Annotated in this window: 51 protein-coding genes and 1 tRNA gene (1 of these 52 only partly in view); 32 read left to right on the forward strand and 20 right to left on the reverse strand. The window is 61.4% G+C overall.

What is annotated here, in order from left to right; translation table 11 throughout:
- The 12 genes from NTD89_RS20395 to pqqE form a co-directional block, all read left to right on the forward strand.
- Window positions 1-785, forward strand: the final stretch of a protein-coding gene (locus tag NTD89_RS20395) for a bifunctional diguanylate cyclase/phosphodiesterase (RefSeq protein WP_145157467.1). Its footprint begins 2,959 nt before the window's first position; the window shows 785 of its 3,744 coding nt (coding positions 2,960-3,744); its start codon lies off the left edge, out of view; its stop codon occupies window positions 783-785.
- Between the two features lie 17 nt (window positions 786-802).
- Window positions 803-879: transfer RNA gene (locus NTD89_RS20400), tRNA-Ile, on the forward strand.
- Between the two features lie 163 nt (window positions 880-1,042).
- Window positions 1,043-1,552: a hypothetical protein gene (locus NTD89_RS20405; protein ID WP_262209339.1), complete on the forward strand. Its 510-nt coding sequence runs from the start codon at window positions 1,043-1,045 to the stop codon at window positions 1,550-1,552.
- Between the two features lie 79 nt (window positions 1,553-1,631).
- On the forward strand, window positions 1,632-2,078 hold the full coding sequence (locus NTD89_RS20410; RefSeq protein ID WP_106575534.1) for an Lrp/AsnC family transcriptional regulator: 447 nt from the start codon (window positions 1,632-1,634) through the stop codon (window positions 2,076-2,078).
- A 167-nt stretch (window positions 2,079-2,245) separates the two neighbouring features.
- Entirely contained in the window at window positions 2,246-3,928 is a 1,683-nt protein-coding gene (locus NTD89_RS20415; protein ID WP_106576069.1) for a flavin monoamine oxidase family protein, read from the forward strand.
- 10 nt (window positions 3,929-3,938) lie between these two features.
- Window positions 3,939-4,733: a carbon-nitrogen hydrolase family protein gene (locus tag NTD89_RS20420; RefSeq protein ID WP_262209340.1), complete on the forward strand. Its 795-nt coding sequence runs from the start codon at window positions 3,939-3,941 to the stop codon at window positions 4,731-4,733.
- Window positions 4,734-4,792: 59 nt separating this feature from the next.
- Entirely contained in the window at window positions 4,793-7,168 is a 2,376-nt protein-coding gene (gene pqqF, locus NTD89_RS20425) for a pyrroloquinoline quinone biosynthesis protein PqqF (protein ID WP_262209437.1), read from the forward strand.
- Window positions 7,169-7,323: 155 nt separating this feature from the next.
- Complete coding sequence (gene pqqA / locus NTD89_RS20430; RefSeq protein ID WP_003194766.1) at window positions 7,324-7,398, forward strand: pyrroloquinoline quinone precursor peptide PqqA; 75 nt, start codon at window positions 7,324-7,326, stop codon at window positions 7,396-7,398.
- Between the two features lie 71 nt (window positions 7,399-7,469).
- Window positions 7,470-8,381 (forward strand): pyrroloquinoline quinone biosynthesis protein PqqB, encoded by a 912-nt coding sequence (gene pqqB / locus NTD89_RS20435; protein ID WP_106575537.1) that lies wholly within the window; start codon window positions 7,470-7,472, stop codon window positions 8,379-8,381.
- Between the two features lie 11 nt (window positions 8,382-8,392).
- Window positions 8,393-9,145 carry a pyrroloquinoline-quinone synthase PqqC gene (gene pqqC, locus NTD89_RS20440; RefSeq protein WP_262209342.1) on the forward strand — a complete coding sequence of 251 codons (753 nt, stop codon included), beginning with the start codon at window positions 8,393-8,395 and terminating at the stop codon, window positions 9,143-9,145.
- Window positions 9,142-9,417, forward strand: a complete 276-nt coding sequence (gene pqqD / locus NTD89_RS20445; RefSeq protein WP_017138041.1) for a pyrroloquinoline quinone biosynthesis peptide chaperone PqqD — start codon at window positions 9,142-9,144, stop codon at window positions 9,415-9,417. Before pqqC ends, pqqD begins: the two co-directional genes overlap by 4 nt.
- Window positions 9,389-10,540, forward strand: a complete 1,152-nt coding sequence (pqqE, locus tag NTD89_RS20450) for a pyrroloquinoline quinone biosynthesis protein PqqE (RefSeq protein ID WP_106575539.1) — start codon at window positions 9,389-9,391, stop codon at window positions 10,538-10,540. Before pqqD ends, pqqE begins: the two co-directional genes overlap by 29 nt.
- Before the next feature lie 5 nt (window positions 10,541-10,545).
- On the opposite strand, the gene NTD89_RS20455 is transcribed toward pqqE, so the two are convergent.
- Together NTD89_RS20455 and NTD89_RS20460 are read right to left on the reverse strand one after the other, a co-directional pair.
- Window positions 10,546-10,704 (reverse strand): YqaE/Pmp3 family membrane protein, encoded by a 159-nt coding sequence (locus NTD89_RS20455; RefSeq protein ID WP_010207008.1) that lies wholly within the window; start codon window positions 10,702-10,704, stop codon window positions 10,546-10,548.
- Window positions 10,705-10,885: 181 nt separating this feature from the next.
- Entirely contained in the window at window positions 10,886-12,148 is a 1,263-nt protein-coding gene (locus tag NTD89_RS20460) for an aspartate aminotransferase family protein (protein ID WP_262209346.1), read from the reverse strand.
- Between the two features lie 209 nt (window positions 12,149-12,357).
- On the opposite strand from NTD89_RS20460, the gene NTD89_RS20465 reads away from it, so the two are divergent.
- Complete coding sequence (locus NTD89_RS20465; protein ID WP_145157477.1) at window positions 12,358-13,257, forward strand: LysR family transcriptional regulator; 900 nt, start codon at window positions 12,358-12,360, stop codon at window positions 13,255-13,257.
- A 226-nt stretch (window positions 13,258-13,483) separates the two neighbouring features.
- Here NTD89_RS20465 and NTD89_RS20470 read toward each other — a convergent pair whose 3' ends face one another.
- The 3 genes from NTD89_RS20470 to NTD89_RS20480 form a co-directional block, all read right to left on the reverse strand.
- Window positions 13,484-15,262 carry an acyl-CoA dehydrogenase C-terminal domain-containing protein gene (locus tag NTD89_RS20470; protein WP_262209348.1) on the reverse strand — a complete coding sequence of 593 codons (1,779 nt, stop codon included), beginning with the start codon at window positions 15,260-15,262 and terminating at the stop codon, window positions 13,484-13,486.
- 259 nt (window positions 15,263-15,521) lie between these two features.
- Window positions 15,522-17,291, reverse strand: a complete 1,770-nt coding sequence (locus tag NTD89_RS20475) for an acyl-CoA dehydrogenase C-terminal domain-containing protein (protein ID WP_262209350.1) — start codon at window positions 17,289-17,291, stop codon at window positions 15,522-15,524.
- A 90-nt stretch (window positions 17,292-17,381) separates the two neighbouring features.
- Complete coding sequence (locus NTD89_RS20480; RefSeq protein WP_262209351.1) at window positions 17,382-18,671, reverse strand: sensor domain-containing diguanylate cyclase; 1,290 nt, start codon at window positions 18,669-18,671, stop codon at window positions 17,382-17,384.
- Between the two features lie 314 nt (window positions 18,672-18,985).
- On the opposite strand from NTD89_RS20480, the gene NTD89_RS20485 reads away from it, so the two are divergent.
- Window positions 18,986-20,581, forward strand: a complete 1,596-nt coding sequence (locus tag NTD89_RS20485; RefSeq protein WP_262209353.1) for a hypothetical protein — start codon at window positions 18,986-18,988, stop codon at window positions 20,579-20,581.
- Between the two features lie 76 nt (window positions 20,582-20,657).
- Here NTD89_RS20485 and NTD89_RS20490 read toward each other — a convergent pair whose 3' ends face one another.
- From NTD89_RS20490 to bioB, 7 genes are all read right to left on the reverse strand, one after another.
- Window positions 20,658-22,463 carry a phenylacyl-CoA dehydrogenase gene (locus NTD89_RS20490; RefSeq protein WP_145157486.1) on the reverse strand — a complete coding sequence of 602 codons (1,806 nt, stop codon included), beginning with the start codon at window positions 22,461-22,463 and terminating at the stop codon, window positions 20,658-20,660.
- A 336-nt stretch (window positions 22,464-22,799) separates the two neighbouring features.
- Complete coding sequence (locus NTD89_RS20495; protein ID WP_065871814.1) at window positions 22,800-23,081, reverse strand: pyrroloquinoline quinone biosynthesis protein PqqE; 282 nt, start codon at window positions 23,079-23,081, stop codon at window positions 22,800-22,802.
- A 106-nt stretch (window positions 23,082-23,187) separates the two neighbouring features.
- The gene (gene bioD / locus NTD89_RS20500) at window positions 23,188-23,868 is read right to left on the reverse strand and encodes a dethiobiotin synthase (RefSeq protein ID WP_106575548.1); all 681 of its coding nucleotides are present in this window, start codon (window positions 23,866-23,868) and stop codon (window positions 23,188-23,190) included.
- Complete coding sequence (gene bioC, locus NTD89_RS20505) at window positions 23,865-24,677, reverse strand: malonyl-ACP O-methyltransferase BioC (protein WP_242200721.1); 813 nt, start codon at window positions 24,675-24,677, stop codon at window positions 23,865-23,867. Before bioC ends, bioD begins: the two co-directional genes overlap by 4 nt.
- Window positions 24,670-25,401, reverse strand: a complete 732-nt coding sequence (locus tag NTD89_RS20510; protein WP_262209356.1) for an alpha/beta fold hydrolase — start codon at window positions 25,399-25,401, stop codon at window positions 24,670-24,672. The genes bioC and NTD89_RS20510 overlap by 8 nt, the downstream gene beginning before the upstream one ends.
- On the reverse strand, window positions 25,394-26,575 hold the full coding sequence (bioF, locus tag NTD89_RS20515) for an 8-amino-7-oxononanoate synthase (protein WP_262209358.1): 1,182 nt from the start codon (window positions 26,573-26,575) through the stop codon (window positions 25,394-25,396). The genes NTD89_RS20510 and bioF overlap by 8 nt, the downstream gene beginning before the upstream one ends.
- A gap of 95 nt (window positions 26,576-26,670) precedes the next feature.
- Window positions 26,671-27,726, reverse strand: coding sequence for a biotin synthase BioB (gene bioB / locus NTD89_RS20520; protein ID WP_242200713.1), 1,056 nt, complete (start codon window positions 27,724-27,726; stop codon window positions 26,671-26,673).
- 92 nt (window positions 27,727-27,818) lie between these two features.
- Here bioB and NTD89_RS20525 point away from each other — a divergent pair, with 92 nt between their 5' ends.
- The 5 genes from NTD89_RS20525 to rarD all read left to right on the forward strand — a co-directional run bounded on the left by NTD89_RS20525 (window position 27,819) and on the right by rarD (window position 33,589).
- Window positions 27,819-28,556, forward strand: a complete 738-nt coding sequence (locus NTD89_RS20525) for a ComF family protein (protein WP_262209361.1) — start codon at window positions 27,819-27,821, stop codon at window positions 28,554-28,556.
- 57 nt (window positions 28,557-28,613) lie between these two features.
- A complete protein-coding gene (locus tag NTD89_RS20530) occupies window positions 28,614-29,378 on the forward strand; it encodes a TOBE domain-containing protein (protein ID WP_262209364.1) in 765 nt (254 codons plus the stop codon).
- An 80-nt stretch (window positions 29,379-29,458) separates the two neighbouring features.
- Window positions 29,459-31,357, forward strand: coding sequence for a PhoX family protein (locus tag NTD89_RS20535; protein WP_262209365.1), 1,899 nt, complete (start codon window positions 29,459-29,461; stop codon window positions 31,355-31,357).
- A 178-nt stretch (window positions 31,358-31,535) separates the two neighbouring features.
- A complete protein-coding gene (locus tag NTD89_RS20540) occupies window positions 31,536-32,510 on the forward strand; it encodes a serine/threonine protein kinase (RefSeq protein WP_106575556.1) in 975 nt (324 codons plus the stop codon).
- Between the two features lie 194 nt (window positions 32,511-32,704).
- A complete protein-coding gene (rarD, locus tag NTD89_RS20545; protein WP_145157495.1) occupies window positions 32,705-33,589 on the forward strand; it encodes an EamA family transporter RarD in 885 nt (294 codons plus the stop codon).
- Window positions 33,590-33,811: 222 nt separating this feature from the next.
- On the opposite strand, the gene NTD89_RS20550 is transcribed toward rarD, so the two are convergent.
- Window positions 33,812-34,324: a glycine cleavage system protein R gene (locus NTD89_RS20550; RefSeq protein ID WP_145157496.1), complete on the reverse strand. Its 513-nt coding sequence runs from the start codon at window positions 34,322-34,324 to the stop codon at window positions 33,812-33,814.
- Window positions 34,325-34,712: 388 nt separating this feature from the next.
- Between NTD89_RS20550 and NTD89_RS20555 the strand changes: the two genes are divergently transcribed.
- On the forward strand, window positions 34,713-36,890 hold the full coding sequence (locus tag NTD89_RS20555; protein ID WP_106575559.1) for a malate synthase G: 2,178 nt from the start codon (window positions 34,713-34,715) through the stop codon (window positions 36,888-36,890).
- A gap of 61 nt (window positions 36,891-36,951) precedes the next feature.
- Here the strand turns inward: NTD89_RS20555 and NTD89_RS20560 are convergent, their stop codons facing one another.
- A complete protein-coding gene (locus tag NTD89_RS20560; protein ID WP_242200702.1) occupies window positions 36,952-37,320 on the reverse strand; it encodes a hypothetical protein in 369 nt (122 codons plus the stop codon).
- Between the two features lie 131 nt (window positions 37,321-37,451).
- Window positions 37,452-37,898 carry a response regulator gene (locus NTD89_RS20565; RefSeq protein WP_145157501.1) on the reverse strand — a complete coding sequence of 149 codons (447 nt, stop codon included), beginning with the start codon at window positions 37,896-37,898 and terminating at the stop codon, window positions 37,452-37,454.
- Between the two features lie 246 nt (window positions 37,899-38,144).
- On the opposite strand from NTD89_RS20565, the gene NTD89_RS20570 reads away from it, so the two are divergent.
- The 9 genes from NTD89_RS20570 to NTD89_RS20610 all read left to right on the forward strand — a co-directional run bounded on the left by NTD89_RS20570 (window position 38,145) and on the right by NTD89_RS20610 (window position 50,067).
- A complete protein-coding gene (locus NTD89_RS20570) occupies window positions 38,145-40,079 on the forward strand; it encodes a putative nucleotidyltransferase substrate binding domain-containing protein (protein ID WP_242200700.1) in 1,935 nt (644 codons plus the stop codon).
- Window positions 40,076-40,783 carry a PolC-type DNA polymerase III gene (locus tag NTD89_RS20575; protein ID WP_262209368.1) on the forward strand — a complete coding sequence of 236 codons (708 nt, stop codon included), beginning with the start codon at window positions 40,076-40,078 and terminating at the stop codon, window positions 40,781-40,783. Before NTD89_RS20570 ends, NTD89_RS20575 begins: the two co-directional genes overlap by 4 nt.
- Before the next feature lie 100 nt (window positions 40,784-40,883).
- Window positions 40,884-41,402 (forward strand): RNA polymerase sigma factor, encoded by a 519-nt coding sequence (locus NTD89_RS20580; RefSeq protein WP_124418608.1) that lies wholly within the window; start codon window positions 40,884-40,886, stop codon window positions 41,400-41,402.
- A complete protein-coding gene (locus tag NTD89_RS20585) occupies window positions 41,399-42,394 on the forward strand; it encodes a FecR domain-containing protein (protein WP_262209370.1) in 996 nt (331 codons plus the stop codon). The genes NTD89_RS20580 and NTD89_RS20585 overlap by 4 nt, the downstream gene beginning before the upstream one ends.
- A 140-nt stretch (window positions 42,395-42,534) precedes the next feature.
- A complete protein-coding gene (locus NTD89_RS20590) occupies window positions 42,535-45,360 on the forward strand; it encodes an acyltransferase domain-containing protein (protein WP_262209372.1) in 2,826 nt (941 codons plus the stop codon).
- A gap of 146 nt (window positions 45,361-45,506) precedes the next feature.
- Complete coding sequence (locus NTD89_RS20595) at window positions 45,507-47,936, forward strand: TonB-dependent siderophore receptor (protein ID WP_262209373.1); 2,430 nt, start codon at window positions 45,507-45,509, stop codon at window positions 47,934-47,936.
- 62 nt (window positions 47,937-47,998) lie between these two features.
- Window positions 47,999-49,102 (forward strand): PepSY-associated TM helix domain-containing protein, encoded by a 1,104-nt coding sequence (locus NTD89_RS20600; RefSeq protein ID WP_262209374.1) that lies wholly within the window; start codon window positions 47,999-48,001, stop codon window positions 49,100-49,102.
- Window positions 49,099-49,281, forward strand: a complete 183-nt coding sequence (locus NTD89_RS20605; protein WP_119737602.1) for a hypothetical protein — start codon at window positions 49,099-49,101, stop codon at window positions 49,279-49,281. Before NTD89_RS20600 ends, NTD89_RS20605 begins: the two co-directional genes overlap by 4 nt.
- Window positions 49,282-49,437: 156 nt before the next feature.
- On the forward strand, window positions 49,438-50,067 hold the full coding sequence (locus NTD89_RS20610; RefSeq protein WP_145157517.1) for a glutathione S-transferase: 630 nt from the start codon (window positions 49,438-49,440) through the stop codon (window positions 50,065-50,067).
- A gap of 249 nt (window positions 50,068-50,316) precedes the next feature.
- On the opposite strand, the gene creD is transcribed toward NTD89_RS20610, so the two are convergent.
- Genes creD through NTD89_RS20630 form a run of 4 tightly spaced genes read right to left on the reverse strand, consistent with a single transcriptional unit; the run spans window position 50,317 to window position 54,374 of the window.
- Window positions 50,317-51,690 carry a cell envelope integrity protein CreD gene (gene creD / locus NTD89_RS20615; protein WP_262209386.1) on the reverse strand — a complete coding sequence of 458 codons (1,374 nt, stop codon included), beginning with the start codon at window positions 51,688-51,690 and terminating at the stop codon, window positions 50,317-50,319.
- A 51-nt stretch (window positions 51,691-51,741) separates the two neighbouring features.
- Window positions 51,742-53,181, reverse strand: a complete 1,440-nt coding sequence (creC, locus tag NTD89_RS20620; protein ID WP_145157521.1) for a two-component system sensor histidine kinase CreC — start codon at window positions 53,179-53,181, stop codon at window positions 51,742-51,744.
- Complete coding sequence (creB, locus tag NTD89_RS20625; RefSeq protein WP_242200680.1) at window positions 53,181-53,849, reverse strand: two-component system response regulator CreB; 669 nt, start codon at window positions 53,847-53,849, stop codon at window positions 53,181-53,183. The genes creC and creB overlap by 1 nt, the downstream gene beginning before the upstream one ends.
- A 9-nt stretch (window positions 53,850-53,858) precedes the next feature.
- Window positions 53,859-54,374 (reverse strand): ATP-dependent zinc protease, encoded by a 516-nt coding sequence (locus tag NTD89_RS20630; RefSeq protein ID WP_145157525.1) that lies wholly within the window; start codon window positions 54,372-54,374, stop codon window positions 53,859-53,861.
- A 170-nt stretch (window positions 54,375-54,544) separates the two neighbouring features.
- Here NTD89_RS20630 and NTD89_RS20635 point away from each other — a divergent pair, with 170 nt between their 5' ends.
- Entirely contained in the window at window positions 54,545-55,432 is an 888-nt protein-coding gene (locus NTD89_RS20635) for an acyltransferase (protein WP_262209389.1), read from the forward strand.
- On the opposite strand, the gene NTD89_RS20640 is transcribed toward NTD89_RS20635, so the two are convergent.
- Entirely contained in the window at window positions 55,429-56,001 is a 573-nt protein-coding gene (locus NTD89_RS20640; protein WP_145157529.1) for a DUF2780 domain-containing protein, read from the reverse strand. The two genes, NTD89_RS20635 and NTD89_RS20640, sit on opposite strands and share 4 nt — an antisense overlap.
- A gap of 151 nt (window positions 56,002-56,152) precedes the next feature.
- On the opposite strand from NTD89_RS20640, the gene NTD89_RS20645 reads away from it, so the two are divergent.
- Both NTD89_RS20645 and NTD89_RS20650 read left to right on the forward strand, forming a co-directional pair.
- Window positions 56,153-56,779 carry a sigma-70 family RNA polymerase sigma factor gene (locus NTD89_RS20645; RefSeq protein WP_262209391.1) on the forward strand — a complete coding sequence of 209 codons (627 nt, stop codon included), beginning with the start codon at window positions 56,153-56,155 and terminating at the stop codon, window positions 56,777-56,779.
- Window positions 56,776-57,453 carry an anti-sigma factor domain-containing protein gene (locus NTD89_RS20650; RefSeq protein WP_262209392.1) on the forward strand — a complete coding sequence of 226 codons (678 nt, stop codon included), beginning with the start codon at window positions 56,776-56,778 and terminating at the stop codon, window positions 57,451-57,453. Before NTD89_RS20645 ends, NTD89_RS20650 begins: the two co-directional genes overlap by 4 nt.
- The last annotated feature ends 218 nt before the right edge of the window (window positions 57,454-57,671 follow it).

The raw sequence follows: 57,671 nt of genomic DNA on the forward strand, positions 1-57,671 counted from the left end.
GCCGCGCCATCGAACGTGACGAACTGAGCCTGTATTACCAACCCAAGCTGAGCCTGGCGACCCACGAACTGATCGGCGCCGAAGCCCTGATCCGCTGGCGCCATCCAACCTTTGGCGACGTGCCGCCTGAGCATTTCATCCCCCTCGCCGAAGAGAACGGCATGATCCTGCAGATCGGCGATTGGGTACTGGAACAGGCCTGCCAACAACTGCACGCCTGGCAAACGGTTTATGAGGATTTCGGCCCACTGTCGGTCAACCTCGCCGGCGCACAACTGCGCCACCCCAACCTGCTCGCGCGCATTGAACAGCTGCTGCGCGACTACCGTCTGGAGCCCGGCTGCCTGCAATTGGAGATCACCGAAAACTTCATCATGAGCCAGGCCGAGGAAGCCCTGGAAGTGCTGCACCAACTCAAACGCCTGGGCGTGCAGCTGGCGATTGACGATTTCGGCACCGGCTATTCATCCCTCAGCTACCTCAAGCGCTTGCCGCTGGATTTCCTCAAAATCGACCAGTCCTTCGTGCGCGGCTTGCCCGACGATCCGCACGACGCCGCCATCGTGCGCGCCATCATCGCCCTGGGCCACAGCATGCAATTCACCATCATCGCCGAAGGCGTGGAAAACCCCGCGCAACAAGCCTTTCTTGCCGCCGAAGGCTGTGAACAGATGCAAGGCTACATCGTCAGCCTGCCCCTGCCGCCCGAGCTTTTTGCCGAGGCTTTTCTTCATCTGAGGGTTTCAGACTTTTCGGATGGCACAGCGGGGAAACCATCGTTATAATCCGCGACCTGTTACAAGGGCCTATAGCTCAGTTGGTCAGAGCAGAGGACTCATAATCCTTTGGTCCACGGTTCAAGTCCGTGTGGGCCCACCAAACAAAAAAGCCGCGCAATGCGCGGCTTTCGCGTGTCTAGCGTATGGAAAAGGAGACGCTGGCTCCCACGCCTTTGTCAGCAATGAAAGATTTGTTAATTGTCCTCAACTGCTGCGGCACAGACCATGGCCGGTCACTCAACCAGCACGAGGAACCCGGCTCCATGCCTCAGGCCAACCGTTCACCCCGCGCCTTTTTTACCCTCAGCCTGCGCACCGCAGGCGCTCTCGCCATCACCTTCGCCACCCTGAACTGCGCACACGCAGCATCGCCCGCCCCGGCCACCATCAAGGCGTACAAGCTCTGCACCGGCGCAGACAACGCCTCGCACGTTTTGGAGGGCACCATCGACCCGAGCATGCGCAACGACGTCACTGCCATTCATTTCAAGACAACCCCGGCGCACGCTTCTTACGATTGGCATAACGATCCCGAGCCGCAGTACGTCATGACCCTCTCCGGCACCTTGGCCTTCGCTACCCGAGGCGACGAGACGTTCACCCTGCACCCCGGTGAAGTGCTGGTCGCCGAAGACAACACCGGCACCGGCCATCGTTGGAAGCTGATCGACGACCAGCCATGGCGCCGTGGCTACGTGGTGCTCAAGCCCGGCGCGCCGGACTCGTTTATCCCGAACGATCCCGCCGCCGCGAAAGTCTGCAAGGCGCCTTAATCTCGCAGATCGCAGCGCTCCAGACGGGCGCAAGCCTGTAACATGGCGACCCATTGCCGCCCGCACTGGAGCCCTGCCCTTGCCCGTCCTCGATGAAATCGATCGCCAACTGATCGCCGCCTTGCAGATCAACGCTCGCGAAAGCGTGGCCATGCTTGCCCGGCAGTTGGGCATTGCGCGCACCACGGTGACGTCGCGTCTGGCGCGCCTGGAGAAAACCCAGGTGATTACCGGCTATGGCGTGCGCCTCGGGCAGCGTGTGGTCGATGGTGGTTTGCAGGCGTATGTCGGGATCACCGTGCAAGCGCGCTCGGGCAAGGAAGTGTTGCGTCGGTTGAGTGCAATGGCGCAGGTACAGCAGCTGTGTGCGGTGAGTGGCGAATTTGATTACGTGGCCTGGCTGCGCACCGATTCACCGGAGCAGCTCGATCAATTGCTGGACCAGATTGGCAGTGTCGATGGCGTGGAAAAAACCACCACGTCGATCATCCTCAGTAACAAATTGGACCGTGGCCAGCCAGTCTGACCACCCTCTTCGTCACTCTGACTGAAAACAATCCAATACGACGACACTTTGCGTCTTATTAACGAACGCTACGCTCCCTAAACTGGCTGCCATCTTTTCCTATACTCAACGGGCCACATCCCGCCGAGTCGCCAGTAAGGTCAGCCATGAGCATTCCGTCCAGCACCATCAGCAAGACCCATCGCCACCCCGCCGACGGTAAAAAACCCATCACCATCTTTGGCCCGGACTTTCCGTTTGCCTTTGATGACTGGATTGAGCATCCGGCCGGCCTGGGCAGCATTCCGGCCGCCAACCATGGCGCCGAAGTGGCGATTGTCGGTGCAGGGATCGCGGGCCTGGTGGCCGCTTACGAGCTGATGAAGCTGGGCCTCAAGCCAGTGGTGTACGAAGCCTCGAAGATGGGCGGCCGCTTGCGCTCCCAGGCGTTTGAAGGGGCCGAGGGCATCATCGCCGAGCTGGGCGGCATGCGTTTTCCGGTGTCGTCGACCGCGTTCTACCACTATGTGGACAAGCTGGGCCTGGAGACCAAACCCTTCCCCAACCCGCTGACGCCCGCCTCCGGCAGCACGGTGATCGACCTCGAAGGCCAGACTCACTACGCACAAAAGCTCTCGGACTTGCCGGTGCTGTTCCAGGAAGTTGCCGACGCCTGGGCCGATGCACTGGAAGCCGGTTCGCAGTTCGGTGATATCCAGCAAGCCATCCGCGACCGCGACGTACCACGCCTCAAAGCGTTGTGGAATAAGCTGGTGCCGCTGTGGGACGACCGCACCTTCTATGACTTCGTCGCCACGTCCAAGGCCTTTGCCAAACTCTCGTTTGCGCACCGCGAAGTGTTTGGTCAGGTAGGTTTCGGCACCGGCGGCTGGGACTCGGATTTCCCCAACTCGATGCTCGAAATTTTCCGCGTGGTGATGACCAACTGCGACGACCACCAGCACTTGGTCGTCGGCGGCGTGGCGCAAGTGCCCATGGGCATCTGGCGCCATGTGCCACAGCGTTGTGCGCACTGGCCGGCCGGCACCAGCCTCAGCTCGTTGCATCGCGGTGCGCCACGGGCCGGTGTGAGCCGTATAGCCCACGCCGCCGATGGCCGCTTTGCTGTGACCGACAACTACGGCGACACGCGTGAATACGCCGCCGTGCTGACCACTTGCCAAAGCTGGCTGCTGACCACCCAGATCGAATGCGACGAAACCCTGTTCTCGCAAAAAATGTGGATGGCCCTGGACCGCACCCGTTACATGCAGTCGTCGAAAACCTTCGTGATGGTCGACCGCCCGTTCTGGAAAGACAAAGACCCGGAAACCGGCCGCGACCTGATGAGCATGACGCTCACCGATCGCCTGACCCGTGGCACTTACCTGTTCGACAACGGCGACGACAAGCCGGGCGTGATTTGCCTGTCGTACTCGTGGATGAGCGACGCGTTGAAAATGCTCCCGCAGCCCATCGACAAGCGAGTGAAACTGGCCCTCGACGCCCTGAAAAAGATCTACCCGAAAGTCGACATCAAGGCGCGCATCATCGGCGACCCGATCACCGTGTCCTGGGAAGCCGACCCGCATTTCCTCGGGGCTTTCAAAGGCGCGCTGCCCGGCCACTATCGCTACAACCAGCGGATGTATGCGCACTTCATGCAGAAGGACATGCCCGCTGAACAACGTGGGATTTTTATTGCCGGTGATGACGTGTCCTGGACGCCGGCCTGGGTCGAAGGCGCGGTGCAAACCTCGCTGAACGCGGTGTGGGGCATCATGACCCACTTCGGCGGCAGCACGCATCCGGAGAACCCAGGGCCAGGTGATGTCTTTGACGAAATCGGCCCGATCGCCCTGGCCGATTAAGGAGTTGAGCATGCGCGTTGCCCTGTACCAATGCCCGCCGCTGCCACTGGATGTGGCCGGTAACCTCAAGCGCCTGCACCCACTGGCGCATGAGGCCTCGGATGCCGATGTGCTGGTGCTGCCGGAGATGTTCCTCAGCGGCTACAACATCGGCGCCGAAGCGGTCGGCGCCCTTGCCGAAACTCAGGATGGGCCGTCCGCGCAGGCGATTGCCACACTCGCCAAAAGCGCCGGGCTGGCGATTCTATACGGCTACCCGGAGCGCGCCGAGGACGGGCAGATCTACAACGCCGTGCAGTTGATCGACGCCCACGGCCAGCGCCTGTGCAACTACCGCAAGACCCACTTGTTTGGCGACCTGGACCACTCGATGTTCAGTGCCGGGGAAGATGATTTCCCGTTGGTGGAATTGAACGGCTGGAAGCTTGGCTTCTTGATCTGCTACGACCTGGAATTTCCGGAAAATACCCGTCGCCTTGCGCTGGCCGGTGCCGAGTTGATCCTGGTGCCGACTGCCAATATGGTGCCGTTCGACTTTGTCGCCGACGTCACCGTGCGGGCGCGGGCCTTTGAAAACCAGTGTTATGTGGCCTACGCCAACTACTGCGGGCAGGAAGGCGAGATTCAGTATTGCGGGCAAAGCAGCATCGCCGCGCCGAATGGGCAGCGCATCGCCCAGGCCGGGCTGGATGAGACGTTGATCGTCGGGGCGCTGGACCGCCAGTCCATCCTCGACGCCCGCGCCGCCAACCACTACCTGCAAGACCGTCGCCCCGAGCTGTACGGCGCACTGCACAAGCCCTGACCCAGCCGGTTCGCCAGCGGTTTGATAACATGGCCACCTCCTACGTTTCGGAAGTGCCCATGCCTGCGCCGGCCCACCCTCATCACCTTCACCTGACCCTGGCCAATGGCCTGCGGGTTTCCCTGCGCCATGCGCCACGTTTGAAGCGTTGCGCTGCGGTGCTGCGCGTGGCTGCCGGCAGCCATGACGTGCCCTTGGCCTGGCCGGGGCTGGCGCACTTTCTTGAGCATTTGTTGTTTCTCGGCACGCAGCGTTTTCCCGCAAATGAAGGGCTGATGGCCTACGTGCAGCGCCATGGCGGGCAGGTCAACGCGAGTACCCGGGAGCGTACGACGGACTTCTTCTTTGAATTGCCGCTGACGACCTTTACCGACGGGCTTGAGCGCCTGGCGGACATGCTGGCCCACCCGCGCCTGGCGATTGAGGACCAGTTGCGTGAGCGCGAAGTGTTGCACGCAGAGTTTGTTGCATGGTCCCAGGATGCCCAGGCTCAGCAGCAGGTCGCGCTGCTGGAGGGCTTGGCCGCCGATCATCCACTGCGCGGTTTTCACGCCGGCAACCGGGACAGCCTGCCGGTGGAGCGTGAGGCATTTCAGCAAGCATTGCGCGAATTTCACACGCACTTCTATCAGAGCGGGCAGATGACGTTGAGCCTGGCCGGCCCGCAGCCGCTGGACGAGCTGGAAGCCTTGGCGCAGCGATTCAGCGAGGCACTGGCTTGCGGGCCTTTGCACCCACAGGCCGAGCCGCCTGCGCTGTTGCCCGATCAAGCAGTGAGTTATCAATACACCGCCGATAATCATCGGCACCACGTCATTGCCTGTGACGTGCCCCGCGAAGCGCTGGATTTTCTCTGCACCTGGCTGAACGCCCCGGCGCCCGGCGGGTTACTGGCCGAGCTGCAGACGCGAAACGTGGCCCACGCACTGCACGCGTCCGTGCTGTATCACTTCGCCGGGCAAGCGCTGCTGGATATCGACTTTTCCCTCTTCGCTCAAGACGGGTCGGCTACTCAGGTCGAAGCGTTATTGCACGACTGGTTGAGCTTTTTCGCACAGAGCGACTGGACGCCGTTGCGAGAAGAGTTCGCCTTGCTGAACGCTCGCCAGCAGCAAATCCAGGGCGCCCTGGCGCTGGCCCGCAACGACAGCGAGGATCTATCGGAACAGGGCGTGGCGGCCCTGAAGAACCTGCTCGATTCACTGCACCTACCGCCCTCCGAGCACGCTTGGCAACTGCCGCCCAACAACCCCTTCCTGCGCCCAGCGGTCAAGCAAGCGCGCGCCGGCCTGATTCGCGGCCAGACCAGCGCCCACCGTGGCTTGCGCACGTTCGCCCAGGATCGCTCGCGGGGACGACGGGAAGTGTCGGCGCTGACGTTCAGCCAGGCCTTGGCGGATGACACCGACGAAGGCGCGCTGTACCTGCAATGGCGCTTTGATTCGTTGGTACCCGCAGGCCTGGAACATGCGTTGCAGCCGTTGCGTGAGCAGGCCCGTCAGGCGGGCGTCGAATTGGCCTTCGAAACCCTCGGCAATGAATGGCGCGTGAAAATAGTCGGCCTTCACGAACCAATCGCGGCTGTGGTCGAGGCGCTGGCGCTTAACTTGAGCCAGTCCGATGAGCCGCTGCCGTCACCCGCACAAACGCCGATGATTGCCATTCGGGAGCTGCTCAAGGCGTTGCCTGTGTGCTGTGCCGGCATCGCTTGCGGGGCCGGCGAGACGCCATCGTCATGGACCACCGCACGCTGGCAGGGCCTGGGCACAGGTTTGCCCGCTGCCAGTGAAGCGGCGATCAAAACCGCAGCCGCGCGATTGCCAGGCCAGCCGGGAAGCTTCGAACACACGCCGAAAACCCTCGACGGCCAGCGGCTCTGGCACGAAGTGAATACCGACGCCCGCGAAGCCGCGTTGCTGCTGTTTTGCCCAACGCCAAGCCAATCCCTGGCCGATGAAGCGGCATGGCGACTGCTCGGGCATCTGCTCCAGGGGCCGTTTTACCAAAAACTGCGCGTCGAACTGCAAATCGGCTACGCCGTGTTCAGCGGCATCCGACAGATCAACGGGCAAACCGGCCTGCTGTTTGGCGTGCAATCACCCAGCGTACCCCTGACCGGGATCTTCGAGCACGTGCAGACCTTCCTGGCGCAGCTTGCGGCGTTGATCGACAACAGCGCCGAATTGGGCAACCAAACCCTGGCAGAGCAATTCACGGCACAGGCATTACCGATCGCCCAAGCCGCCGAATTGCTCTGGCAGGCGCAGCTGGCTGGCCATTCGTCGGGTTATCTGGCGCCACTTCAACAGCTGATCCGAACCTGCACGCGCGAGGATCTGCAACGTGCCGCAGGGCAGCTCAATGACGCTGCAGGCGGTTGGCGCTGTGTGGCCAACGGCCCGCCCATCAACGGTTCCTGGCAAACGGCAGGCTGATCATTGCTGGCCCTGCAAAAGGCTTTTGCCACCAAGACAGCGCTAACTTGAAAAGAATTGCGTAACATTCATCCGCACACCTCTGAACATCTCCGATTGGAGGTGGACTATATGTATGAGTAGTGAACGTCCCATCCCTTCGTAGGAGTATGAATATGACCTGGTCCAAGCCTGCTTACACTGATCTGCGTATCGGTTTCGAAGTCACCATGTACTTCGCCAGCCGTTGATTGGCTGAGTAATACAACGCCTCGGTTCGCCCGGGGCGTTTTTGTTTTGAGCTTTGCGTGATGGAGCAATCATGTTTGTCCAGATTCTAGGTTCCGCCGCCGGCGGTGGCTTCCCGCAGTGGAACTGCAACTGCGTGAACTGCGCAGGTTTTCGTGACGGCAGCCTGCGGGCCCAGGCGCGCACTCAGTCGTCCATCGCGATTTCCGACGATGGCGTGAATTGGGTACTGTGCAACGCTTCGCCGGATATCCGCGCGCAACTGCAAGGCTTCGCCCCGATGCAACCCGGCCGTGCGCTGCGCGATACCGGTATCAGCGCGATCATCCTGATGGACAGCCAGATCGACCACACCACCGGCCTGTTGAGCCTGCGCGAAGGCTGCCCGCACCAGGTGTGGTGCACCGACATGGTCCATGAAGATTTGAGTACCGGTTTCCCGCTGTTCACCATGCTCACGCACTGGAACGGCGGCCTGGCCTGGAACCGCATCGAGCTGGACGCCAGCTTCACCATCCCGGCCTGCCCCAACCTGCGTTTCACGCCGCTGCCATTGCGCAGCGCAGCGCCGCCCTACTCGCCACACCGCTTCGACCCGCACCCAGGCGACAACATCGGCCTGATCGTCGAAGACCTGCGCACCGGCGGCAAACTGTTTTACGCCCCTGGGCTGGGCAAGGTCGATGCGCCGTTGCTGGAGATCATGGCCGGCAGCGATTGCCTGCTGGTGGATGGCACGATGTGGGACGACGATGAGATGCAGCGCCGTGGCGTCGGCACCCGCACCGGTCGCGAGATGGGCCACCTGGCTCAGAACGGCCCCGGCGGCATGCTCGAAGTGCTGGAGCAGTTGCCCGAGCAGCGCAAGGTGCTGATCCACATCAACAACACCAACCCGATCCTCGATGAAGACTCCCCCGAACGGGCCGAGCTGGCACGGCGTAATGTTGAAGTGGCTTACGACGGCATGAGCATTGAATTGTAGGAGCAGACCACATGACTGACACACCACTGACGCCCGCCGAGGTCGAGCATGCCTTGCGGGCCAAGGGCGCGTTTTACCATATCCATCACCCGTACCACGTGGCGATGTATGAAGGCCGCGCTACCCGCGAGCAGATCCAGGGTTGGGTCGCCAACCGTTTCTACTATCAGGTGAATATCCCGCTGAAAGACGCCGCGATCCTGGCCAATTGCCCGGACCGCGAGATCCGCCGCGAGTGGATCCAGCGCCTGCTCGACCACGACGGCGCTCCCGGTGAAGACGGCGGTATTGAAGCCTGGTTGCGTCTGGGCCAGGCCGTTGGTCTGGACCCGGACCAGCTGCGGTCTCAGGAACTGGTGCTGCCCGGCGTGCGTTTTGCCGTGGATGCCTACGTCAACTTTGCCCGCCGTGCCAGTTGGCAAGAAGCCGCCAGCAGCTCGCTGACCGAGCTGTTCGCGCCGCAGATCCACCAGTCGCGCCTCGACAGCTGGCCGCAGCACTATCCGTGGATCGACCCGGCCGGCTATGAGTATTTCCGTACCCGCCTGGGCCAGGCCCGACGCGATGTGGAACACGGCTTGGCGATCACGTTGCAGCACTACACCACTCGCGAAGGTCAGGAGCGCATGCTGGAAATTCTCCAGTTCAAACTCGACATCTTGTGGAGCATGCTGGATGCCATGAGCATGGCCTATGAACTGAATCGCCCGCCATATCACAGCGTGACTGATCAGCGTGTATGGCATAAAGGGATCACCCTATGAGCTTTGATCGCAGCAGAACACCGACCTGGCGCCAGGGCTATCGCTACCAGTACGAGCCCGCGCAAAAAGGCCACGTATTGCTCTACCCCGAAGGCATGATCAAGCTCAACGACAGCGCCGCATTGATTGGTGGTCTGATCGATGGCGAACGCGACGTGGCTGCCATCATCGCCGAGCTGGATAAACAATTCCCCGGCGTACCTGAACTCGGTCAAGACATCGAGGATTTCATGGAGGTCGCCCGTGCTGAGCACTGGATCGAACTTGCCTGAAAAGCCACCCGTTGGCCTGCCGCTGTGGCTGCTCGCCGAGCTGACATACCGTTGCCCGCTGCAGTGCCCGTACTGCTCAAACCCGCTGGATTTCGCCGAGCAGGGCAAGGAGCTGAGCACCGAGCAATGGATCAAAGTGTTTCGCGAAGCGCGGGAAATGGGCGCCGCGCAACTGGGGTTTTCCGGCGGTGAACCGCTGGTACGCCAGGACCTTGCCGAACTGATCGCCGAGGCGCGCAAGCTGGGCTTTTACACCAACCTGATCACCTCCGGCATCGGCCTCACCGAGCAAAAAATCAGCGACTTCAAGAAAGCTGGCCTGGACCACATCCAGATCAGCTTCCAGGCCAGCGACGAGCAGGTGAACAACCTGCTGGCCGGCTCGAAAAAAGCCTTCGCGCAAAAGCTGGAAATGGCTCGCGCGGTAAAGGCGCATGGCTATCCGATGGTGCTGAACTTCGTCACGCATCGGCACAATATCGACAAAATCGACCGCATTATCGAGCTGTGCATCGCACTGGAAGCAGACTTCGTCGAGCTCGCTACCTGCCAGTTCTACGGTTGGGCGCAGCTCAATCGTGTGGGGTTGTTGCCGACCAAAGAACAGCTGGTGCGCGCCGAACGCATCACCAACGAATACCGCGCCAAACTCGAAGCCGAAGGCCACCCGTGCAAGCTGATCTTCGTTACACCGGACTACTACGAAGAACGCCCAAAAGCCTGCATGAACGGCTGGGGCAGTATTTTTCTGACCGTAACACCGGACGGCACTGCCCTGCCCTGCCACGGTGCCCGACAGATGCCGGTGCAATTTCCCAACGTGCGCGACCACAGCATGCAGCACATCTGGTACGACTCGTTTGGCTTCAACCGCTTTCGCGGCTACGACTGGATGCCCGAGCCGTGCCGTTCATGCGATGAAAAGGAAAAGGACTTCGGCGGCTGCCGCTGCCAGGCGTTCATGCTCACGGGCGACGCGAGCAACGCCGACCCGGTGTGCAGCAAGTCCGAGCAGCACGGCATCATCCTGCAAGCGCGGGAAGAAGCCGAACACGCCACCCAGACCATCGAGCAATTGGCCTTTCGCAACGAGCGCAACTCGCGGCTCATTGCAAAAGGCTGACAGTTTTAGCGTTTGGCGATGATGTACACGGCGTGAATGATGCCCGGGAAGTAACCGCACAGGGTCAGCAGGATGTTCAGCCAGAACGCGCCGGCGAAACCCACTTGCAGGAACACACCCAGTGGCGGCAGCAGAATGGCGATGATGATGCGAATGATGTCCATGGGTCAGCTCCAAATAATCGGCTCGTGTGAGCCGTGTAGCTAATCGACCTTGGGCACTCGTAAGGGTTCAGTGGGTTCTGGCACTGGGCCACCTTGAAGTGCGCAGACAAAAAAACGCCCCCAGCCAAAAGAATCAGGCTGAGGGCGCCGCGTAGGCCGCGAGACGGTTCTGGAATGTGGGTTAAACGGCGATGCCCTTGCGGCATTGCAACTGCGCGGTGCGCACTCGGGAGAAGGCGCGAGCCAGGCGCAAAAGCATTTCGTCGATATTGCTTTTGCTGACCGTCAAGGCTGGGGTGAAGCGCAGGCCGTTGGGTTGCGCGGCATTAAGGATCAAACCTTCGTGCAGTGCTGCTTTTACGACGGCATCTGCAGAATCATCCGACAATGTCAGGCCCCACATCAGGCCATGGCCGCGCAATTGGCCGTGATCGTAGCGATAAGCCAGGCGGGCGAGGCCTTCGCCAAGGTAAAGGCCGGACTCGCGCACCTGCTCCAGAAAGCCCTGCTCCAGTACCGTTTTTAGTACCGCCTCCCCGGCCGCTGCCATCAACGCGTTGCCATGGTGGGTGCCATCCAGCTCGCCCAGCTCGAAGCAACAGGCCTTGCCACGCGCCAGCAGGGCCGCCAACGGCACGCCGCCGCCCAGGCCTTTGCCAAGGGTGATGATGTCGGCGCGCACGCCGTACTGTTGTTCGACGAGCAAGGTGCCGCAGCGGCCGATGCCGGTGTGCACTTCATCAAGAATCAGCAGGATGCCCAGCTCGCGGCACAGGCGTTCAACACCTTTCAGGTAGTGCTCGGTGGCGGGGATCACGCCGGCTGCGCCCTGAATCGGCTCCAGCATGATGGCCACCGTCTGTGCATCGACCGCCGCGTGCAACGCAGGCAGATCGTTGAAAGGCACATGGCTGAAGCCCGGCAATTGCGGTTCAAAACGGTTGCCGCCCGCCCCGGTCGAAGCCGCCATGGCCGCGAAACTACGGCCATGGCAACCGTTGCTGGCGCTGATGATGTGGTACGCGCCGCCGCGGTGCTGTTGGCCCCATTTGCGCGCCAGCTTGATCGCAGCTTCGCAGGCTTCAGCGCCGCTATTAAGCAGGTATCCCTGATCACTGCGCGTGTGATGGCACAACCGGTCGACGAGGTTCAGTTGGGGGCGATTGTGCAAGCCATTGCCGGGGTTGATCAGCGCCTGAGTCTGATCGGCGAGGGCCTTGATCAGCACCTGCGGGCTGTGGCCCAGGCTGTTGGCGGCGCTGCCCTGACTGAAATCAAGGTATGCACGGTTGTCGCTGTCCCAGAGCCAGGAGCCCTGGCCGCGCACGAAGACCTGCGCAGGCCTTGCGACGGTGGGCATCAGCGAATCGCTGGGCAGATCCTCGTGCGGCGCGTCGAGGATCAGATCGTCCAGGCTCGGCGCAGGGCGACGAAACAGATTCACACCTCACCCCCAATGGCAACCTGACCTTGGTCGCAATCCTGTGCAAAGACTGCCTCGAGGTTTTTTGTCTTGCCTATGTAAATGCCATCAACATAAACGCTATTCATTGCCAGATCCGGCCCTGTAAGCCTTGCGAATAGGCGCTAGACTAGGCGTCTCGGGGCCCACCGGCCATTTCGATTTTCCAGCTTTTTCGATAAGTAAGCCTTATGGATTTCAAGCAACTGCGTTATTTCGTCGCGGTGTATGAGGAAGGCCACGTGGGCCGCGCTGCGGAGCGTCTGTCGATCTCCCAACCGGCCCTGTCGCAACAGATTCGCCAGCTGGAACAGAACCTGGACGTGAGCCTGTTCGAGCGCAGCAGCAAGCGCCTGCTGCCGACGCTGGCCGCGCATACCTTGTACAACCACGCATTGCCGCTGATCGACGGTATGCAACAGGCCGTCGAAGCCCTGCGCAACTTCAAGGGCCAGGCCATGCGCACGCTGGCCATCGGCGTGCTGCAAACGGTGCACACCAGCCTGGTCCCGCAAATGCTTGAGCGCGTGCGCAAGGCCCAACCGCATCTGGTGGTGCAGATCTACGAATTGACCGGCCTGGAGATTGAACGGCGCTTGCTCAACGGCTCGCTGGACATCGGCATCAGCTACCTGCCGCCGCGCCAGCCGGGGCTGCACGGCGTGCTGTTGTATGAAGACGAATTAAAGGTCGTGATCCCGGAAGACCACCCCTTGCGCGAATTCAAGAAGGTCTCGCTGAAACAGGCGGCCGAATTACCGATGTTGCTACTGGGAGAGGAGTTTCAGGTGCGGCAGATCTGGCAGGGCCAGCTCGCCAACCTCGGGCGCCGGCCACAGGTACAGGCCGAACTGAATACCATGGTCGGCATTCTCGACAGCCTGCCCCATACCAAGCTGGCCACGGTACTGCCCGGGCGCTCCCAGGATGAGCACAACAGCAAGGCGCTGCTGTGGAAACCCTTGAGCGAACCCCGGGTGGCGCTGAAAGTGGGCTTGGTGTGCCGCGATGTACAGCGCCAGCAAGCAACGGTGGCGTTATTGCGCACGCTGCTGGAAGACGTAATGAATGCCCCGCAGGCGCCTGCCTGACTTTTTCGCGGGCAAAAGAAAACCCCGCCGAAGCGGGGTTTTGCAGACTGTTTCCCTGACATCCATTTCACTCCGCCGTCCTGGCAGAATCCTACGTGTCCGTGTTGTTGCTTTGCGCTTCCTGCGCGACGTCCATGTGAAGTAGATTATCCGTGGATCCAATTTGGCGATAGAGGACGAATAGCAGCACGTCATGTAAGAGAATGCTTACACGCCCTCCAAGCCCTTAGAACAGTGCCTCATCCAGCAAAAACAGCGATTCGCTACCAGCTTTTACCGACGCACTCAGCGAATGGATACGTGGCAGCAGGCGCGCAAAGTAGAAACGCGCCGTGCCCAGCTTGCTCGCGTAGAAGTCTTCCTCAGACTCTTTGCCCCACGCGGCCTTCGCCATGCGGGCCCACATGTAGGCGTACGCCATGTAGCCAAAGGCGTGCAGGTATTCCACCGACGCTGCACCGATTTCATTCGGGTTGGTCTTGGCGCGGTCCAGCACCCAGGCGGTCAACTCATCCAGGTTATCCACCGCCGCGCTCAGCGGACGGGTGAATTCAGCCAGTTGGGCGTCCGCTGTGGCAATGAACTGACGGATCTCGTCGGCGAACAGGGTATAGAACGCGCCGTTGCTGCCGACAATCTTGCGCCCCATCAAGTCCAGCGCCTGAATGCCGTTGGTGCCTTCGTAAATCTGCGTGATGCGCACATCACGCACCAGTTGCTCCTGACCCCACTCGCGAATGTAGCCGTGGCCGCCAAACACTTGCTGGCCGAGCACGGTGGTTTCCAGGCCCAGATCGCTGAGGAACGCCTTGGCGACGGGCGTCAGCAGTGCCACCAGATTGTCCGCACGCTCACGGGCGGCGGCATCCTCGCTGAACTTGGCGATGTCCAATTGCGTTGCCACGTACGTGGAGAACGCGCGACCGCCTTCATTCGCAGCCTTCATGGTCAGCAGCATGCGGCGCACGTCCGGATGCACGATGATCGGGTCGGCCACTTTGTCTTTAGCCTGGGCGCCGGTCGGTGCGCGGCTTTGCAGGCGATCACGCGCATATTCAATCGCGTTCTGATAGGAGCGCTCGCCGGAGGCCAGGCCCTGGATACCCACCCCCAGACGCTCGTAGTTCATCATGGTGAACATCGCCGCCAACCCACGGTTGGGCTCGCCCACCAAGTAACCCACGGCTTCGTCGAAGTTCATCACGCAGGTCGCAGACGCCTGAATGCCCATCTTGTGTTCGATCGAGCCACAGCTCACCGGGTTACGCGCGCCCAGGCTGCCGTCGGCATTGACCATGAACTTGGGCACCAGAAACAGCGAGATACCTTTCGGACCGGCCGGCGCATCCGGCAGCTTGGCGAGCACCAGATGGATGATGTTTTCGGTGAGGTCGTGTTCGCCGCCGGTGATAAAGATCTTGGTGCCGCTGATCGTGTAGGAACCGTCCGCCTGCGGCTCAGCCTTGGTGCGGATAATCCCCAGATCAGTACCCGCGTGCGCTTCAGTCAGGCACATGGAGCCGGCCCATTCGCCGGAATACATCTTCGGCAAGTAGATGGCCTTGAGTGCTTCACTGGCGTGGGTGTTGATCGACACGCAGGCGCCAGAGGTGAGCATCGGGTACAGGCCGAACGCCAGGCTCGACGAGTTGATCATTTCCTCAACCTGGGCCGACACCGCCTTGGGCATGCCCATGCCGCCAAAGACAGGGTCGCCGCCTACACCCACCCAGCCACCTTCGGCGTAGGTTTTGTAGGCCTGGGGGAAACCATCCGGTGTGCTGACCACGGTATCGGCCCAACGGCAGCCTTGCTCGTCGCCATTGCGGCTCAGCGGTGCGATGGATTTGGCGGTGACCTTGCCGGCTTCCTCAAGGATCGCCTCGACGGTTTCGGCATCCACGGTGTCTGCCAATGCCGGCAATTGGGCCCAAGTGGTGGCGACCTCAAAGACTTCGTTGAGGACGAAGCGCATATCACGCAGCGGCGCTTTGTAATCAGCCATGGCAAACCTCGTGAGAACGTGAAAAGTAAGTCGGTAGGATCGGTTTTACAGGCTCCGAGTGTACCCGAACAACTTTTCAGACACATAGGGTCCGTTCGTGACTATTAAGTACTTATAAGTCACACACAGATCTAATGTAGAGCTGGCTTGCCTGCGATGGCATCACCGCAGCTTCACTGACCTACCGAGGTGACTGCATCGCAGGCAAGCCAGCTCCCACACAAGCCCGCACACAGTTACCCGCAGAAGCATCAGCCGCCTACAGGGCAAACAACTCAGCAGGCAAGCTCATCAGGCACTCGCTGCCCGCCTCCACCGCGGCCCGGTGCGTGGCCGTACGCGGCAGCAAACGCTTGAAGTAGAAGTCGCAGGTCGAAAGCTTTGCCTGGGCAAACTCGGCGTCGTCCTGCGCTTGAGCCGCGATGGCCATCCGCAACCACAGGTAGGCGAGGATGATGTACCCGCTGTACATCAAGTAATCCACCGCCGCTGCACCGACTTCATCCGGGTTTTTCATGGCGGCCATGCCAACCTTCATTGTCAGCTCGCCCCATTGCTGGTTCAGTTGATCGAGTTGCGCCACGTGAGCCTTGAGCTGCGGGTGTTCGGCATTTGCCGCGCAGAATTTATGCACGATTTTGGTAAAACCACGCAGCAGCTTGCCTTGGCTGCCGAGCACCTTGCGCCCCAGCAGGTCGAGCGCCTGGATGCCATTGGTGCCTTCATAGATCGGCGCGATCCGCGCATCGCGTGCCAACTGTTCCATGCCCCATTCACGAATATAACCGTGGCCGCCGAATACCTGCATGCCGTGGTTGGTCACCTCCAGGCCCGTGTCGGTCATAAAGGCTTTGCAGATCGGCGTGAGGAACGCCAACAGGTCTTCAGCCTCCTGGCGCTGACCCGCGTCGTTGCTCAGGTGCGCGGTGTCGAGCAATTGCGCGGTGAAATACGTCAGCGCGCGGTTGCCTTCGTTGAAGGCTTTCATGGTCAGCAGCATGCGGCGTACATCAGCGTGCACGATGATGGGGTCGGCGGCCTTTTCCGGGGCCTTGGCGCCGGTCAGCGAGCGCATTTGCAGGCGGTCGTTGGCGTATTTGATTGCGCCCTGGAAGCTCGCCTCGCCATTGCACAGGCCCTGCATGCCGGTCCCCAGCCGTGCGTGGTTCATCATGGTGAACATGCAGTTGAGGCCTTTATTCGCCTCGCCAATCAGGAACCCCTTGGCACCGTCGAAATTGAGCACGCACGTGGCCGAGGCCTTGATGCCCATCTTGTGCTCGATGGAGCCGCAGTGCACCGCGTTGCGCTCACCCGAATCGGCATGGAACTTGGGCACGATAAACAGCGAGATACCTTTGGTGCCCGCCGGCGCATCCGGCAGTTTGGCCAGCACCAAGTGGATGATGTTCGCACTCAGGTCATGCTCGCCGGCCGAGATGAAGATCTTGCTGCCGGTGACCGCGTAACTGCCGTCGGCCTGGGGCACGGCACGGGTCTTGATCAACCCCAGGTCGGTGCCGCAGTGGGCTTCGGTCAGGCACATGGTGCCGGTCCATTCGCCGGCGGTGAGTTTGGTCAGGTAGGTGTCTTTCTGCTCCTCGGTGCCGTGGGCGTGGATCGCCGACATGGCGCCATGGGTCAGCCCCGGGTACATGCCCCAGGACGTGTTGCTGGAACCGATCATTTCGCTCAACACCAGCCCCAACGAGTGCGGCAGGCCTTGCCCACCGTAGGCTGGGTCCGCTGCCACGCCATGCCAGCCGCCTTCCATGTACTGGGCGAAAGCTTGCTTGAAGCCCTTGGGCGTGGTGACCACGCCGTTGTCGAAATGGCAGCCTTCCTCATCGCCGCTGCGATTAAGCGGCGCAAGCACGTTTTCGCAGAATTTAGCGCCTTCTTCGAGGATCGCACTGACCATGTCCGGGCTGGCGTCTGTGGCGCCGAGGGCCGCGTAGTGACCGTGAAAATCAAACACGTTGTCGATCAGAAAGCGCATGTCGCGCAGAGGAGCTTTGTAGTCAGGCATGGCGATGTCTCCGGCAGCAGATGGTTTCAACCTACTGCCGGCCACCGCCGCAAACAATCACTGTAGAACCGCTGAATACACCGCCATCACTCAACCGGCAGCACTCGCCATACGCACCGCGCCACGCCGGGTTTGCCCGGCCGCGACCACGCAGTTACGTCCGGCGCCCTTGGCGGCATAAAGCGCCTGGTCGGCGGATTTGAGCACTTCTTCCGGAGTGCGCTGTTCGGCCTGGCGTTCGGCCACACCGATGCTGACGGTTACCGACACGCTCGACGCGCCGCTGCCCGCGCGGCGTTGGCGGCCCTGCTGGTCGTCATGAGGGCGATCGGGGTTGCGCAGCTTGATGTCGTAGTGGGCGATGATCTCGCGAATTTCTTCGAGGTACGGCATGCACTCATCCAGCGTCTTGCCGGCGAAGACCACCGCAAACTCCTCGCCGCCGTAACGGTAGGCACGCCCGCCGCCATTGACCTTGGAGAGCTTGCTGGCGACCAGGCGCAATACCTGGTCGCCGACATCATGGCCGTGGGTGTCGTTGAAACGCTTGAAGTGATCGACGTCACTCATCGCCAGCACGTAGTTGCGCCCAAGGCGCTGCATGCGTTCGTTGAGCGCGCGGCGGCCCGGCAAGCCGGTCAGCTCGTCACGGAAGGCCATTTGATACGCCTCATGTGCCACGCCCGCAGCGATCATCAGCATCACCTGGCTGCACATGATGTTCAGGGTGAACGGCAGGATGAAGGTCTGCGGCAACATCCAGAACAACCCGAGCAAGCCAACCAGTTGCGCGGCATGCAACGGGCGCGGCTGATACCAGTACTGCGCCGCCAGGGTGACAAATCCAATCAGGAACATCGGGTACGACAGCTGGATCAAGCTCATCCAGCTGCCGTGCAAAGCCGGCCAGCGAATCTCTGCCAGCCAGCTCAACAGCGCTTGCGGGAAGCTTTGCTCAAGCGCCAGCGCCACGCTGCCGACGGCGAAGAGCACGGCGCAACGGGCCACGAAGTCGCGAAACAGGTGGGTTTTTTCCTGCCACAGCGCGTAGATGCTGAACAGCAGCGGCAGCAACAGGCAGCACAGATGGAACACCACCGCCGCGTCTTCCCGGACTCGGCCATTGTCGCGGTAGTAGTCGGTCTGGGTGTCCAGCAGGAAATAAACGACGTACACCGTGATCATCAGGAACAGTTCACGCTGGCGCCGATACACCGCGCAATACGAACCGCCGAGCAGCAGCACCAAGGTCGGCAGCACGTTGAACAGCGAGGTGAAGAACACATTGAGGTCCTTCACGTACGCAGCCGATAGCCCCGCCAGCAGTAACAGCAGTGAAGGTAGGAAATGACTGAAACGTACAGCGGACGCGCGTGACAAGGGTAAAGCTCCGACCCACTCAAAAAGATGGCACAGTGCCTTCACTGATCACAGTTAAGCACATTCAATGTGATGCGTATCACATTGCCATCACTTTAACGGCCGCTCGGCCTAATCCCTGAGCGCCACGCTGCGTTTTTTTATAGGTCATTGCGCAAAAAACAGGCGGATGCAATGCGCAGGCCATCCCGTACTGTCAGTTATGACAGTAGTCGCCGGCAGGATTGGCATGTTTACTTGCGCGTACCACTCAATACCGCCCAGCGAGTATTCGGGACAGGGAGTGTCCCTTAAACACGATGGGAGTGACCCTCATGGAAACCTTGGTATCCGAACTGGTGAGCACCAGCTCTCAGTTCCTGATTCGTAACGCCATACCCTCGCTGCCGCCCTTGATTGTGGTGGATGCTCTGCCCGGAACCGGCGGCATGGTGCCTCTGACGGCGGCTGAACGTGACCTGCGAATCCAGATTCCAGCGTTGCCGCAACCGGGGCCTGCCGGGGCCCAGCCCATTATCCGGGTGTATGCCGAGCTGCCCCCGCCGAATGAACACCAAGTCATCGCTTACCTCCAGTTGCCGTCTTACCCCACAGCAGACATTGAAATGCCAGTGCCGCGCCGCTTCGTGGGCAGTGAGGGCGATTATCTGCTGACCTACATCCTGGAAGCCGGTGACAACGTTCTGCGCGCCACCGCCAGCACCCCGCTGCGGGTGCATAAAACGCCACCTTTTGGTTACCTGACCATCACACCGCCAGCCCCGCTGCTGCCACTGAATCTGGCAACTGCGACGATTACCGATGAGTATCTGGCCAGCAATGACCCGGTCGTGTTCCGGATTCCCGAGCACACAGAGATCAACGCCCAGGTTGCGCTGAGGGTCATTCCCTACTACGGCATTACCGACCGGCACATGCAGTTTCCTTTCGCACCTCCGGGCCCTGTTACCTTGCCCGACTATCCGGCCCCGCGCCTGATTTCAGTACCGGCCTCCGTGATTCGCGAGCGCGGCAACGGCCTCATGCAACTGACCTACCGCTTCCTGGACCGGCTAGGCAACCGCTCACGTGATTCGTTGATTCTGGAACTCAGGGTCGCGCTGCAATTGACCCCTTCAAACATTGCCGCTCCGCGCGTGACACAGGCGATTGCGCCCGACAACACGGTGACTCAGGCCGATATCGACCTGAGCGGGCTAGGCGGGATGGAGGTTTGGCTGGACAGTGTCACCAATTTGCAGATCAACGACGCTGTGGCCGTTGTCGTGGGCACGAATACCGTCTTGGCGCCGCCTGTGGTTTACGTGGGCCAACCACTGCCGCTGCGCCTTGTGATCACGACGGCGCAATTACTGGCCATCCTTCCGGGCGCCGCCAGCAACAACACGCCCGCCCAGATAAAATTCCGCATCACCAGGGGGACCACCTTCGTGGAGGGACCTACCAGAAATCTCATCTTGAACTTCTCGCCGTTGATGACGCTGGCGCAGCCGCAGGTGCTCAACCTTATCGGCGGCAATCTCACTTGCGCCTCGCCGCAGCCGTCGAGCCTGACCTTTCTAAACCGGTCTATCGGCGTATTTATCCCGCCCTCTGCGCTCCTGCGTGCCAACACGGCGGGGACATTGACGTGCGTAATGAGCCGTCAGGATGACGGTTCGAACCCCATTACGCCCCCACTGACTGTCCCGATTGTGTGGGCTGCCGCGGCTTCCACCACCGGGCAAACCGTGTACCTGCAGTATTCGGCCACCATGCGGGTGATCGGCAGGGGCGTCATGTACCTCAGCTACACGACGCAGAATGCCGCCGGGCAATTGCTTCAGTCGCCACCGACGGACATTCCAGTCAGGGGCGTTTTGCCGGGCAACACCTACTGCGACGGCGCGCCTTATATCCCGACACCTTAAGCGCCGCGTTGCTGGCCCCCACAAAAAAGCCGCCGCTCCCGAAAGAGCGGCGGCTTTTTCATGAACCCGCCGAGGCTTAGTAGCCCAGGTCGAAGTTCTCTTCTTTCATGTCCATCAGGTTGTTGGCGCCCGACAGCATGGTTGCAACGTGGGTGCGGGTACGCGGCAGAATGCGCTGGAAGTAGAAGCGCGCAGTCTGCAGCTTGGCGGTGTAGAAGGCCTCTTCGCTGGTGCCGGCAGCCAGTTTCTCGGCAGCCAGGCGCGCCATGTCGGCCCAGAAGTAAGCCAGGCACGCGTAACCGGAGTACATCAGGTAATCCACCGACGCGGCACCGACTTCTTCACGGTCTTTCATCGCGGCCATGCCGACCTTCATGGTCAACTCGCCCCATTCCTTGTTCAGTGCAGCCAGCGGTGCGACGAATTCCTTCACGGCTTCGTTGCCTTCGTTGGCCTGGCAGAACTTGTGCACGATCTTGGTGAAGCCCTTGAGCGCTTCGCCTTGAGTCATCAGCACTTTACGGCCGAGCAGGTCCAGCGCCTGGATACCGGTGGTGCCTTCGTACAGCATCGAAATGCGGCTGTCGCGAACGTTCTGCTCCATGCCCCACTCGGCAATGAAGCCGTGGCCGCCGTAGATTTGCACGCCGTGGTTGGCGGCTTCAAAACCGACTTCGGTCATGAACGCCTTGGCGATCGGGGTCATGAATGCCAGCAGGGCATCGGCCTGCTTCTTCGCTTCGTCGTCGGTGCCGTATTTGACGATGTCCACTTGCTTGGCGGTGAAGTACACCATCGCACGGTTGCCTTCGGCGAAGGCTTTCATGGTCAGCAGCATGCGGCGCACGTCAGGGTGCACGATGATCGGGTCAGCGGCTTTGTCCGGCGCTTTCGGGCCGGTCAGCGAACGCATTTGCAGGCGATCGCGGGCGTATTTCAGGCCACCCTGGAAACCGATTTCGGCGTGGGACAGGCCTTGCAGCGCAGTACCCAGGCGAGCGGTGTTCATAAAGGTGAACATGCAGTTCAGGCCTTTGTTCGCCGGGCCGATCAGGAAACCGGTGGCCGCGTCGAAGTTCATCACGCAGGTGGCGTTGCCGTGAATACCCATCTTGTGTTCCAGGGAACCACAGGACACCGCGTTGCGCTGGCCAATCGAGCCGTCTGCGTTTGGCAGGAATTTGGGCACGATAAACAGCGAAATGCCTTTGGTGCCAGCCGGTGCGTCCGGCAGGCGGGCCAGCACGATGTGGACGATGTTGTCGGCCATGTCGTGTTCACCGGCCGAGATGAAGATCTTGGTGCCGGAGACTTTGTAGGAACCGTCGGCCTGAGGCTCAGCCTTGGTGCGCAACATGCCCAGGTCGGTACCGCAATGGGGTTCGGTCAGGCACATGGTGCCGGTCCACTCGCCCGAGACCAGTTTGGTCAGGTAGGCATTTTGCTGCTCTGGGGTGCCGTGCTCGGAGATGGTGTTCATCGCACCGTGCGACAGGCCCGGGTACATGCCCCACGACCAGTTGGCAGTGCCAACCATTTCGCTGACTGCAAGGCCCAGGGACTCCGGCAGGCCTTGGCCGCCGTGCTCCACGTCGTGGGCCAGGCTTGGCCAGCCGCCTTCAACGAATTGTTTGTAGGCTTCTTTGAAACCCGTCGGGGTCTTAACGCCTGACTCGCTCCAGGTACAGCCTTCGATGTCGCCCACGCGGTTCAACGGTGCCAGCACTTGCTCACAGAACTTGGCGCCTTCTTCGAGGATGGCGTCAACCATGTCCGGGGTAGCGTCCTGGCAAGCCGGCAGGCTCTGATAGTGCGCTTCATAACCGAGCAGTTCGTCACGAACGAAGCGAATATCACGCAAGGGGGCCTTGTAGTCAGGCATAGCGATAAACCTCTGCTGATGTATCTGGGATGAACAACCGCGTGGATGCGTCGTGGCGGTCAAACAGGTGTTTGAAACATACGTTTACGACCTGGGGTTGTCAAGCATCGTCCCGCTGCCATTTGTCATGACGCGGATCAACATCAGGCACGGCAAGGCCTGCGGCAAGGCGCCACATGATTGAGCGGTGTAAAAGTCAGTCAGACGAAGCAGGGCCAATGTGGAAGCGGGCTTGCCTGCGATACAGGCGCCGCGGTGTACCAAGGGGACCGAGTAGAAGCTGTCGCAGGCAAGCCAGCTCTCACACAAGAGCCGGCATACCTGGAAAGAGAGGGGTTAAGCGTAGGTATCGATCAGCGTGCCCAGCATTTCATCCGAAGCCTTGGCGACTTTGACGCCCAGCTCCACTTGAAACTTGCCTTGAGCCATTTCAACCATGTTGCTCGCCGAGTTGGATGGCTGAGCACGGTCGTTGGCTTGTAGACGGTCGCTTTGTGCGTCCGATGGCTGGGTGGTCGCGGCGCTGGCAATCTTGCCGGCGGCCTGGTCGACGCGGTTCTGCCCGGCCTGAATCGTGCTCAGCCCCGAATAAAACGCGCTGCTTCCAGAGATTTCCATGGCGTAAGCCTGCCTTTAGAGAATCGTGAACCTGAATTGAAGCAGACATCCCGGCAAAACGCCCGTCAAAAACACTAATGGCATAATGCCTTAGCGATAGCCAAAATCAGTCAAGCAGGTCCAGTTCCAGGTATTCGGCGACGGCTTCGGCGCTGGCCTGCTTGAGTTTTGGCACGCGCCCAAGGCAAGGCGCAGGTAACCGCTCAGCCAGGGTGGCGAGGTTCTCTTCCAGACGAGAGGTCTTGGGGTCGATGATATTCGCCACCCAGCCTGCCAACGGCAAACCGTCTCGCGCTATGGCTTCCGCAGTGAGCAACGCATGGCTGATACAGCCCAGACGCACGCCCACCACCAGGATCACCGGCAGCTTGAGCGCCTTGGCCAGGTCCGACAGGTTGTCCTGATCGGCCAAGGGCACCCGCCAGCCACCCGCGCCTTCAATCAAAGTGAAATCCGCCTGCCGCGCCAGAATCTGCTGCATCGGTTTCAACAGCGATTGCACCGTCAGCGCCACGCCCGCCTCCCGCGCCGCCAGGTGCGGTGCAATCGCGGGCTCGAACGCCACCGGGTTGACCTCGGCATAGCTCAACGGCAACGAACACTCAGCCAACAGCGCCAAGGCATCGGCATTGCGTAATCCTTTGGGGGTGACCTGGCAGCCCGAAGCCACGGGCTTGCCAGCGGCGGTGCTTTTACCCGCGAGCCTTGCGGCGTGCAGCAGGCCGGCGGCGATGGTGGTCTTGCCGACATCGGTGTCGGTGCCGGTGATGAAGTAAGCGGCGCTCATAGAGGTTTCTCCAGTACGGCATACACCACTTGGTAGGTGGCGGGCAGGCCTTGGGCCTGACGGAACTGCTCGTAAGCGCCCACCAGTGCAACAATCCTCGCGCGCCCCGTCAACCCTCCCGGGCGGCCCGGGTTCAGGTTATGCGCGCCCAATGCTTTGAGTTCATGGGTCAGGCTGCGCACATCCGGGTAATGCAGCACGTGCGGCCGGCGCTCCAGGCTCACCACCCGCAAGCCGCTGGCGGCGCACAGCTGTTGATAAGCCTCAAAAGTGCGGAAGCGATTGACGTGCACCAGGCCATCCGCGGCCCGCCAGCTTTCGCGCAGCTCACTCAGCGTGCCCACGCACAAGCTGGCAAACGCCAACACCCCGCCGGGTTGCAGCACGCGATAAGCCTCGCGGAGCACGGCGTCAAAATTTGCACACCACTGCACCGCCAGGCTGGAGAAGATCAGCCCGCAACTGTTGCCCTGCAACGGCAGGCGTTCAGCATCACCGGCAATAAAGTGCTCGGCGCCGCCCAATGGCCGCGCGTGGTTGAGCATGCCTTCGGCAATATCCACCGCCACGCCCTGGCTGGCGGGCAATCGCTCGCCCAGCACGCGGCTGAAAAAACCGGTGCCCGAGCCCAGGTCCAGCCAGCGTTGCGGCGCGGCGCCCGTCGGCAGGCGAGCCAACAGCTCGTAACCCACTGCGCGCTGCAACGCGGCCACGCTGTCGTAACTGGCGGCGGCGCGGGAGAAAGACGCCGCCACCTGGCGCTTGTCCGGCAAGGCGCCCGGCAGTGTTGGGTGGGATAAATCAGTCATCAACGCACTCGTGCAAAAAAGCCTGGATGGCCCCCGCTACACCGTGAGGGTCTTCCAGAAGAAAAGCGTGACCGGCCTGTTCAATCAGGCCGACTTCTACATCGGGGAGCAGCGTCAGCAAGTCGCCAGCCGCTTGGGCGGGCACCAGACCATCCAAACCGGCGAACAGATGCAACTGTGGGCCGCGATAGCCGAGCAAGGCTTCGCGGGTATCTAGTTGAGCCAGCAACTCAAGGCCGGTCATCAATTCGCTGGAAGGCGTATTCGGCGCGCCGCTGACCAACAAACGCGAGAGCCCGCGCGGGTCTTGCGCACCCTTGGCACACAGCAGGCCGAAGCGTTTGAGGGTGACCTGGGAGTCGGCATGGCAGCCGGCGAGAAACGCATCGAACGTCTCAGCCGGCATCGCGCTGGGCCAGCCGGCATGGGCGACAAAACACGGATTGCTCGCCAACGTCAGCAAGCCGCAGCAACGTTCGCCGCGGCGCGCCGCCAGCTCCGACGCGAGCATGCCGCCCAGGGACCAACCACCCAGCCAGGCGTTGTCGGGCAGCGTGGCGTCGAGTTCGTCGAGCCATTCACCCAAGTCACTCGATTGCAGCGTCGGCAATGGCTCGATCTGCACCTGCAGGTGTTCGTCGAGGCCGCGCAAGGCTGCGGCCAAGGGCTCCAGTGGCGATACGCCAAGGCCCCAGCCGGGCAGCACTATCAGTCGATCACGCATGGTCGGGCTCCATGGCGCCTAACAAGCGGAAACACTCTTCCAATGCGTTTAACAATAGCTGCACCTGCGCCGCGCTGTGGGCCGCCGTCAACGTCACGCGCAAACGCGCGCCGCCGGCAGGCACGGTGGGTGGGCGGATCGCGGTGACCATCAGGCCGCGCTCGCGCAGCAGCTGCGACAGGCGCACGGCGCGGGCACTGTCGCCAATCAGGATCGGCTGGATCGGCGTGAAGCTGTCCATCAAGTCCAGGCCAAGCTGTTCGGCGCCCTGACGGAACTGGCGGATCAGGCCATTGAGATGCTCGCGTCGCCAATGCTCGGTGCGCAGCAGCTCTAGGCTTTTCAAGGTTGCGCAGGCCAACGCCGGCGGTTGGCTGGTGGTGTAGATGTAAGGCCGGGCGAACTGGATCAGGCTTTCGATCAGCTCTTCGCTGCCCGCCACAAACGCTCCGGCGGTGCCAAAGGCTTTGCCCAGCGTGCCGACCAGCACCGGCACATCCTCCTGGCTCAAGCCGAAATGCTCGACGATCCCGCCGCCAGTGGCACCCAGCGGGCCGAAGCCGTGAGCATCATCCACCATCAACCAGGCGCCTTTGGCCTTGGTTTCACGGGCCAGCGCGGGCAGGTCGGCCAGATCGCCGTCCATGCTGAAAACGCCGTCGGTGACCACCAGCGTGTTGCCGGTAGCCTTCTCCAACCGCTTGGCCAGGCTGGCGGCGTCGTTGTGCAAGTAGCGGTTGAACCGCGCACCGCTGAGCAAGCCGGCATCCAGCAATGAGGCATGGTTGAGACGGTCTTGCAGCACCGTGTCGCCCTGCCCCACCAGCGCCGTGACGGCGCCGAGGTTGGCCATGTAGCCGGTGGTGAACAGCAACGCGCGCGGGCGCGCGGTCAGGTCGGCCAGGGCTTCTTCCAGTTCATGGTGCGGTGTGGCATGGCCAACCACCAAGTGGGACGCGCCACCGCCCACGCCCCAACGGGACGCACCGGCGCGCCAGGCTTCGATCACGTGCGGGTGATTGGCCAGGCCTAGGTAATCGTTGTTGCAGAACGCCAGCAACGGTTGGCCGTCCACCACGACTTCAGGGCCTTGCGGGCTCTGGAGCAAAGGGCGTTGACGGTAAAGGTGTTCGGCACGACGGGCAGCGAGACGCGCGGCGAGATCAAAAGACATGCAGGCCTCGATTAGCGGGTGAACTCGGTCAAAAATGTGGGAGCGGGCTTGCTCGCTCCCACATTTGGAATGCATTCCAAATAGGGGGATCGGCGTCAAACCGCGGCGTTATAGAACTGCTCGCTGCTCTTGTGCTCCACCAGCGCCTGCTCGATCGCCGCCTGATGCACTTCATCGGCATGCTCTTCACGGGCTTCCGGCAGGATGCCCAGGCGCGCAAACAGCTGCATGTCCTTGTCAGCCTGCGGGTTGGCGGTGGTCAGCAGCTTGTCGCCGTAGAAGATAGAGTTGGCGCCGGCGAAGAACGCCAGGGCCTGCATCTGCTCGTTCATGGCTTCGCGGCCGGCCGACAGGCGCACGTGCGACTGCGGCATCAGGATGCGCGCCACGGCGAGCATGCGGATGAAGTCGAACGGGTCGATGTCATCGGCGTTTTCCAGCGGCGTACCGGCCACCTTCACCAGCATGTTGATCGGCACCGACTCCGGATGCTCCGGCAGGTTGGCCAGCTGGATCAGCAGGTTGGCGCGGTCGTCGAGCGACTCGCCCATGCCGAGGATGCCACCCGAGCAGATCTTCATGCCCGAATCGCGCACATAGGCCAGGGTTTGCAGGCGCTCGCTGTAAGTGCGCGTGGTGATGATCGAACCGTAGAACTCAGGCGAGGTGTCGAGGTTGTGGTTGTAGTAGTCGAGGCCGGCCTGGGCCAGGGCCTCGGTCTGGTCCTGGTCGAGACGGCCGAGCGTCATGCAGGTTTCCAGGCCCATGGCCTTCACGCCTTTGACCATTTCGAGCACGTACGGCATGTCCTTGGCCGACGGGTGTTTCCACGCGGCGCCCATGCAGAAGCGGGTCGAACCAATAGCCTTGGCGCGGGCAGCCTCTTCGAGGACCTTCTGCACTTCCATGAGCTTTTCTTTTTCCAGGCCAGTGTTGTAGTGGCCCGACTGCGGACAATATTTGCAATCTTCCGGGCAGGCACCGGTTTTGATCGACAGCAACGTCGACACCTGCACGCGGTTGGCGTCGAAATGCGCGCGGTGCACGGTCTGCGCCTGGAACAACAGGTCATTGAAAGGCTGCACAAACAGCGCTTTGACTTCGGCTAAGGACCAATCGTGACGCAGGGTGGCAGTGGTGCTGGCGCTCATGGGCGATTCCTTGATTATGCTTGGGCTTTCGCTGCGGGAAGGGCAATACCCACAGTCACGACACGGATGCTCGGCATATTTAAGGAAGATTCATGCACTGTCAACCAGGATACAAACGCGAGGTTTACATCTGGCTAAAAAACAACCAGACCTGTTTAATTTGCGATGAAGCCACAGAATCGGCCGATTGTGTGTGCAACGTCTGCGAAACAGAGCTGCCATGGTTGCTGGCGCAATGCGAGGTGTGCGCCTTGCCGCTGCCAACCAGCGGTTTGATCTGCGGCCAATGCCTGAAAAACCCGCCTGCGTTTAAACACGTCGTCGCACCGTGGTCTTTCAGCTTTCCGGTCGACACCCTGATCAGCCGCTTCAAGCACCAGTCACGCTGGCCCCTCGGCCACCTGCTCGCGCGCCTGCTGGGGCATCACCTGCAACACCGTTTTGACAACGCCGAACTCGAGCGCCCCGACTGCCTGCTGCCCGTGCCCCTGGCGCGTAAACGCCTGCGCGAACGCGGCTTCAACCAGGCGCTGATGCTGTCACGCTGGCTGAGTGAACAGCTTGATATCCCGCACGATGACCACCTGTTGTTACGCCCCCATGAAACCGTCGCGCAACAAGCCCTCGACGCCAAAACCCGCAAACGCAACCTGCTCGCCGCGTTTGCACTGGCCCCCGACGCTCAGGTGCAAGGCCGCCACCTGGCGCTGGTCGACGACGTACTGACCACCGGCGCCACCGCCCACAGCCTGGCGCGGTTGTTGATGGACGCGGGGGCGCGGCAAGTCGATGTGTACTGCCTGGCACGCACACCTAAACCCGGGGCATGACTTGACTCGCGTGCGCCACGCCTGCAACGTCCGCTGACCTTATAGAAGCGTATCCACATGTCTCTGCCGACCTCGCTCAGCCAACACATCATCCGCCGCCCCCAGCGCATCGCCTTGCTGGCGCACATCGCCGAGCAAGGCTCGATCACCCGTGCGGCCAAAAGCGCCGGTTTGAGTTACAAGGCCGCATGGGATGCCATCGACGAGCTGAACAATCTGGCGCAAAAACCGCTGGTGGAACGCAGCATCGGCGGCAAAGGCGGCGGCGGCGCCAGGCTGACGGCCGAGGGTGAGCGCGTGCTGCGCCTTTACCAGCGTTTGCAGGTGTTGCAGGCCCAGGTGCTGGGCTCGGATGAAGACGCGAGCGACTTCAACCTGCTCGGCCGGCTGATGCTGCGCACCAGCGCGCGCAACCAATTGCACGGCCGGGTCATCGCGGTTGAAAGCCATGGCCGCAATGACATGATCCGCCTGCGACTGTCGGGCGACTTGAGCCTGAGCGCGCAGATCACCCACGACAGCACGCAGCGCCTGGAACTGGAGGCCGGCGTGGAAGTGGTCGCCTTGATCAAGGCCGGCTGGCTGGAGTTGCTCGGCCTGGAGCAGGCAGCAACACCTGGACACAATTGCATGAGCGGCGTGATCGAGACGATTCTCGACGCCGAAGATGGCCCCAGCGAGGTGCGTATCACCCTGCCCAACGGCCAGGTTTTATGCGCCCTGGCGCAGCCCGCCGCGCTCAAGGCACTGAAAGCCGCCGAGGGCCAGCCAATTCAGGTGCAGTTCTCGCCCAGCAACGTGTTGCTCGGCACGCCGGTGTAGCGCGAGGAACTACTTCAAACTGCAACAATTTCGTCACGCGCGCTCCTTAAGGTGTCTGCAAAAACCGCAGGGAGCCTGAAATGAGCCTATTAGAAGACAACCAAGCCACCGACCTCGAACAGATGGTCGGCCTCACCCGCCGCCGTTTCATCGGCGCGGGGGCCTTGTGCGGCGCCGCGATGTTCCTCGGCGGCAACCTGCTGAGCCGCAGCGCCCTGGCTGTCAACGCCGCGTCCAGCAGCCCGTTGCTGGGCTTCCCCAGCATCGCCGCCGACACCCGCGACGCCATCAGCCTGCCACCCGGCTACAGTGCTTCGGTGCTGATCAGCTGGGGCCAGCCATTGCACAAAAACGCGCCGGCGTTCGACCCCTCTGGCAACGGCACCGCCAAGGCCCAGGAGCAACAGTTCGGTGACAACAACGACGGGATGAGCCTGTTCGCCTTCCCCGGTGACAACAACCGAGCGCTGATGGCGATCAACAACGAATACACCAATTACCGTTACCTCTATGCCCACGGCGGCGCGCCGCAATCGGCCGAAGACGTGCACAAGGCTCAGGCCAGTGAAGGCGTGTCGGTGATCGAAGTGCGGCGCACGGGCGACACCTGGCAGTTCGTGCAGGACTCGCGCTACAACCGGCGCATCCACGGCAACTCGCCGATCCGCCTGAGCGGTCCGGCGGCCGGCCACGACTGGCTGAAAACCCGCGCCGACAAAACCGGTAAAAAAGTCTTCGGCACCTTCCAGAACTGCGCCAACGGCAAGACCCCGTGGGGCACCTATCTGACGTGCGAAGAGAACTTCACCGACTGCTTTGGCAGCAGCAACCCACAACAGGCCTTCGACGCCGGGCAAAAACGCTATGGCGTGGTGGCAGCCAGCAAAGAGATCAACTGGCATCAACACGACCCGCGTTTCGACATGGCCAAGAACCCCAATGAACTCAACCGCCATGGCTGGGTAGTGGAAATCGACCCATTCGACCCGCAATCCACGCCGACCAAACGCACCGCCCTGGGCCGCTTCAAGCACGAAAATGCCGCCCTGGCTGAAACCCGCGATGGCCGCGCCGTGGTGTACATGGGTGATGACGAGCGCGGCGAGTTTATCTACAAGTTCGTCAGCCGCGACAAGATCAACCACAAGAACCCCAAGGCCAACAAAGACCTGCTCGACCACGGCACCTTGTATGTGGCGATCTTCGACGCAGGCGATGGCAACGCCGACCACCCCAGGGGCACCGGCCAATGGGTCGAACTCACCCATGGCAAAAACGGCATCGACGCCAGCACCGGATTCGCCAGCCAGGCCGAAGTGCTGATCCACGCGCGCCTGGCCGCCAGCGTGGTCAAGGCCACGCGCATGGACCGCCCGGAATGGATCGTGGTCAGCCCCACCGACGGCCAGGTCTATTGCACCCTCACCAACAACGCCAAACGTGGTGAGGAAGGTCAGCCGGTAGGCGGCCCGAACCCGCGTGAGAAAAATGTCTACGGCCAGATCCTGCGCTGGAAAGCCGATGCCGATAATCATGGCTCCAACACGTTTTCCTGGGACCTGTTTGTAGTGGCCGGCAACCCCGGTGTGCATGCCGGCACGCCGAAGGGCGGCTCGTCCAATATCAACCCGCAAAACATGTTCAACAGCCCGGACGGCCTGGGCTTCGACAAGGCCGGGCGCCTGTGGATTCTCACCGATGGCGACTACAGCAACGCGGGTGACTTCGCCGGCATGGGCAACAACCAGATGCTGTGCGCCGACCCGAGCACCGGGGAAATCCGCCGGTTCATGGTCGGGCCAGTGGCGTGCGAGGTGACGGGAATTAGCTTTTCGCCGGATCAGAAGACGCTGTTTGTGGGCATTCAGCACCCGGGCGAAACCGGTGGGTCGACCTGGCCGGAGCATCTGCCGAACGGCAAACCGCGTTCGTCGGTGATGGCGATTCGGCGCGATGATGGTGGGATTGTCGGCGCCTGATAGGCCCAATCGGGGGCAAGCCCCCTCCCACACTTGACCGCGTTCCTACAGGTTAAACGCGGTCTGCTGTGGGAGGGGACTTGCCCCCGATGAGGCCAGTACAGACACCACCTATCTATCGCCGTGTGCGTTACCATACCGGGCCGGACGCGGCGCCCTGCTGCGCGCAGGAGTTCGCATGGCCCATCCGTTTGAAACACTCACCCCCGACCTGGTTCTCGACGCTGTCGAAAGTATCGGCTTCCTCAGCGATGCTCGCATTCTGGCGCTCAACAGCTACGAAAACCGCGTCTACCAAGTGGGTATCGAGGACTCTGAACCGCTGATCGCCAAGTTCTATCGGCCGCAGCGCTGGACCAACGAAGCGATCCTTGAAGAACACCGTTTCACCTTCGAACTGGCCGAGTGCGAAGTACCGGTGGTCGCCCCGTTGATCCACAACGGCGAAAGCCTGTTCGAACACGCGGGTTTCCGCTTCACCCTGTTTCCGCGCCGCGGTGGCCGTGCGCCAGAGCCGGGCAATCTTGATCAGCTGTATCGCCTGGGTCAGCTGCTTGGCCGTTTGCACGCCGTCGGCTCAACCCGCCCGTTCGAACACCGTGAGGCGTTGGGGGTGAAGAACTTCGGTCACGACTCCCTCACAACCTTGCTGGAAGGCAACTTCATTCCGAAAAGCCTGCTGCCAGCCTACGAGTCCGTGGCCCGCGACCTGCTCAAGCGCGTGGAAGAGGTCTACAAAGCCACGCCGCACAAGAACATCCGCATGCACGGCGACTGCCACCCCGGCAACATGATGTGCCGCGACGAGATGTTCCATATCGTCGACCTGGATGACTGCCGCATGGGCCCGGCCGTACAGGATTTGTGGATGATGCTCGCCGGCGACCGTCAGGAATGCCTGGGCCAGCTATCGGAATTGATGGACGGCTATCAGGAGTTTCACGACTTCGACCCACGCGAACTGGCCTTGATCGAGCCCCTGCGCGCCTTGCGCCTGATGCACTACAGCGCCTGGCTGGCGCGGCGCTGGGATGACCCGGCGTTCCCTCACAGCTTCCCGTGGTTCGGCAGCGAACGCTATTGGGGCGACCAGGTGTTGGCGTTGCGTGAACAACTGTCGGCGCTCAATGAAGAACCGCTGAAACTGTTCTGACCCTGCCGCTACGCCTTGTGGGGGCTGGCTTGTCGGGTCGCGGCATCGCTGCGATGCAGGCACCTCGGTGTATCAGTCACGTTGAGGTGATGCCATCGCAGGCAAGCCAGCTCCCACAGAAAAGCAGCGCCCCATCGCCTGGCAAAAATCCTTACAATTGCGCCTTTGTCAGCTGCCTATGCAAGGATTCTGCAATGCAACCCGCCAACCCCCGCAAGGGTTACATCCTGGGCCTGAGCGCCTATGTCATCTGGGGCCTGTTCCCGATCTATTTCAAAGCCATCGCCAGCGTTCCCGCCGCCGAAATCATCGTGCACCGCGTGCTGTGGTCGGCGCTGTTTGGCGGTTTGCTGTTGATGGTGTGGAAACACCCGGGCTGGTTTCGTGAACTGCGCGATAACCCCAAGCGCCTGGCGATTCTGGCACTGAGCGGTGCGTTGATTGCCGCCAACTGGCTGACGTATGTGTGGTCGGTCAACAGCGGGCGCATGCTCGAAGCGAGCCTGGGTTATTACATCAACCCGCTGGTGAATGTGCTGCTGGGCATGCTGATTCTCGGCGAACGCCTGCGGCGCTTGCAGTGGATGGCCGTCGGGCTGGCGGCGGTGGGTGTGGCGCAGCAGGTATGGCAGGTGGGCAGTTTGCCGTGGGTGTCGCTGGTGCTGGCGCTGACCTTTGGCTTTTACGGGCTGATCCGCAAGCAGGCGCCCGTCAAGGCGCTACCGGGGTTGGTGGTGGAAACCTGGATGCTGGTGCCGATCGCTGTCGCCTGGCTGCTGTTCAACCCGTCGGCGCACAGCGCACAGCTTGAATTTTGGGGCACTTCCGAAGCCTGGTGGCTGGTGGCGGCCGGCCCGGTCACGCTGATCCCGCTGGTGTGTTTCAACGCTGCTGCGCGGCATTTGCCCTACACCGCCCTGGGTTTTTTGCAGTATGTGGCGCCCACCCTGGTGCTGTTGGAAGCGGTGTTCCTGTTCGGCGAACACTTGGCCACCAGCACGCTGATCGCGTTCGCGTTTATCTGGGCCGGCCTGGTGGTCTACAGCCTGGACGCCTGGCTGACCCTCCGCAAACGCTGATCAAATAACGTACAAACCTCTGCAAGCCACAGCGGGCCTGGCTTGCAGACATCCACCCCAAGGTTATCCACAACCTGATCCCCGCCATTTGTGCACAAGCCCTTGAAACTGCTCGTTTTTTGCTCAACTCGAGAAGAAGCCCGGCCGGCGTGGCCTGGCGCCGGGTCTCTACAGGTTATCCACAGGCCCATGCAAGATTTCCATGCATAACCCTGTGGGCCGTTATTCTTCGTGGTGCAACTCCACCATCAAGTCATCCGCCAGGGTTTCCAGGGACAGTTGCAAGGTATCCAGGGATAACGCTGTCGGCACCTGCAGCAATGCCTCGGCGGTAAACAACGGATCACCGCTCATGGGCGCCGGGCGCACATCCGTGCTCAGGCTTTCAAGGTTCACCCCCTGCTTGCTCAACAGCGCCGTGATCTCGCGCACGATGCCCGAACGGTCGTTGCCCACCAGCGTCATCAGGATCGCCTTGGACGCCGCGGTCTGCCCTGAACTGCCCTCACCCACCAGCACGCGAATGCCGTGTGTGGATAAGTCCTCCAGCGCGTTCACCAAACCCTGACGACTTTCGGCGGGAACACTGACCCGCAGGATCCCGGCAAACTGCCCGGCCATGTGCGCCATTCGGCTCTCCAGCCAGTTGCCATCGTGGGCGGCAATATTCTGCGCAATGCGTTCAACCAGGCCGGGTTTGTCGGCGGCAATAATAGTGAGTACAAGATGGTCCATGGCGAAGCCCTCTGAATTCAATCTACAAGGTGGACGCAGGCGCCCTCGAAAACAAATCGTGTACCATTTTTATATTTATCTGGAACAATCTGATAGTTTTTTGAGAACATCCAATACCCCACTGTGACCGCACGACCAAAGTGGGTCGCTAAACGACGTATTTAGTCAAATTTTCACAACCGCAACTCATCATGTAGTATGCAAAACCGCGCACTACATAACGTTAGGTCGATGTCTGCCAAGGCACCAACGTATCGCGACAACCCGCCAGCCCAGCCGCCTTAACGGCATGTACTGGGGGATCGGGTTCGTGGTTTAAATGGCCAGAGGCTTCATTGGTAAATTGAAAAGCTGAAAAGCGCATAAGCTCCGCAGAGTGAGGCAAGCAATGACTGAACACGTTCAAGTCGGTGGCCTGCAGGTCGCCAAAGTCCTGTTCGACTTCGTGAACAACGAAGCCATTCCCGGTACCGGCATCACTGCCGACCAGTTCTGGGCCGGCGCCGACAAGGTCATTCACGACCTGGCACCGAAGAACAAAGCCCTACTCGCCAAACGCGACGATTTCCAGGCGCGGATCGATACCTGGCACCAGACCCACGCCGGCCAGGCCCACGACCCGGTGGCCTACAAAGCCTTCCTGCAAGACATCGGATACCTGCTGCCAGAAGCCGCAGACTTCCAGGCCTCGACCCAAAACGTCGATGACGAAATCGCCCGCATGGCCGGCCCTCAGCTGGTTGTGCCGGTGATGAACGCCCGTTTCGCCCTCAACGCATCCAACGCGCGTTGGGGCTCGCTGTATGACGCGCTGTATGGGACCGACGCCATCAGCGAAGCCGACGGCGCCGAGAAGGGTAAGGGCTACAACAAAGTGCGCGGCGACAAGGTGATTGCCTTCGCCCGTGCTTTCCTCGACGAAGCCGCGCCGCTCAGCGCCGGCAGCCATGTCGATTCCACCGGCTACAAGATCGCTGATGGCAAGCTCATCGTCAGCCTCAAAGGCGGCAGCAACAGCGGCCTGCGCGACGATGCGCAACTGATCGGTTTCCAGGGGCCGGCGGACCAGCCGATCGCCATTTTGCTGAAACACAACGGCTTGCATTTCGAGATCCAGATCGACGCCAGCACGCCTGTCGGCCAGACCGATGCGGCCGGCGTCAAAGACGTGCTGATGGAAGCCGCGCTGACCACCATCATGGACTGCGAAGACTCCGTCGCCGCCGTCGATGCCGATGACAAAGTGGTGATCTACCGCAACTGGCTCGGCCTGATGAAGGGCGACCTGGCCGAAGAAGTGGCCAAGGGCGGTAAAACCTTCACCCGTACCATGAACCCCGACCGCGTCTACACCGGCGTGGATGGCCAGGACGTGACCTTGCACGGCCGTTCGCTGCTGTTCGTGCGCAACGTTGGCCACTTGATGACCATCGACGCGATCCTCGACAAAGACGGCAACGAAGTACCGGAAGGCATTCTCGACGGTCTGCTCACCAGCCTGGCGGCAATCCACAGCCTCAACGGCACCAGCAGCCGCAAGAACAGCCGCACCGGCTCCGTGTACATCGTTAAACCGAAAATGCATGGCCCGGAAGAAGCTGCGTTCACCAACGAGCTGTTTGGCCGTATCGAAGACGTGCTGAACCTGCCGCGCAACACGCTCAAAGTCGGGATCATGGACGAGGAGCGCCGCACCACGGTCAACCTCAAGGCCTGCATCAAGGCTGCCAGCGAGCGTGTGGTGTTTATCAACACCGGCTTCCTCGACCGCACCGGCGACGAAATCCACACCTCCATGGAGGCCGGCGCGATGGTGCGCAAGGCGGCCATGAAGGCCGAGAAATGGATCGGCGCCTACGAGAACTGGAACGTCGATATCGGCCTGAGCACCGGCCTGCAAGGGCGTGCGCAGATCGGCAAAGGCATGTGGGCGATGCCCGACCTGATGGCGGCGATGCTTGAACAGAAAATCGCTCACCCACTGGCCGGCGCCAACACCGCTTGGGTACCTTCGCCCACGGCGGCTGCACTGCACGCGCTGCATTACCACAAGGTTGATGTGTTCGCGCGTCAGGCCGAACTGGCCAAACGCGAGCGCGCGTCGGTGGACGATATCCTGACCATTCCTCTGGCCAGCAACACCGATTGGTCCGACGAAGAAATCCGCAACGAGCTGGACAACAATGCCCAAGGCATCCTTGGTTATGTCGTGCGCTGGATCGATCAAGGCGTCGGCTGCTCGAAAGTGCCAGACATCAATGACGTCGGCCTGATGGAAGACCGCGCCACCCTGCGCATCTCCAGCCAGCACATCGCCAACTGGCTGCGCCATGGCATCGTCAACGAAGCCCAAGTGATGGAAAGCCTCAAGCGCATGGCGCCGGTGGTAGACCGTCAAAATGCGGGGGATGCGCTGTATCGCCCCTTGGCGCCGGATTTCGACAGCAACATCGCGTTCCAGGCAGCGGTGGAGTTGGTGATTGAAGGGACCAAGCAACCCAATGGTTACACCGAGCCGGTGTTGCACCGTCGGCGCCGTGAGTTCAAAGCCAAAATGGGTGTGTAACTAGCGAATGGAGACGTCCCTGATCAAAAGATCAGGGACTGATCCTGCAAGAGCAATCAAGTCACGGATAGAGGTAGTTCAACTCAGCCGTCCCCTTGATCTCCAGGTCGCGCCTTCCATCGTTAAACTTCCCACTGAACGAATACTTTAAGTTGTCGGTTGAGTTGGCGGACGTCACTTCGACCGTTCCGGCAACAGGCAGAAGCATATCGCCCATGCTGCATCCGAATCTGGAATCAGCCTCTTCGAACTTGTACGTCGTGGTGCCATCCTCGATGGCGGGAACAAATGACATCGAGACTGAAGTACGGGTCGCAGAATCTGTACTTTGAAAGTGATTACTGTCACCCGAAACGCTCGTGGAGCTGGTGGTGCGTAAAAGCTTACCGTTGTGGAAAATGTCCGCTTTAATCTTGCCAGCGATTTTCATGACTGACTCCTGGTGGTGAGTGAAGGGGGCGACCATTCCCGACCGCCGCGCACTCATCCAGTAAACAGCCCCACCTATTGCTTGCCTACTGTCAGAATTGACAGTGCTTATCTGATACCGACCAGTGGAAGTTACTGCGCCATTCCCAACTCGCGCTTGACCATCTTCGCCAACTTCACGCTGTCGATAGGCTTGAGCAAAAAGTCCACCACACTCAAGTGCATTGCATCGATGACATCCGGCGCTTCAGCGTCCCCGGACATGATGATGATCGGTAGCGCCGCCCGAGGAGAGCTGCGCACTTGGCGAATCAATTCCAGGCCATTGCTCGGCGCCATGCGCAGGTCGGTAATCAGCAAACCGATGGAGCTGCTGGAGCTCAACAAGTCCCACGCCGCCTCTCCACTGTCGGCGGTCATGCAGCGAATGCCGTCCAGGCCCAGAATCTCCGCCAGCAATTCGCGTGCATCTTTGTCGTCGTCGACGATCAACACACGTTGTGGCGGTAAATCAGGCTCCAGCATCACAGCGCTCAGTGCCTCGCGCTCTGCATCACTCAAAATATCGTGGTCGGGCATACGTTTCTCAGCAGTTTTCATCAATCTCCCAGCACACTCGTCAGACATCTGCGGAAGGGCGAACAATGTGCACTTCGTCGGAAAGTTTGACTAGTGGGCGTTCTACGGGGTTTGCACGGTAGCCATGTAAGGTTTTTCCCTAGTCGCCAATGATTTGACCGCTACCTAGACTTACGTCCAATGGGCACCCAGGGCACGGGGGCCGACCATAAAGGACGATAACGACAAGAAACTGCGGTCACTGTTATGAGTAAAGCTGATGCTTTCACGCAGGCGGGAAAAACCGCCGTGTTGCAGAACATCCACGGCACCCTGCAATTCCTGCAACGCTTTCCCCCGTTCAACCAGATGGAAAGCGCACACCTGGCGTATCTGGTCGAACAGTGCCAACTGCGCTTCTACGGCCAAGGCGACAGCATCCTCAAGCCGTCGGGCGGGCCGGTGGAGCACTTTTTCATCGTCAAGCAAGGCCGCGTGGTCGGCGAGCGCCCGCTGCTCAATCAAGAGGCGACGCAAACCACCTTCGAAATCACCACCGGCGAGTGTTTCCCCCTCGCTGCGCTGCTGGGCGAACGCGCGACCCGCACCGAGCACAAGGCCGCCGAAGACACCTTCTGCCTGCAACTGAACAAGCCGGCCTTTATAAAGCTGTTCGCGCTTTCGAGCCCGTTTCGCGACTTCGCCCTGCGCGGCGTCAGCAGCCTGCTGGACCAAGTGAACCAGCAGGTGCAGCAAAAAGCCGTGGAAACCCTCGGCACTCAATATTCGTTAAACACGCGTCTGGGCGAATTGGCCATGCGCCATCCGGTCACTTGCAGCCCGAGCACGCCGCTGCGCGAGGCGGTCACACTGATGCATGAGCAGCAAGTGGGCAGCATCGTGATCGTCGACGCACACAAGGCGCCTCTGGGGATTTTCACCTTGCGCGACCTGCGTCAGGTAGTGGCCGATGGCATCAGTGACTTCAATCAGGTCATCGAATGCCATATGACCCAGGCGCCGTTCTATTTGAGCCCGGACCACAGCGCCTTCGACGCCGCGATTGCCATGACCGAACGGCACATCGCCCATGTGTGCCTGGTCAAAGACCAGCGCCTGTGTGGCGTGGTCTCCGAGCGCGACCTGTTTTCCCTGCAGCGGGTGGACCTGGTGCACCTGGCGCGCACCATCCGCAATGCACCACGCGTGGAAAACCTGGTGGCGATTCGCGGTGAGATCGGCCAATTGGTCGAACGCATGCTCGCCCATGGCGCGTCGTCCACCCAGATCACCCACATTATTACGCTGCTCAACGATCACACCGTGTGCCGAGTGATCGAACTGACCCTGGCCGACAAGGGCGACCCCGGCGTGCCGTTCAGTTGGTTGTGTTTTGGCAGCGAGGGCCGCCGCGAGCAGACGCTGTATACCGACCAGGACAACGGCATCCTGTTCGACGCCAAGGATGCCGCCGAAGCCGCCGAGATTCGCGGCCGCTTGTTGCCCTTGGCACAGCAGATCAACCAGAGCCTGGCGTTGTGCGGCTTCAGCCTGTGCAAGGGCAACATCATGGCCGGTAACCCTGAACTTTGCCTGTCGCGGGCCGAATGGGCGCGGCGCTTCGGGGCGTTTATCCGTGAGGCCACGCCAGAGAACCTGCTGGGGTCGAGCATCTATTTCGATTTGCGCGTGGTGTGGGGCGATGAACAGGGCTGCGAGCAACTGCGCCAGGGCATTCTCGATCAAGTCGCGGACAACCGGCTGTTCCAACGCATGCTGGCCGAAAACGCCTTGCGTCAGCGCCCGCCGGTGGGGCGTTTCCGCGACTTTGTGCTGACGCGCAAAGGCGGCGAAAAGGCCACCCTCGACCTCAAGGTGCAGGGCCTTACGCCCTTTGTCGATGGCGCGCGCCTGCTGGCCCTGGCCAACGGCATCCACGCCAACAACACCCTGGAGCGGCTGCGCCAGTTGGTGGACAAAGAAGTCATCGAGCGATTGGACGGCGCCGCGTACGAAGAGGCCTACCACTTCATCCAGCAAACCCGCATGCAGCAGCACCAACTGCAAACCCGCGAGAACCAGCCGTATTCCAACCGCGTCGACCCCGACAGCCTCAACCACCTGGACCGGCGCATCCTGCGTGAATCCCTGCGTCAGGCGCAGCGCCTGCAAAGCAGCCTGACCTTTCGGTACCAACTGTGAGTTTGTTCAGCTGGTTGCGTGCGAAAAAGCCCGGGCTCGACGCGACTCAGCAGAGGCGCCTGGCGCAGCTGCCCGCACCTGCCGTGCTGGGGGATGGCGCCTTGCGCAACCAGCGCTGGGTAGTGGTCGACCTGGAAACCAGCGGCCTGAACCTCAACCGCGACCACGTGCTGTCCATTGGCGCGGTGGTGATTGAGGACGGTGCGGTGGATTTTTCGCAAATGTTCGAGCGCACCTTGCACCGTGCCGAAACGAAGCTCAGCCCCAGCGTGCTGATTCACGGCCTGGGGCCCAGCGCCATTGCCGCCGGCACCGACCCGGTCGAAGCGCTGCTGGACTTTATGGCGTTTGTTGGCGACAGCCCGCTGCTGGCGTTCCATGCCCCTTTCGATCAACACATGCTGAGCCGCGCGCTCAAGGACAGCCTGGGCTATCGCCTGGCGCACCCGTTCCTCGACGTCGCCGACATCGCCCCGCTGCTGTGCCCCGACGCGAATATCCGTGAAGCCGGGCTGGACGACTGGATCAACCACTTCATGCTGCAGGTCGGTGAGCGCCATCACGCCAGCGCCGACGCCCTGGCCACGGCAGAGTTGATGCTCATCCTGTTGAGCCGTGCGCGTGCGCAGCACATCGACTCCCCGCAGGCGCTTCAAACGCGCGTGAGCCAATGGAAACGGCGCAAACAAGCGCCATCGTTTTAATAGCACCGCCCGACAGACGCCAATTGCGCGCGTTCCTTGCCTCTGACACAATCGCGAATAATTCTCGTTAGTTTAAACCCCTTGTTTATTCGGTGATGCCTTGTCGTCGGTCCAGACCCCACACACTGAGCTTGTTGGCGCGTTGTATCGCGACCATCGTGGCTGGCTGTTGGCGTGGCTGCGGCGCAACGTGGCCTGCCCGAGCCGCGCCGAAGACCTGAGCCAGGACACGTTCATGCGCCTGCTGGGCCGTGACGAGTTGCGCGAACCCCGTGAGCCACGGGCGTTTCTGGTGGCTATCGCCAAGGGGCTGCTGTTCGACTACTTCCGGCGCGCGGCCCTGGAACAGGCCTACCTCACTGAACTGATGCTGATCCCGGAAAGCGAACACCCGTCGCCGGAAGAGCAGCAACTGATCCTCGAAGACCTCAAGGCCATCGACCGCTTGCTCGGCAAACTGTCGAGCAAGGCCCGCGCCGCCTTCCTCTATAACCGCCTCGACGGCCTGGGCCACGCCGACATTGCGCAGCGTCTTGGCGTGTCGGTGCCCCGCGTGCGCCAGTACCTGGCCCAAGGCATTCGCCAGTGTTACATCGCACTGTATGGCGAGCCGCTGTGAGCGTGGTCAGCGCCAAGCCGGTCTCGGCGCGCGTGTTGGATGCCGCGATTGCGTGGCAACTGTCGCTGGACTCAGGTGACGGCAGCTTCGTTGCACAGGAAGAATTCGCCAAATGGCTGGCCAGCGATGAAGAACATGCGCGCGCCTGGCGCCAGCTGGGCATGCTCGACCAGCGCTTCAGCGTGGCCTCAGGGCCCGCGCGCGCGGCGCTGCTGCAGTCGCGCGAAGGCATTCGCCAGCGCGTGCGCAAGCTTGGACGCGGCGTGGCAAGCATCGCGCTGCTCTGCGCCCTGGCCTTGTTTGCCGGTGAGCGTTACGTGCCGATCCATTATTGGCTGGCCGACCAACGCACCGCCACGGGCGAGCAACGCACGCTGAAACTGGCGGACGGCACGCTGATCAACCTCAATACCCACACGGCCATCGACGTGCGTTTCGACGAAAAACGCCGGCTGATCGTGTTGCAGGAAGGCGAAATTCTGGTCGAAACCGGCCACAACGATGCACGCCCGTTTTATGTACAAACCCGCGATGGCAGCCTGCGAGCGCTGGGGACGCGGTTTATCGTCAAGCGCGAAGACCACGCCACACGCCTGAGCGTGCTGCAGTCCGCCGTGGCTGCCCAGCCCCAGGAGCTGCACAAGGAACAGATCTTCAAAGAAGGCCAGCAAGTGCTGATGCGCAGCGACAGCCTCGACCCTGCGCGTGCCGTCTCTGCCGCCGCCGACGCCTGGACGCGCGGCATGCTGGTGGTCGACAACGCCCGCCTGGGCGATGTGGTCGAGGAACTCAGCCGCTACCGCAGCGGCTATCTGGGTGTGGATAAAACTGTGGCCGATCTGCGCATCACCGGCAGCTTCCCGCTGCACGACACGACGCTGGCGCTGAACGCGCTGCTGCCGACGCTGCCGGTACAGATCGAGCAGCACACACCGTGGTGGACCCAGGTGGTCGCAAGGCCGGCGCAAGGCGGTTCGGTTAGCAATAATTGAATCGAACCTATCTCGAAACGTTACAAAAAACTGTCATTTCTCACAGGTACGTCGCCCTTTTTTTTGCCATCCAATGAGCCTTCGTTTTTTCCAGCACCCTGCTGGTGAAGCGATCCTGTTCGGCTAACGAGGATGGACCCATGTCAACCCAACTCAACATCTACAGTCAGAACTATGTCTTCGCCTTTCCTGGCCAAGGGAGCGATCCGTGCGGCGCTCTGGCAGAGCTGTATCAGCATGTGCCCGAAACCAGGGACCGAATTGACACGATTCTGGCAATCATCGAAACCGAGGCGGCGGCGCACGAACCTGATCCCCATCCGGGGTTGATCACCCAGGTTCTGTTGACCCGCGATCACGCCCTGCCGCTGCCTTCGGGTGTGGCGCAACTGGCGCTGTATGGCGCTGCGGTGGTGCTTAACCAGTTGCTGCAGGCAACGGGCATTGTTCCCTCCCTGATTGTTGCGCAAAGCTTCGGCGAAATTGCTGCCCGGGTGTGTGGTGGCGTGCTCGACATTGCCCAGGGTGCCCGCGCGGTATGCGCCCTCAACGCCGCCTACCGCAGCGAGGAGGGGCGAGGCAGCATGTTGCTGGTCAACCTTTCAGCGCAGGACACGCAAGCGCTGCTGGACCGCTACCCCGAGTCGAATCTGGTGCTGGGCTCCGTCAACGCGCCAGCCCAATGCATCATCAGCGGCGAGACCGCAGACCTGGAGCACCTGCTTGCTCACCACGATGACAGCGCGCCCCCCTTGCGCCCGGTCTCGATCGCTTACGCGTCGCACTATCCGCCTCACACGGAAGTCGCCCGGCGACTTCACGAAAACCTGCAGCCGCTGGCACCCAAACCCTTCAAAACACCGATCTACTCAACCGTGCTGGGGCGTCGCTACGAACCCGAGGACGATTTGCATCACATGTTTACCCTGGGCGTCACGCAACCCACCAACCTGCCCCACACGTTGGCGCAACTGCCGACGGACAAACACACTGTGTTTATCGACCTTGGGGTGAACAGCGGCCTGTCGGTGTGCATACGCAAAAGCCTGCACCCTGCACAGACCTACGCGCCGCTGGCGCAACCTATCGAAACCCTGCGCCATTTGCTGGTCAATGCGCCCGAAGCACACAAGGCCGTGGTTGCCTTGCGCCAGCTGGCCAACGGGCCAGTCGATGCCGAAGTTCACGCGCAGATGGCGAAGATTTTCAGCGACCCCGAACTCCATCCTCGCGCCAACCAGAGTTTTCATGAGGGTCATCGGCACACCTACCAACGCCTGCAGCACCTGATGCGCCAGCTGCCCGACGGTATCCATGGCTTTGCGCAGCCGCAGTTGTTGATGGCCGAGGCCACCCACGCGGCGCTCAATGATCCCTCGCTGTTCATGGGCTGCGTGATTCAGCAGGGGTTGTGTATCGGTACGCTGCTGGCGTTCGAGCAGGATCACCCGAGCGCCACCCAGTGGCGACGCAAGCTGGAGGCCGGTGAGAGTCTGGGGGTTTACGCGCTGACCGAGATAGGTCGCAGCAACTCCCACATGGGCGCGTGTGTCGAGGCCGTATTCGACGCCGACACGCGCACCTTCATGCTCAACACACCGAACAAGGCCGCGCTTAAATTTGCCAACGTCGGGATCAGCAACCTGGACAAGCTGGGCGTGGTGTTTGCCCAAGTGATCGTTCAGGGCCAGCCCTGTGGCGTATTCGCGTTCATGCTGCCATTGAGTGACACCAACGGCCCGCGCCCGGGAGTTTCCATGTCGTCACCGGCGGAAATTCGCGCAGTGCCGCTGGATTACGGCCTGGCGAGTTTTGACAACGTGCGCCTGCCCTTCGACGCGTGGCTGCGCGATGGCGCTTCGATCGACGCGTCCAATCAGTTCCACGACCCGCTGGGCAGTACGGACCGTCGCCTGATTCGCTCACTGTTTGCGCCCAAGAATGTGTGGGCGATGGTCGGCGTCGGCTTGAGTTCGGTGATGCTTGCCTGTTCAACCCTGGCCCTGACCCATGCCAACCGACGCACGACCCAGGCGCGGATCGGCAACGGCACCGGCCTGTTGGCTTTTCGTACCCAACGCCGCGCGCTGTTCGGTTGCCTGGCCACGGCATATGTCATGAAGTGCTTTGCCAACGACTCCGCCCGCCTGTGGATTAAAGGCACGGCCAGTCAGGCGTCACTGCACACCACCGGCACAGGCGACGTGACGTGGACACCGTGGGCCGCCATCAGCCAAACCCTGGCGCTGACCAAGGCGCTGTGTGCACCCGCCGCCGAGGCGCTGGCGACAGAGTGTCGGTTGCGCTGCGGGGTAGCCGGTGCGCTCAACCTCAATCGCTTCGCCGACTACGAAGGCATGGCCAAAATCTACCAGGACGCCGGTGGCAATAACCGCATGATCCTGCTGGACGCCGCCAAGGTACTGATCGGCCAACCCTTGAGTGAACCCACACCGCCCAACCCCCAGGCGGGGCTGGATGACACCGAATACTGGCAAGCCATGGCTCACACCCTGGAGTACCGTTTGCTCAAGCAGGTGGCCGACCATGTTGCCCGGCACCGTGGCGAGGGAGAGGACGACATGCAGGTCTGGAACGCGCAGTTGATGGTCGTTGCCCGCGCAGGAGAGGCCTACGCCCAGCGCCTTGCCATCCAAAGCGCAATCCGCGCCGGCAGCTTGCTGCCCCGAGGGTTGGCCAAGGAACTGGGCAACGCGCTGTGCGGCCTCTACGTGTTGGACTACCTGAACAAGCATGCTGCCTGGTTCATCAGCGAGGGCCTTATGGACATCGCCCGCTACCGCGCCCTTGAGGCACGGATTGATTCGCTGAGCGACTTGCTGGCCACACAGGTTGACGTGTTGATCGAGGCCTTCGGTCATGGCGCAGCCACACGCGCGGCAATCACCCAGACCGATCACTACCCCGACGCCCTGGCCGACAAACTGCAGTGGGCGGTCGGCTGAAAAACCCAGGCACCCTGAGCCTTGAGGGCCATGCCGTACGAACAGTTGCGCACATTCGCAGATTTATTTTCGCTTGGCCCTATCACTTTTTGATTCTCGTCCGGCACCTAGGCAATTGAGAAATGTTTCCATTCAGGAGCCGCCCTATGTCCCGCACGCTAGACACCTTGTTGCGCCCCAGCCTGTTAGCCGTGGCCATTGCCCTCAGCGCCCCGCTGGCGAGCACCACGCTGATCGCCGCCGAACAGGCTTCCAGCGTGCGCGCCTACAACCTGCCGGCTGCGCCGTTGGCCAGCACGCTCAACCAGATCGCCAGCCAGGCCGGCCTTGCGCTGACCCTCAACCCAGCATTGGCGTCGGGCAAGACCTCAGCACCGGTCAAAGGCCAGTTCGATGCGCAGGGCGCGCTGCGAGAGGCGTTGCGTGGCACCGGGCTGCAACTGGAGCAAAGCAGCGCGGGCACGTTTACGCTGGTGGCGATTCCGGAAGGCGTTGTGGCGTTGGCTGAGACCAGCATCATTGCTCAAGGCAACACTGAAAGTGCATGGGGCCCGGTGACTGGCTACCTGGCGACGCGCACTGCGGCCGGCACCAAGACCGACACCGCACTGGTTGAAGCACCACGCTCGATCTCTGTTGCGACCCGCGAGCAGATGCAGGACCGCAACGTCCAGAACCTCGATGATGCCGTCAAATACATGCCTGGCATCGTATCGTCCAGCTACGGCAGCGACACCCGTTACGACTGGATGCGCGTGCGCGGATTCGAACCGACGCAATTCCTCGACGGCCTGCCATTGCCGCGCGGCGTGTACGCCAACCCAAAAGCCGAAACCTGGAACCTTGACCGTCTCGCTCTGCTGCGTGGCCCCGCCTCGTCGATCTATGGCCAGACACCACCGGGCGGCCTGCTGGACATGGTCAGCCGCCGTCCCAGCGAGGAATCGAGCCATGCTATCCAGTTGCAATACGGCAGTGACAACTACCGCCAGATCAACTTCGACAGCACCGGCAAAATCGATGATGAAGGCCAGTTCCTGTACGGCGTCAGCGGCGTGGTACGCGATGCCGGCACCCAGGTCGATCACATCGACAACAAGCGCTACAACATCGCGCCGAGCCTGACCTGGAATATTGATACCGACACCAAACTGACCCTGCTCTCGCAGTTCACCCGCGACGATACCGGCACCACCAGCCAGTTCATGCCGATCCAGGGCACCAAGATCAAATCGCCGCTGGGCGACGTTTCCCACCACAAGAACCTCGGCGATCCGGACTACGAGTTCTACGACCGTACCTACTACGCACTGGGCTATGCGTTCGAGCACCGTTTCAACGACACCTGGCAGTTCAAGCAGAACCTGCGTTACACCAAGTCGGAGCTGGATTTCCAGCAACTGACCGTGGGTTCCTTTGCCTACTCCCCGGCCGATGCGGCGGGCAATATCAGCCGGTCGACCACCAACGTTGACGAAAGCATCGGCCAGTTGGCGCTCGACAACAACTTCCAGGCTGACTTCGCAACGGGCGACATTACCCACACGCTGCTACTGGGCCTGGATCACCAGCGTACCGATACCTCTTACCGCGCGATATACGGTACAGCGTCGGGTATCAACATCTTCAACCCGATCAACACCCAGCCGACGCTGCGCCCGACGGATGTCCGACCGTTTTACGACTACAACCAGAAAACCGTGCAAACCGGCCTCTACGTGCAGGACCAGATGGCTCTGGACAAGTGGCGCCTGACCCTGGGCGGGCGTGAAGACTGGGTGCATCAAGGCACCACCTACTTCAACGACAACGATGCGACCAACACCGACCGCATCAAACACTTCAGTGGCAACGCGGCGCTGAGCTATGTGTTCGATTCGGGTTTCGTACCGTACCTGTCTTACGCCGAGTCGTTCCAGCCGGCGAGCAACGCAGATACCAATGCGCTCAAGACGTTCAAACCGACCGAAGGCAAACAGTGGGAAATGGGGGTGAAGTACCAGCCGCCCGGCTCCAACACGTTGCTGAGCGCGGCGGTCTATGACCTGACCCAGAAGAACGTGCAGGTGACCACCCTCGGCTCAGGCGGCCAGCAAATCAACAGCCAGACCGGCGAAGTGAAGGTCAAGGGCCTGGAACTTGAAGCCGTGTCTGACGTGAACGAGAACCTCAAGGTCATCGCCGCCTACACCCTGGCAAAATCCGAGGTGCAAAAAGGCATCTACAAAGGCAACCGCCTGACATTGATGCCAAACCAGCAAGCCTCGCTGTGGACTGACTACACCTGGCACAGCGGCGTACTTGACGGTTTCGGTATCGGTTTTGGTGCCCGCTACACTGGCAACACCTATGGCGACCAGGCAAATACCTGGTTAGGCAAGGCCAACGCCTACACCGTGTTCGATGGTTCGGTGCATTACGATCTGGGCCGTCTGGATAACAGCCTGAAAGGCGCATCGGTTAAATTGAACGCCACCAACCTGTTCAACAAAGACTACCTTTCCACCTGCGACGGCAACTACTGCTACTTCGGTGACCAGCGCAGCGTAGTCGCCAGCGCTACCTACCAGTGGTAATTGGCTGAGCTAATAACCAGGCCGTCCCCCGGGGCGGCTTCGGTGTGTCTGAAGGCTAGAAAATGAAAAGCAAAACCATCCGCCGCTGGTCCTTCATCCACACCTGGACCAGCCTGATCTGCACAGTCTTCCTGCTGCTGCTCGCCCTCACCGGCCTGCCGTTGGTGTTTCACCATGAGATCGATCACCTGCTGGGCAATGAGCCTGAACTGGCGCAGATGCCCGCCGATACCCCGCAACTGAACCTTGAGCAACTGGTGGCCAAAGCCCAGGCGCATCGCCCGGGTGAGGCGATGCAATACCTGGCGTGGGACGAAGACGACAAGAACGGCGTGATCGCAATCATGGCCGCCACGGCCGGCACCGAACCCAACTCGTCGCACACTTTCATGCTTGATGCCCGCACCGGTGAAGCCGTCGAAACCCCAGCGGCCAATGGCGGGCTGACGCTGTTCCTGCTGCGCCTGCATGTGGACATGTTCGCCGGCCTGCCGGGCAAGTTGCTGCTGGCCTTCATGGGCCTTTTGTTTGTGCTGGCGATTGTCTCGGGCACGGTGCTGTACCTGCCGTTCATGCGCCGCTTGAAGTTCGCCACCGTGCGCCAGGACAAGTCCACGCGCTTGCGTTGGCTCGACCTGCACAACCTGATCGGCGTGGTCACGCTGACCTGGGCGCTGGTGGTGGGCGTGACCGGTGTGATCAGCGCCTGCGCCGACCTGATCATCGCCGCCTGGCGCCAGGACAGCCTCAGCGCGATGATCGAACCCTACAAAAACGCGCCGCCACTGACCCAACGCGCGCCAGCCACCGAGCTGCTGAGCATTGCCGCCAAGGCCGCGCCCGGCATGGAGCCGGACTTTATCGCCTTCCCCGGCACGCGTTTTTCCAGTGAGCACCATTACGCGGTGTTCATGAAGGGCAGCACGCACCTGACCTCGCACCTGCTCACGCCGGTGCTGATCGACGCCAGCACCCTGGCCGTCACCGCTATCGCTGAGCGGCCGTGGTACATGGACGCCATGGGCATGTCGCAGCCATTGCACTTTGGTGACTACGGCGGCATGCCGATGAAGGTTCTCTGGGCAGTGCTCGATGTGCTGACCATCATCGTGCTGGGCAGCGGCGTTTACCTGTGGATCGTGCGGCGCAAGGCGGCCAGGGTATGAAGCCGCGGCAGTCGAACTTCTGGAAGGTGTTTGGCATTCCGCTGGGAATTGGCGTGCTCAGCGCGGCCGGGTTGTTTGCCGCGTTGCTCGGCGATGGGCTGTGGGACTCATTGAGCTGGGTCGGTTTGGGGATTCCTGCAGTCATTGGTGTTTGGGCGTTATTCAAGCGGCGCGGCTGAGGGCGCTATCGCTGGCAAGCCAGCTCCCACCTTGAAATGCATTGCCCCTGTGGGAGCTGGCGTGCCTGCGATGAGGCCCTCAAAAACACCCAAAGCCCCCTCGCCAGCCACCGCGCAACCCTCTAGGCTAGCCACTGCCCATTTCGAGGAATGCCCATGTCCACGCCCAGCATGACCTTGTTCCACAACCCTGCCTCACCCTTTGTTCGTAAAGTCCGCGTGCTGCTGATCGAAACCGGCCAGCAGGACCGCGTGGCCCTGCAAGGCTGCATGCCGACACCGGTCAACCCGGACGCGCAGCTGGTGCACGAAAACCCCGTGGGCAAGATCCCGGCCCTGCGCCTGGCCGACGGCAGCGCCCTGCACGACAGCCGGGTGATCCTCGATTACCTCGACCACCAGCATGTCGGCAACCCGCTGATCCCTCGCGACGGCTCGGCGCGCTGGCGACGCCTGACCCTGGCCTCAATGGCCGACGGCATCATGGACGCCGCCGTGCTGGTGCGTTACGAAACCGCCATGCGCCCGGCAGAAAAGCACTGGGACCAATGGCTGGATGAGCAGCGCAACAAGATCCGTCGCACCCTCGCGGAGTTGGAAGCCAATGCGATTGCCGAGTTGGCCAGCCACTTCGACATTGCGTCGATCAGCGTGGCCTGCGCCTTGGGCTACCTCGACTTCCGCCACCCAGACCTGCAATGGCGCGCTGCGAATCCCCAGCTTGCCGATTGGTACGCCAAGGTCAGCCAGCGGCCGTCGATGCTGCAGACCCAGCCGCCGATCTGACCCTGTGCAGTGAGCCCGCTTTGTGTGGCCAGCGGGCTTGTCGTGGCGAGCGGGCTTGCCCCGCGTTGGGTGGCGAAGCCGCCCCAATCAATCAGAATGCGGTCCATCAGGCACTCCTCTGTGATGGGTTCTGGGGCTGCTGCGCAGCCCAACGCGGGGCAAGCCCGCTCGCCACAACGACAACAGGGAACAGCAGGTTAATCCTCGCCACCAATTGCGTCTTTACCTGCTGATCTTCCCGTAACCCGATCATTGCACGGCCTCCAGGTCAAACTGCAGCGGCTCGGCCACCTTGCGCTTGCCCACGCCATACCAATCGAGTTTGCGCGTCAGCACCATCACTGTGCCCAATAGCCCGAACAGCAACAGCGAGCCCATCAGCAGCGCGTAATCCTCGGCACTGAGCAGCCCGTACAACAGGCCATACAGCGCCGCCAGCCCCGCCGAAAAGCCCAGCCCATGGGCAATGCTGCGCAGCACATGGCATACGTAGAAGCCGATCAACAACACACAGGCGCTCGCCGACAACAGGTACGCCGGGCCAAAGCCGATGTGTTCGGACAACGACAACAACAGCAGGTAAAAGAACGCCAGGGCAACGCCCACCAGCGCGTATTGAATCGGGTGCACCGCCAGGCTCTTGAGCACTTCGAACAGGAAGAAGCCGGCAAACGTCAGGGCGATAAACAGCAGCGCGTATTTGATCGCGCGGTCGCTCTTGAGGTACTGGTCCACCGGGTCAATGAAGTTCACGCCAAAGCTGCGGTTGCTGAAGCCATCACAGCTTCGCCCGTCCAGGCAGGTTTGCAGGGCTTGCTCCAGGTTGGTAGAGAAAAATGTGGTCTGCCAGTTGGCCGTAAAGCCTTTATCGGTGACGGCCCGTTGAGCCGGCAGGAAGTTGCCGATGAAGCTTGGGTGGGGCCAGTTCGATGCGAGCGAGACCTCACTGACCTTGCCCACCGGCACCACTTGCAGTTGTTCGGTGCCTTGCAGGCGCAGGTCAAAAGCGAAGTCCAGCACGGCCGGTTTCTTGCTGTCCTGTTCCGGCAATGCCACGTGCACGCCCTCCCCCAGCCAGTCCACTTGAGTGCCCGGCGAGAACGCCAGGCGTTGGTCGCCCAGTTCCAGTTTCAGTGCGTTTTCAATGCCGCGAATATCGCTGATGCCCACCGCCAGAAACGCTGGATCAAAGCGGTAATCGGCAAAGTCTTGCGTGATGCCCAGCTGCGCAGGCAGCTCGAAACGCCCGCTGATGCGGCTGTCGGCATGGAACAGTCGCGCCTGGTAAATACCCCGCGACCGCAGCTCGGTTTGCACCTTGCCATCGAGTTCAAAACGGTCCGGCAGGAAATACAGACGACCGCGCTCTTCACGGGTTTCCTCGTAGCGTTTATTGAGCTTTTCATTGAGTTTCCACTCGCGCACGGTCTTGCGATAAGGCACCACCATCACCGGCCCGTTGAGGTGCTGGCTGTAACTGGAGCTACGGGCGATATCCATCAGCACGCTGTCGCGGGCGTATTGGCGGTCAGCAATGATGCCGTTGATCATCAGCAACGGAATCAGCAACAGCAGAATCAGTAGCGCAATCGCGCCAAGTTTGAAAAGCAGGCTGCGGTTCATGGGGCTCTCCCTGTTTTGATGGGCAGAGCGTGAACCGCGCAGATGGGAGATTTATGTGGGCAATGTGGAGACTGTGTGGAGATGCAGCACCACTTGCACCCCGCCCTGCACATTGCCGATCTGCAACGCGCCGCCGTGCAGCTTCATCACTTCTTCAACAAAGTTAAGGCCCAGGCCGGTGCTTTTGCGCCCGCTCGCCGGGCGTGGCAGCGAGTAGAAACGCTCACTCAGGCGCGGCAAGGCGTAGTCGGGAATGGCCGCAGCCTGGTTGAACAGGCTGACCTGCACGTCGTTGTGCTGCGTGCGTGCGCTGAACCTCAACGTGCCACCGGGCGGCGTGAAGTCCAGGGCGTTATCGAGCAGATTACCCAAGGCCTGGCGCAGCAGGAACGGCTCGCCAAATACCTTCACATCCGCGCTAATCGCCTGTTCGACCTGCAAGCCGGCACCTTCAATGCGCGCGCATTGAGCCTTGAGCACCTCGTCGACCAGGGTCGCCAACGGCATGCTGACTTGCTCTTCCAAACCTTGGCGCTGCTCCACTTGGGCCAGGTTCAGCAGGCGCTCGATCAACTGTTGCAAGCGCGCGCTTTCACTGTCGATATTGCCGACGAAGCGCTGCTGTTGCTCACGGCTCATGTCGCCCTGCAACAGCTCCGCCGCGCCACGAATTGCCGCCAGCGGGCTTTTCAGTTCGTGGGTCAGGGTGTGCACGTAACGCTCGACATAGGCCTTGCCCTCCAGCTGTGTGCGCATGTGCTCAACGGCGGTGGACAGCTGCTTGAGCTCGCCGCCGCGGTAATGCGGCAACTCGGCGCGCCGACCTTCGCTCACAGCCTGGGCATACGCCGTCAGCCGATGCAGCGCCACGCTCAGCCACCACGACAACAGTGCGCCAAGCAGCAGGCCGAGGATCACCAACCCGGCGCCGTACCACAGCAGGCGGTGCTCGGTACGGTCGACATAGGGCTGCAACGAGCTGTTGGGCTTGGCCACGGTGACCACGCCGATGATCTGGCCGTTGTCGCGGATCGGCGCGCCCACGTGCATCACCGACGAGTTAGGGTCATTTAGCTCATTACGGGTCGACCGCGCGCCATATTCGCCGCGCAGGGTCAGGTACACGTCGTTCCATTTGGAATAGTCCTGGCCGACCGCCTCGCCCGTGGAGTCGAGCAACACAATGCCCTTGGCGTCCGTCACGTAGATGCGGTGGTTGACCTGGTTTTTCGGCAGGCCCCAGATCGTCGCGCCCGGCTGGCGGCTGCCGTACGCCTTGAGCAGCTCCGGCCAGTGGCTTTGGCCGAGGGTGCCGTTCTTCACGTCCAGCCGCAGGATTTCGGCCAGCAGGTTGGCCGTGTCCACCAGGGTTTCTTCGGTGGACTGGCGCACGCCAGGGCGGATCTCTTTCATCACGGTGTTGAGCACAAAATAGCCGGTCAGGCCGATAAACAGCGCGTACACCAGAAAAATCCGCAGCCCCAGGCGCATCAGCTATGGCTCGGGCTATAGCTGTAACCCAGGCCACGGTGGGTCTGGATCGGCTCGGCGTCGGCGGCCACGCTTCGCAGTTTGCTGCGCAGGCTTTTGATATGGCTGTCGATATTGCGTTCGTAGCCAGCGTCGGCGGGCACGCCCACCGCGTCGAGCAATTGCTCGCGGCTGAACACGCGCTCGGGTTGCTCAAGCAGGCTTTGCAGCAAGCGAAACTCATGACGCGTCAGGCTCAGGGGCTGACCGCGGTAATGGATTTGCATGCGTTCCAGGTCAACCTGGAACACGGCAGGCGCGGCGCCTGGACTGACGCGCTTGAGGATGGCCCGCACCCGCGCAGCCACTTCCCGTGGGCTGAACGGCTTGACCACATAATCGTCAGCACCGATCTCCAGGCCCACCACCCGATCAATCTCGCCGTCACGGGCGCTGAGAAACATCACCGGCACTTCACTGAAACGGCGCAATTGCTTGCAGGTTTCAAAGCCGCTGATGTCCGGCAGGCCGATGTCGAGGATGATCAAGTCAGCGGGCGACTGGCGCTGATGGGCCAGCGCCTCCTGGCCAAGGCTCAGCCAGGTGGTGGTGAAGCCCTCGCCTTGCAGGGCGAAAATCAGCGTGTCGGCTATCGCCGCTTCGTCTTCGACAATCAGGATATGCGGCATGTGGGTCCGTCAGCAGTCCGGTTTGTCGGCAGTGTAACGACGCGCCGGGTTCACCGCTGCGCCGAATTCACGCAGGGCCTTGGCGCCGATCAGCAGCGGATAGTTGAAGCTGCTGCGGTCGGTGAGGTTGACCTCAACGGTGCGCTTGACGTTGCCCAGGCACATTTCGAGGTCGATCACCGGGCGCTTGGCCACGGTGGCCTCGTCCTTGTCATCGTCTTCGTCGGCGCGGCTCTTGATTTTGCTGATGCGCGAGACTTTGTGTTCGTAGACTTTGTTGGAAGCGTCCTTGCCGCCGAGGCGGAAGCGCACCCAATCGTCGCCATCGCGGGTGAAGGTCTCGATGTCTCGGGCCGACAGCGAGGCGGTCAGCGCGCCGGTGTCCATCTTGGCCTTGAAGGTTTCGCCGATCTCCGGCAACTGGATGTATTCGTAGCGACCGTAAAGGGTCGGTTCGGCGGCCAGGACGGGCTGGGCAGCCACAACAGGAAGAACGAGGGCGAACGCGGCAAGGAGCAATTTCACGAAGTGATTTCCTCGAAAGAAGTAGGCGGATTCTAGACCGCAAAGGCAGCACTTAGTTAGTTCTCAACCATACCGGGAACATTGTGAAACATTCGTCCAGCGATTTGCGATTTGGCCTCTAGACTCAGCTTGCTTATCATGGCCCGCCCACAGGATTCCAAGAGTTACTTATGCGCCGCCTGCTCACCGGCTGTTTCGTCACACTGCTGCTATTGCTCAACACCCTGGTGCTGTTCGGGCCGTTGATGCTGTTTGCCCTGCTCAAGCTGGTGGCGCCCGGGCGCTATCGCGACTATGCCTCGTGGGCCGTGATGTGGATCGCCGAGACCTGGGCTGAAATCGACAAGCTGATTTTTTCGCTGTGCATCCCCACCCAATGGGACATCCGCGGTGGCGCGCAGCTACGTGGCGACACCTCTTACCTGGTGATCAGCAATCATCAGTCCTGGGTGGATATTCCGGCGCTGATCCAGGCGCTCAACCGGCGCACGCCGTTCTTCAAATTCTTCCTGAAAAAAGAGCTGATCTGGGTGCCCTTCCTCGGCCTGGCGTGGTGGGCGCTGGATTACCCCTTCATGAAGCGCTACACCAAGGCGTTCCTGGCCAAGCACCCGGAGCTGGCAGGCCAGGACCTGAAAATCACCAAAGAGGCCTGCGAGCTGTTCAAGCGCCAGCCGGTGACCGTGGTGAATTACCTGGAAGGCACGCGGTTCAACGCGGTCAAACACAAGCAGCAGGATTCACCGTATGCCCGGTTGCTCAAACCCAAGGCGGGCGGCGTGGCGTTTGTGTTGGCAGCGCTGGGTGAACAACTGGATGCGGTGCTCGACGTGACCGTGGTCTATCCGCAGCAAAAGATTCCAGGGTTTTGGGATTTGATCAGCGGCGCGGTGCCCAAAGTGATCATCGACATTCGCACCCGGGAACTCGACCCAGCGCTATGGCAGGGCGATTACGAGAGTGATCCGGCCTTTCGCCAGACCGTCCAGAACTGGGTGAACCAGCTCTGGAGGGAGAAGGACGCGCGCATCGCCCAACTGCGCGCGGAGCCTATTTAGCTGCCAGTGCCCCAGGCCGAGGCGAGTTTGCCCAGCACCGATTCGTTGGCGCCCTGACCACCCAGATATTGCAGGATTACCGGCGCAAACTTGCCGATCATGCTGTTATCCATGCCCAGCGCGCTGAAGGCGGTGTTCAGGTCGTTGGTGTTCTTCACGTTACCCAGCACGCTGTCCAGGCCGCTGGTTTTGCTGCCGCCGCTCTGGCCGAGCATCCCGCTCAAGGCGCCGAGGCTGCCCAGGGAGTTGTTCCCCGCGAGCTTATCCAGGCCGGGCACGCTTTTGCCCAATTGCGAATAGTCGGTGCTGCTCAATTGGTTCTTGGCCAGGCCCAGCATGGCGCCGGTACCGCCGACGGCTTGTTCAGGGGTGACGTTCAGTTGCGAAGTCAGGGCGCTCAGCAGGCCTGCGGTCTGGGAACTTGGCGCTGCTGCAGCCGCCTTGTTGTTGCTGCCCTGGGCGCTGGAAACGGCGTTGGCCACGTCACCGAGGCTGAAACCTGCGGCAAACACCGGGCTGGCGGCCACGGTCATCAGGCAGGACAGGGCAAAACCGCGTGAAATCTTCATCAAGACAACCTCTGAATGTAGGAGCTAAAAGCAGGCGTTGGACTGACAGTCCCGAAGGATTGTTCCCACCTGAAGATTAGTTCAGAAAAAGCTGCATCCAAATCACCCTACCGCGCGTATACCCAGCATGCACCGCTCGGAGTCGGATGGAATGAATGCTCAAGCTGGACTACCCTCTGCCTACCGTGCGCAGTCCCGTCGCCCTCGTTCGAGAGCCTGGAGAAGCCCTATTTCCACCAACGATGCTGACCCGTTGCAGCCCCTGCTGGCGCAGTGCGCCCTGGGCAACCGCCAGGCGTTCGAGACCCTCTACCGCAGTGTCTCGCCACGCCTGCACGGTGTTGCATTCCGGTTCATGGGGCGCAAGGACCTGGCTGAAGAAGTGCTGCAGGAAGCCTTTGTGCGCATCTGGTACAACGCTTCGCGCTACGAGGCGCACCTGGCGGCGCCGATGACCTGGATGGTGAACATCACCCGTAACCTGGCCATCGACCAGTTGCGCAAGCACCGTGAACAGCCCTTGGCCGACGGCCAGCAGGACGCCCTGCTCGACGACAGCCCCAGCGCCCACGAACAGCTCGACAGCGAGCGCGAGGCCCGCGCCCTCAACCGCTGCCTCGACAGCCTCGATGGCATGCAGCGCCAATCGATCACCGTGGCTTACTTCCGGGGCCTGTCGTGCTCGGAACTGGCCGACCACTTGGCGGCGCCCCTGGGCTCGGTCAAATCCTGGATTCGCCGTGGCATGGAGCGCCTGCGCAGGTGCCTTGAATCATGAACTATCAAACCACCGCCCTGCGCCGCGCCCTGGCCGCCGACTACGCGATCGGCCTGATGCCGGCTACCGCCCGTCGGCGCTTCGACGCCCTGTTATTGGAGGACGCTGCGCTGCGCGTCGAACTCGGCCACTGGCAGGATGCCCTCGCCAGCCTGACCGGCGCACTGCCCGAACGCCCGGTGCCGAATCATGTGTGGGCAGGCATCAAGGCACGGATCGAGCCGCAAGTGCTGCATTTGCCGGCGAAGAAGCCGTTCTGGATGAACTTCCGTCTGCTGGCGGCTGCATGTGCGGTCGTCGTCGCCGTGTTGGTCGGCGTGCTTTATCAGCATGACATCGGCGCCGAGTACAACGCCACGCTGGTTGCGGCCAACCAGCAACCGGCAATGCAGATCCAGGCATTTGGCGATCACCTGCAAGTGGAGCCGTTGACGTTGGCCGCTGTAGAGCCGACGCGCGCCCTGGAATTGTGGGCGATTGCGCCCGGAGGTAAACCGATCTCACTGGGCTTGGTGCCCAGCTCGGGTAAAGGCCGCATCCAGTTGAGTAAAGAGCAGCAAGCGCTGTTGACCGCCCCCGTGACCCTCGCCGTCAGCCTGGAGCCACAAGGCGGTTCACCGTCCGGCCAACCAACCGGACCGGTCCTGTACCAAGGCGCACTCGCCTCGCGCTGACACCCCATAAATCCCTGTGGGAGCTGGCTTGCCTGCGATAGCGGTGGGTCAGCCAGAGACAGGTTGGCTGGCCGACCGCAATCGCAGGCAAGCCAGCTCCCACATTTGATCTTCATCGGCTGGGCGACATTGAAATAACCATCACCTCAGCAATAAGAAAAAACACTAAAAAACTGTCATTTATACCAGTAGCCAGGCCTCACGATCGCCCGCAGCAT

Source organism: Pseudomonas sp. 14P_5.3_Bac1, assembly GCF_025466135.1.
Classification (GTDB): Bacteria; Pseudomonadota; Gammaproteobacteria; order Pseudomonadales; family Pseudomonadaceae; genus Aquipseudomonas.

Coding starts and splice junctions, on each gene's coding strand:
- NTD89_RS20605 (WP_119737602.1), top strand. CDS start 49,099: ATGAAGCCGCGGCAGTCGAACTTCTGGAAGGTGTTTGGCATTCCGCTG.
- NTD89_RS20560 (WP_242200702.1), bottom strand. CDS start 37,320: ATGAAAATCGCTGGCAAGATTAAAGCGGACATTTTCCACAACGGTAAG.
- NTD89_RS20540 (WP_106575556.1), top strand. CDS start 31,536: ATGGCCCATCCGTTTGAAACACTCACCCCCGACCTGGTTCTCGACGCT.
- NTD89_RS20490 (WP_145157486.1), bottom strand. CDS start 22,463: ATGCCTGACTACAAGGCCCCCTTGCGTGATATTCGCTTCGTTCGTGAC.
- NTD89_RS20465 (WP_145157477.1), top strand. CDS start 12,358: ATGGATTTCAAGCAACTGCGTTATTTCGTCGCGGTGTATGAGGAAGGC.
- bioC (WP_242200721.1), bottom strand. CDS start 24,677: ATGACTGATTTATCCCACCCAACACTGCCGGGCGCCTTGCCGGACAAG.
- NTD89_RS20530 (WP_262209364.1), top strand. CDS start 28,614: ATGTCTCTGCCGACCTCGCTCAGCCAACACATCATCCGCCGCCCCCAG.
- NTD89_RS20455 (WP_010207008.1), bottom strand. CDS start 10,704: ATGGACATCATTCGCATCATCATCGCCATTCTGCTGCCGCCACTGGGT.
- NTD89_RS20555 (WP_106575559.1), top strand. CDS start 34,713: ATGACTGAACACGTTCAAGTCGGTGGCCTGCAGGTCGCCAAAGTCCTG.
- bioF (WP_262209358.1), bottom strand. CDS start 26,575: ATGTCTTTTGATCTCGCCGCGCGTCTCGCTGCCCGTCGTGCCGAACAC.
- NTD89_RS20420 (WP_262209340.1), top strand. CDS start 3,939: ATGCGCGTTGCCCTGTACCAATGCCCGCCGCTGCCACTGGATGTGGCC.
- creB (WP_242200680.1), bottom strand. CDS start 53,849: ATGCCGCATATCCTGATTGTCGAAGACGAAGCGGCGATAGCCGACACG.
- NTD89_RS20590 (WP_262209372.1), top strand. CDS start 42,535: ATGTCAACCCAACTCAACATCTACAGTCAGAACTATGTCTTCGCCTTT.
- creC (WP_145157521.1), bottom strand. CDS start 53,181: ATGCGCCTGGGGCTGCGGATTTTTCTGGTGTACGCGCTGTTTATCGGC.
- NTD89_RS20470 (WP_262209348.1), bottom strand. CDS start 15,262: ATGGCTGATTACAAAGCGCCGCTGCGTGATATGCGCTTCGTCCTCAAC.
- NTD89_RS20510 (WP_262209356.1), bottom strand. CDS start 25,401: ATGCGTGATCGACTGATAGTGCTGCCCGGCTGGGGCCTTGGCGTATCG.
- rarD (WP_145157495.1), top strand. CDS start 32,705: ATGCAACCCGCCAACCCCCGCAAGGGTTACATCCTGGGCCTGAGCGCC.
- bioB (WP_242200713.1), bottom strand. CDS start 27,726: ATGAGCGCCAGCACCACTGCCACCCTGCGTCACGATTGGTCCTTAGCC.
- NTD89_RS20495 (WP_065871814.1), bottom strand. CDS start 23,081: ATGGAAATCTCTGGAAGCAGCGCGTTTTATTCGGGGCTGAGCACGATT.
- NTD89_RS20640 (WP_145157529.1), bottom strand. CDS start 56,001: ATGAAGATTTCACGCGGTTTTGCCCTGTCCTGCCTGATGACCGTGGCC.
- NTD89_RS20570 (WP_242200700.1), top strand. CDS start 38,145: ATGAGTAAAGCTGATGCTTTCACGCAGGCGGGAAAAACCGCCGTGTTG.
- NTD89_RS20535 (WP_262209365.1), top strand. CDS start 29,459: ATGAGCCTATTAGAAGACAACCAAGCCACCGACCTCGAACAGATGGTC.
- creD (WP_262209386.1), bottom strand. CDS start 51,690: ATGAACCGCAGCCTGCTTTTCAAACTTGGCGCGATTGCGCTACTGATT.
- bioD (WP_106575548.1), bottom strand. CDS start 23,868: ATGAGCGCCGCTTACTTCATCACCGGCACCGACACCGATGTCGGCAAG.
- NTD89_RS20610 (WP_145157517.1), top strand. CDS start 49,438: ATGTCCACGCCCAGCATGACCTTGTTCCACAACCCTGCCTCACCCTTT.
- pqqC (WP_262209342.1), top strand. CDS start 8,393: ATGACTGACACACCACTGACGCCCGCCGAGGTCGAGCATGCCTTGCGG.
- NTD89_RS20650 (WP_262209392.1), top strand. CDS start 56,776: ATGAACTATCAAACCACCGCCCTGCGCCGCGCCCTGGCCGCCGACTAC.
- NTD89_RS20595 (WP_262209373.1), top strand. CDS start 45,507: ATGTCCCGCACGCTAGACACCTTGTTGCGCCCCAGCCTGTTAGCCGTG.
- NTD89_RS20525 (WP_262209361.1), top strand. CDS start 27,819: ATGCACTGTCAACCAGGATACAAACGCGAGGTTTACATCTGGCTAAAA.
- pqqF (WP_262209437.1), top strand. CDS start 4,793: ATGCCTGCGCCGGCCCACCCTCATCACCTTCACCTGACCCTGGCCAAT.
- NTD89_RS20565 (WP_145157501.1), bottom strand. CDS start 37,898: ATGCCCGACCACGATATTTTGAGTGATGCAGAGCGCGAGGCACTGAGC.
- pqqD (WP_017138041.1), top strand. CDS start 9,142: ATGAGCTTTGATCGCAGCAGAACACCGACCTGGCGCCAGGGCTATCGC.
- NTD89_RS20635 (WP_262209389.1), top strand. CDS start 54,545: ATGCGCCGCCTGCTCACCGGCTGTTTCGTCACACTGCTGCTATTGCTC.
- pqqB (WP_106575537.1), top strand. CDS start 7,470: ATGTTTGTCCAGATTCTAGGTTCCGCCGCCGGCGGTGGCTTCCCGCAG.
- NTD89_RS20485 (WP_262209353.1), top strand. CDS start 18,986: ATGGAAACCTTGGTATCCGAACTGGTGAGCACCAGCTCTCAGTTCCTG.
- NTD89_RS20475 (WP_262209350.1), bottom strand. CDS start 17,291: ATGCCTGACTACAAAGCTCCTCTGCGCGACATGCGCTTTCTGATCGAC.
- NTD89_RS20405 (WP_262209339.1), top strand. CDS start 1,043: ATGCCTCAGGCCAACCGTTCACCCCGCGCCTTTTTTACCCTCAGCCTG.
- NTD89_RS20550 (WP_145157496.1), bottom strand. CDS start 34,324: ATGGACCATCTTGTACTCACTATTATTGCCGCCGACAAACCCGGCCTG.
- NTD89_RS20600 (WP_262209374.1), top strand. CDS start 47,999: ATGAAAAGCAAAACCATCCGCCGCTGGTCCTTCATCCACACCTGGACC.
- NTD89_RS20645 (WP_262209391.1), top strand. CDS start 56,153: ATGAATGCTCAAGCTGGACTACCCTCTGCCTACCGTGCGCAGTCCCGT.